The organism is Pseudomonas sp. 5Vm1k (assembly GCF_056161485.1).
This window is the reverse complement of the sequence record NZ_JBSPCZ010000003.1, coordinates 115,344-172,749: the sequence shown is the minus strand read 5'-3', so window position 1 is coordinate 172,749 and position 57,406 is coordinate 115,344. Positions and strand designations below refer to the sequence as shown.

Below are 57,406 nucleotides of genomic sequence, written 5' to 3'. Positions count from 1 at the left end.
GTTAACGAGGGCGATGGTTGTTTGCGCCCCAAACACCTCGCCGTATTTGAAACCGACCCGGGGCCTTATTACCCGCAGGTCGAACACCTCGACGGGCACTTGCTGGAAGGATTACTGGCCAGCGGCAGCCTGAACAGCACACTGACTGGCCAATCGAAAGCGGCGGTCGGGACGCTGGTCAGCATTTACGAAAATCTGGCGGGCTCTTTAGAAACCGCCAGCAGCGCGGTGAAGGCACAGGTCGCCCACGCCCCCACCAGCGCTTATCTGCATGGACTTGGCGTGGGACTGTTGCGCAGTCTGATGCCCAAGACCTTTGGTGAAATGCACTTCATCAATCGCCGCGATGCGGATCCGCAGCGCTATCACGTCTTTGGCTTGTCCGACGTGCCGACCGGGGATCAGCGGCCACGGCGGGTGATGGGGGAATATCTGGATGCTCAGGGGCGGCCGTTGAAGGTGGGGAATGCGGCTGATGTGTTTGAGACGCCGAGTGCCCCGCGTATAGGCAATTACAAACTGCTGGTGATGCCGGTGGAACATCCGACGGCGCGGAGTCTTAGTGCGCTGAATCAGCGGATTAATGCGGTGCATAAGGCGGATGTTGAAGCGCGGGTCGGTGATAACACGAATGTGAAAGGGGCGTTGCAAAAGGGTGTGGATGAACTTGGGGAGTTGGGGAATAGCCGGGTTTATCGGGTGTTGAACTCGTTGCCGTTTGCGGCGGGGGTTTTTATGTTGGAGGTTTGGAATGTTAGGACGGAGATCAATGCTTTCAAACAGATCACCAGAGAAAAAGGAATCGAAAGAGCAGTTATCGGGTCTGGGGGAGCAATACTTGATCTCACAATTGCACTAGAAATGCTGACGGTAAAACTGGCGGGAGATCACACAGTTTTAGCGGCAGGTCGCAAGGTTCTATTTATTATTTCGGATGGAGTAGCTGAAAGACTCCCTGGGCCTATAGCCGAAAGCTTAGCAAAAAAATTCACTGGACGACTTATCGCACAGATAGCCACCGGGCTAATATTCACCGGAATTTGTCTGATGGACGCTTGGCACACTTGGAAATGGGGTGACGACGCTAGTTGGGCGTACCTAATGATGGCTATGGGTGGCTCCATCAGCGCTCTCAGCGGTCTGGTTGTTGGCACAGTCAATTTTCTTGGTCTTGGTCCGGCAGGTTGGGTAGCTCTGATATTGATCGTAATCGGCGCAGGGCTGGCATGGTGGCTGACCGATAAGCCCATAGAAGAATGGCTGGTCAATGGTCCGTTCGGCACTCAAGTTCATTCAGACAATGCGCACCTGCTAGATCCACAACGCGGCTTCTACTACCTCGTCAGTTTGTTTGCAGACATTCGTATCAGTATTGGCATCAACCCCGATTTCATCCCCAATGCCAAACATGACATTCACGCAAAGACACCTTTTCAAGTGATCTCATCCAACACCTGCATTCGCATAGACAGTAACTTACCAGGCTTAATTTCAAACCTGGGTGCGCTCAACATCAATGCCCACTGCCGACTCAATACATTCGAAGTCAAAGGTGGACGCATTAAAAGTGAAACAGTGCCATTCAAGAAGCTGATCAATAGCCAATTCGTCTCGCCTAAAGCGCAAAGACTGCTACCCCAAGGCTTGGAATTATTTTTCCAAACACCACCAAACTACGCTTTCGATTTGGTAACAGGATCATCTGGCATCTCACAACAATGGCAAGTGAGAGCGCAGTGTGTACTGGAACAAAAAAATCAACGATGGCACTTTCCTGCACCACCGCCAAAGGATGGCACGCCATTTCGTGAAACACACAAAAAACCAAACTTCGAAAATGAAGGTTCGATTTACTGGGCAGATGAAATAACTCACAAGCCCAAGGATAGTGATAAATGACCAGCAATTGCTATTACGGAGAGACCGTTTTCAGGTCCGGAAAAATACCTGATCAAGCGCCCTCAACTGGACGTTCCTGGGTCATGCAATTTGCCAAGATAAGATTGCCTTGGGGCAATACCGAAGAAATATCCCCAATCAGCTTTTTTGATAAAAACTCGCCAAAAAATCTCCGCTTATGGGAGAGGCTTAACAAAGAGCGCAAAGAACACCTAGCGGTCAGAAGTCATACTCCAGCACCTTTTGAAAAAAACGAATTTCATGCAATTCAAAGCCATGAAAAATTTAGACATGCACTTTTATCAAAAAGATCTCACTTCTGGATCCACTTATATTCGATAGGTAGATTTCTATTTTGGCTGTTGCTGTTTATATTATCCGCAACCTCTTTCTTAATACTAATGACTATCGATGAAGATCAGCGAGAAGTAGCATATTACCTAATTAGATTTTCCTCCATAGTTCTCGGAGCCCCATTAATTTCATGGACAGTAGGAAAACTGGTGATACATAAGTTCCCCAACTTCTGGATAAAACCCTCCCGAGGCCCCATCTGGGAACTCAACCGCCGCACCGGTCTAGTCACCGTCTTCGACTACAAAAACAACGGTGAATATAAAAAGAACGGCACCATCGGTGAACTCACCGCGCCGTTCTACGAATTCGACGCCTACATCGCCACGTCCCCGGACAGCCAGGGCATGCCGATGAATGTGCTTTACCTCGCCCATCGCTACCGCAACATCATGATCAACTTCGGCGCATTACTCTGCCCCGGCCCCGAAGTGCAACCCGCATGCGCTCTGTGGGATTTCATCCAGAACTACATGGACGTCAGCCGCCCGCTGCCGGACCTGCCGCAATACGAGGAATACCGCCACCTCGACCCCACCACCGCCGAATACGACCGCCTCACCGGCCGCAACCCGCGTTTCTGGATCGACATGGACGATGCGACGTTCAAGCAAGTGGTCAGGGAGATGCATCAACGCGTTGCCAGAATCGACACGTTTCGACGGCCGAACTTGATGGCGGGGTATTTGACCTATGTCGATTAATCAGCCACCACTCGACAACGGGGCACTGCTCACAGATAACCCGGATGCGCCTGCAAGCACCAACGACTACGCAATCATCCGGGTCCGCCACAAAAAGTCGGGGGCGTTGGCTTGGCGGGTGTCGTTGTACCGGGATGGCGTCTTGAAGGTACACAAGGAATTTACGTTCATCCGCCATGGCGGTGAGCGTGAGGCGCGTTGCGCTGCCGAGCGGTTTCGCAATGAGCAGATGCTGCGTTTCCCACCACCACTGAGCTGCATGGTCCGGCAAAAGTTGCGTGTCACTAACACCAGTGGCCTGGCGGGTGTTTCACGACAAACGAACGGCAAGAACACCTATTGGATTGCGCAAACGACGACTCGCCAAGGCAAAAAACTGTCCCGGTCATTCAACGTGGCAACGTTCGGGGAGGCACAGGCGAAACACAAGGCTATCGAGGCGAGGAAGGAGCAGTTAGCGACTATTGAGCATCGAGCCTTTCGTCATCGGGGTGGCGAAAAACTCCACGCTGAATTGCTGCGGACGGTCGCTACATCGGCGAACGATGAATGAACAGTGGCGAGGGAGTTTGTCGGAATGCCGCACCATCTCGTTCGGCTGCGAAGCAGTCGTGAAACCTGCTTGCCGGGTATGACTGTGTGAATGCAGGGGGCCGCTTCGCGACCCAACGGGGGCAAGCCCCCTCGCCACAGGGTGCGCGCGAGCCTGGAGAACTTCTACACCGGCCGACCCGCTACTCAATCCCCACCTGATTGCGCCCATTGTTCTTCGCCAGATACAGCCCCTTATCTGCCGCCGAGATCAATTGCCGGCAATCACTGCCCGCTTGCGGGGTAATCGTCGACAGGCCAATGCTGATGGTCAGATTCGAACCTTCAACCGGAAACACATGCGGAATCTTCAACGCCGCCACGGTCTGGCGCAGTTTCTCTGCCACCAGCCGCGCGCCGCCCGGCGAGGTGTTGGGCAGCACCAGGGCAAATTCTTCGCCGCCATAACGCGCGGGCAGGTCCGAAGGTCGGGCGCTGGCGTCGCGGATCGCCGTAGCAACTTTGCGCAGGGCTTCGTCGCCTTCGAGGTGGCCGAAGCTGTCGTTGTAGGACTTGAAGTAGTCCACGTCGATCATCAGCAATGACAATTGAGTCTGGTCCCGCAGTGAACGGCGCCACTCCAGTTCCAGGTATTCATCGAAGTGCCGGCGGTTCGACAGGCCGGTCAGGCCGTCGGAGTTCATCAGGCGTTGCAACACCAGGTTGGTGTCGAGCAACTGCTGCTGGCTGACCCGCAACGCCCGGTAAGCCGCATCCCGTTGCAACAAGGTCATGTAGGAACGCGAGTGATAGCGGATGCGCGCCACCAGCTCGATGTTGTCCGGCAGTTTCACCAGGTAATCGTTGGCCCCGGCCGCGAACGCCGCGCTTTTGATCAACGGGTCTTCCTTGGTCGACAGGACGATAATCGGAATGTCCTTGGTCGCCGGGTGGTTGCGGTACTCGCGCACCAGGCTCAAACCATCGAGACCGGGCATCACCAGATCCTGGAGGATCACCGTAGGCTTGATCCGGATCGCCTGGGCAATGGCCTGGTGCGGGTCGGCGCAAAAGTGGAAGTCGATGTTCTCTTGATTCGCCAGACCGCGCCGAACCGCCTCGCCGATCATCGCCTGATCGTCCACCAGCAACACCATGGCGGCGTTTTCATCGGTCTTGAAGTCGTCGAGCTGTAAGTCATTCATGTGCGGTCACCTGAGTACTGCTTGGGCCAGGATTGCTGTGAAAAGTCTTCATTTTGGGAATATCTCCAGCAATCGTGGCGCTATCTTTTCCAGTGGGCGAATTTCCACGGCGGCGTCGATGGCCGCAGCCGCTTTCGGCATGCCGTACACCGCACTGCTGTTCTGGTCCTGAGCAATCGTCAGGTAGCCCTGCTGGCGCATGAGTTTAAGTCCCTGCGCCCCGTCGCGACCCATGCCAGTCAGCAAAACGCCGACGGCGTCGCCGTTCCAGTAACTGGCCACGCTCTCGAAAAACACATCGATGGAGGGCCGGTAAATCTCGTTGACCGGTTCCGCGGTGTAGGCCAGCGCTCCGTTCTTCAACAAGCGAATATGGTGGTTGGTGCCGGCCAGCAACACCGTGCCGGCCTGGGGCGGTTCACCTTCCAGGGCCAGGCGCACATTGAGGCCGCTGGCGCTGCTGAGCCATTCAGCCATGCCGGCGGCGAACACTTGATCCACGTGCTGCACCAGCACGATGGCCGCCGAAAAATTCTGCGGCAAGCCCTTGAGCAAGACTTCCAGCGCTGCCGGTCCGCCCGCGGAGGAACCGATGGCCACCAGTTTCTGCCGAGAGCCCGAGCTGCGCAGCGGGCTGGGTGCCGATCGCACCCGATTGCCCTTGTCGCCGATCAACCAGCCGATGTTCATGATCTTGCGCAGCAACGGCGCCGCCGCTTCCGCCGGATTGCCGGCACCGATCGCCGGCGTATCAACCACATCCAGCGCACCGTGCCCCATGGCTTCGAACACCCGGTGCACGTTCTGCTGTCGGTCGACGGTGACGATCACAATGGCGCATGGCGTTTCGGCCATGATCCGCCGGGTCGCCTCCACGCCATCCATCAGCGGCATGATCAAGTCCATCAGGATCAGGTCCGGGGTGTTCTCGGCGCAGCGTTGCACGGCCTCGGCGCCATTGCTGGCGACCCAGATCACCTGATGCGCCGGTTCGAATGCCAAGGCGCGGCGCAGGGCCTCTACCGCCATGGGCATGTCGTTGACAATTGCGATTTTCATGCCCGCGCTCCCCCGATGAGCTCAACCACTGCATCGAGCAGGGCGTCGTCATGAAAACTGGCTTTGGCTAGATAATAGTCCGCTCCGGCGTCCAGTCCACGACGACGGTCTTCTTCTCGGTCTTTATAGGACACCACCATAACCGGCAGCGATTGCAGGCGATTGTCCCGGCGCAATAAAGACACCAGTTCGATGCCGTCCATGCGCGGCATGTCGATGTCGGTGATCAGCAGGTCGAAATCCTCCGAACGCAGGGCGTTCCAGCCATCCATCCCATCCACCGCGACGGCCACGTCGTAGCCGCGATTGAGCAGCAACTTACGCTGCAACTCGCGCACGGTCAGGGAATCGTCCACCACCAGAATCCGCTTGCGCGCCGCTTCCGGGGCCTGATTACTGTGACGGGCAATACGTTCCAGACGCCCGGTGTTGAGCAGTTTGTCTACCGAACGCAGCATGTCTTCGACGTCGACGATCAACACCACCGAACCGTCGTCGAGCAAGGCCCCGGCGGAAATATCCTGAATCTTGCCCAGCCGCTCATCCAGCGGCAATACGACCAAGGTCCGCTCGCCAATAAAGCGCTCGACTGCCACGCCGTAGATCGCATCGCGCTCGCGAATCACCACGACCTTGAGGGTTTGCTGGCTGTTCTGGCTCGCCGGGCGCTGCAACAACTGACTGGCCGCGACCAACCCGACGTGCCGCCCTTCGTACCAGAAGTGCTGGCGACCTTCGAGCTGCACGATGTCTTCCGGTTCCAGGTCGCACATGCGTTCGATGTGCGCCAACGGGAAGGCGTAAGCCTCGTCGCCGACTTCCACCACCAGACTGCGCACCACCGACAGGGTCAGCGGCACCTCCAGATGAAAACGACTGCCCTCACCCGCCGTCTGCTCCAGCACCACCGCGCCGCGCAACTGGCGGACCATGTGCTGAACCGCGTCGAGGCCAACGCCACGCCCGGAGACTTCGGTGACCTTGTCCCGCAGGCTGAAACCGGGGAGGAACAGGAACGTCAGCAGCTCCTCTTCGCTCAACTGCGCCGCGGTTTCCGCCGGGGACAATTGCCGCTCGATGATGCTGCGACGGACCTTTTCCAGATCGACGCCATTGCCATCGTCACTGAGTTCCAGCACCAGCAGACCGGCCTGGTGGGACGCGCGCAAGCGGATCAGGCCTTCCGCCGGTTTGCCGGCCAGCAGCCGTTGCTCCGGGGTTTCTATGCCATGGTCCACGGCGTTGCGCAGCAGATGGGTCAGCGGCGCTTCGAGTTTTTCCAGCACGTCGCGGTCGACTTGGGTCTTTTCGCCTTCGATCTCCAGGCGCACTTGCTTGCCCAGATCACGGCCCAGATCACGGACCATCCGCACTTGCCCGGTCAGCACGTCGGCAAACGGCCGCATGCGACAGGCCAGTGCCGTGTCGTACAACACCTGCGCACGCTGACTGGCGTGCCAGGCGAATTCATCCAGTTCGGTGTTCTTTTCCACCAGCAGTTGCTGGGCTTCCGCCAACAACCGGCGGGCATCGTCCAGCGCTTCCTGGGCTTCCAGACTCAGCCCAAGATCCTTGAGATGGACGTTGAGGTTTTCCAGAGCGCGCAAGCCGTTACTTTGCGTGCGTTTGAGCCGTTGCATGGTGGCTAGGTGCGGTTTAAGCCGCAGGGTTTCCACCAGGGATTTACTCGACAAGTCGAGCAGGCTGTTCAGCCGTTCGGCGGTGACCCGCAGCACACGCTCGCCGTTTTCGGTGGTGCGTTTGGTCTTGCGCGGCGGTTCGGCAGGGACAATAGCTGGCGACTCGATGACCGGTATCGGCACTTCGACCGCTGGCGGCTGCAACTGCTGCTCGTCCATGAAGGGCGCAATCGGCGTGCTGATCGGCGGCGCCAAGGCCATCGGATCAAGCAATTGCCCCATCAGCGCTACATAGGCGTCGATTTCCACCGTCGACGGTGCGTTGCTCGGCGTGGCGATGCGCATCAGCAGATCGGTGCCTTGCAGCAAAGCATCGATGTGTTCCGGACGCAGGTACAACCGCCCTTCCTGCGCGCTGACCAGGCAATCCTCCATCACATGGGCCACGCTGACCCCGGCATCCACGCCGACAATCCGCGCCGCGCCCTTGAGCGAGTGCGCCGCGCGCATGCACGACTCCAGGTGATCGGCCTGCGTCGGGTCGCGCTCAAGGGCCAACAGACCGGCGCTCAGCACCTGGGTCTGGGCCTCGGCTTCCAGGCTGAACAGCTCCAGCAAAGACGAGTCGCGCATTTGCTCGGGGGTCATGTGAGGCTCCGGGTCACGGCGGACAGCAACTGCTCTTCATCCAGCCAACGCAGGCTGCGACCTTTGAATTGCAATACGCCACGGGTGTACTTGGCACTGGCCTGGGCGCCGGACTGCGACGCTTCTTCGAGGATGCGTTCGTCGATGGCGTGAATTCCGTCGACTTCGTCCGCCGGCACCACCACCGGCCCGCCCCGGGCGGCGATGATCAACATTCGCGGCATGACCCGAGCACCAGACGCCACATTGTTAGTGGCGTCGAGGCCGAGCAACTCCACCAGCGACAGGCACGCCACTAACGCACCGCGCACATTCGCCACCCCGAGCAAGGCCCGGGAGCGCTGGTGCGGCAACGAGTGAATGGTTTGCAGCGGTGCCACTTCCACCAGACTGCGAGTGGCCAGGCCCAGCCATTCTTCGCCGAGACGGAACATCAGCAGCGAGCGGGTTTTCACGTCGGTTTCGACCACCGCCGCCACCTGCTCGTGATCTTCCTGCTGCAAGGCGTAGCGATCGAGTAAACGGGTGGCGGCCGCCGAATACACCGCGCAATTGCGGCAATGAATGTGCTCGGTCAGCAGCGGGCAGGACTTGTCGCCGTGGATACCGATGCGGTTCCAGCAGTCGTCGATGGCCTGGGCATCTTCGTGGGTGACGCTCAAGGTGTCGGAGACGATCATCGTTTACGCTCACTGTCGGCGGCGCGCTCGCTGCGGGCGGCGCGCTCCTGCAATCGTCTGGCGCCCGCCGTGTCACCCTGGGATTGCAGCAAAGCAGCCAGGTGCATCAACGCGTCGGGGTGTTGCGGTTCGAGGTACAAAGCCTTGCGATAAAACCCTTGGGCCTCCAGCGCCCGGCCAGCAACATCGCTGAGCAGCCCCAGCCAATAAAACACCTGGGCCACCGGTTCGTGACTACGCAGATAACTCTCGCACGCGGCGCGGGCTTCGGCACTTTTGCCTTCGTTGGCCAGCGCGGCGATGTTCGCCAGCAGCGTAGCGGCGTCCGGGTTGGCGGCTTTCAAGGTGTTCGGCAGCGGCACCACGGTGGAAAACGGGCGGCTGCGCACCGGTGGCGGGGTCGCACTCACCGGTTGGCGCACCGGCAGTGGCGTCGGAACGAACGTCGTTGGATATGGCTCGGGCTCGGGCGCGCTCTGGCGGCTGAAGGCAAACGACTGCGGGATGCCGATCGAACGCATGCCGAAACGTCCGAGCAGGCTGCCCTCGGCCGGGCCGATAAACAGCACGCCGTCGACGTGGGTCAGACGCTTGAGCACTTCGAACACTTGTTGCTGGGTCGGCTGGTCGAAATAGATCAGCAGGTTGCGGCAGAACACGAAGTCATAGGCCGGTTCGCTGGCCAGCAAGGCCGGATCCAGCAGATTGCCGACCTGCAAACGCACTTGCTCCAGCACCCGCTCGCTGAGTCGATAGCCGTCCTCTTCAGCGCTGAAATGTCGTTCGCGAAACGCGATGTCCTGCCCGCGAAAGGAGTTCTTGCCGTACAGCGCACGCTTGGCTTTCTCCACCGACAGCGGGCTGACGTCCATGCCTTCGACCTTGAACTGATGGGGTTTGAGCCCCGCATCCAGCAAGGCCATGGCGATGGAGTACGGCTCTTCGCCAGTGGAACACGGCAGGCTGAGAATCCGCAGGGCGCGCATGTTATTGATATCGGCCAGGCGCCTGATCGCCAGTTTCGCCAGGGTCGCGAAGGATTCCGGGTAACGGAAAAACCAGGTTTCCGGGACGATCACCGCTTCAATCAACGCCTGCTGTTCATCCCGCGAGCCCTGCAAGGTGTGCCAGTACTCGTCGGCAGTCAGGGCCTGTGATGCGGTCGTTCGCTGACGCACAGCGCGCTCGATGATCGCCGGGCCGACCGATGCGACATCGAGGCCGATGCGATCCTTGAGGAAGTCGAAAAACCGCTGGTCGCTGCTCATGACTGCTCCTTCAGCAGGTCCATGGGCTGCGCCGGAAACAGCAGCGCACGCACCTGCTCATCGAGCAGATCGGCGACGCGCACCCATTGCAGCAAACCCTGGGCATCCTTGCGTACCGGGCCGAGGTAGGGCGCCTGGCGATTGTCCAGGCCATAGGGCTGAAAATCCGCCGGATTGCAGCGCACGGTGTCGGTGGCCTGTTCCAGGATCAGCCCGAGCAATTGCGTCGGCGAGGCCTCGTCCGGCCGATAGTGCACCAGCACCAGACGCGTGCTGGTACGGGCCTGGGCCGGTTGGCCGAAGGTCAACGCGCTGAGGTCGATCACCGGCACCACCGCGCCGCGATAGGCGAACACCCCGGCGACCCACTCCGGAGCCCGGGCAATCGGCTTCAACGGCAGGCGCGGCAGCACCTCCGCCACCTCGACGGCTTGCAGGGCGTACCGCTCGTTACCGATGCGAAACACCAGGAACAGCGCAAGCCTGGCCGCTGTCACGGCGCCACGTTTAGCCGTGAGCTCGCTCATCAGACTTTGAATCGCGAGACGCCGCTGCGCAGCCCGACCGCCACCTGACTCAGTTCGTCAATGGCGAAACTGGCCTGGCGCAAGGACTCGACGGTCTGGCTGCTGGCATCGCCCAACTGCACCAGCGCGTGGTTGATCTGTTCGGCGCCGGTGGCCTGGGCCTGCATGCCTTCGTTGACCATCAACACCCGCGGCGCCAGCGCCTGAACCTGATGGATGATCTGCGACAGTTGCTCGCCGACCTGCTGCACTTCGGACATACCGCGACGCACTTCTTCGGAGAACTTGTCCATGCCCATGACCCCGGCCGACACCGCCGACTGGATTTCACGGACCATTTGCTCGATGTCGTAAGTGGCGACTGCGGTCTGGTCCGCCAGACGCCGAACTTCGGTGGCGACGACGGCGAATCCGCGACCATATTCACCGGCCTTCTCGGCCTCGATCGCCGCGTTCAGCGACAGCAGGTTGGTCTGGTCGGCGACCTTGACGATGGTCACCACCACCTGGTTGATGTTGCCGGCCTTCTCGTTGAGGATCGCCAGTTTGGCGTTGACCAGATCGGCTGCGCCCATCACCGAATGCATGGTGTCTTCCATGCGCGCCAGGCCTTGCTGCCCGGAACCGGCCAGCACCGAGGCCTGATCGGCGGCAGTGGAGACTTCGGTCATGGTGCGCACCAAATCACGAGACGTGGCGGCGATTTCCCGGGAGGTCGCGCCGATTTCGGTAGTGGTGGCGGCGGTTTCGGTGGCGGTGGCTTGTTGTTGCTTGGAGGTGGCGGCGATTTCCGTCACCGACGTGGTGACCTGCACCGACGAGCGCTGGGCCTGGGACACCAGGGCGGTGAGCTCGGTCATCATGTCGTTGAAGCCGGTTTCCACGGCGTTGAATTCGTCCTTGCGCTCCAGGTTCAAGCGACTGCTGAGGTCGCCGGTGCGCATGATTTCGAGGATCTGCACGATGCGATTCATCGGTGCCATGATCGCCCGCATCAGCAGCAGGCCACAGAGGCCGGCGGCCAGCACCGCGATCAGCAGGGAAACACCCATGATCACCTTCGCGGTGCCCACGGCGTCATCGATGTTCGCCATGTCATGGTCGGCCACGGCTTTGTTTTCACGCAGGATGTCATTGAGCTTCACGCGTCCTGCGGTCCACGCCGGGGTCAGTTGTTCGTTGAACAACTTGATGGCTTCGGCTTCCTGATTGCGCTTATGCAAGTCGAGCACAGCAGCGAGGATCTTGCCGTAGTCCTCATGGAGTTTTTCGAAGGCGGCGAATTCGACCTTGTCTTCATCTGTCGTCACCGTGCTGCGATAGCTGGCCATCGCTTCTTGCACGCGCGTCTCGAAGCTTTTGAAGTCAGCGGCGTCTTCGGCACTGATGCCCTGCCCTTCCTTCAAGCCGAGCATTTCCTGGGTCTGGAGAAAACTGTCGACCCAGGCGCCACGGATGGTCGAGCTGTAATAGACCCCAGGCAACGCGTCGTCGCGGACGCTTTCTTCACTGCTTTCAATCTTCAGCAGTCGGGAATACGAGACGACCACCATCAACAGCATGATGGCAATAATGACCGCAAAGCTCGCCAAGATGCGTTGGCGCAACGTCCAGTTCTTCACAGTAAGTCCTCGGGCCATTTTCAAATGCTGCGGAGTATAGCTGAGGGTGTCTCATTTATAAGACGCCAGGCCTGCCAGTTCTCATTCTGCCGCCGCTACCTTCCAGCGCTGCTGTCGCTTGCCGGTGTATTCAGCGGCGGCACACGGGGTGTGGCGCCGGTCTGCAACCTTTTATTCAGGGTTCTTCCGAGGCTGACGCAGGGCTTTTCCAACAAGGCGTAGCTGATGCTCGATAGCGCGAGCGTTGCCAGGATGTACAACAGGAAAACGCCCACGTTGAACGCCGCGGGCAGGTTTGTTGTGTACGCCGCCCACTCCAGGAAGAAGGGATGCACGAGATAAACCGAATAACTGATGGTGCCCAGATAGGTCAGGCTTTTTATTGGTCGGCGCAAAAACAGGGTCATGGCGATAGCAAACGTCATCCCTGCGAGGTAGCTGGCCCAGTACGAGTAAGGATTTTCGTTATGCCCATAATTGGCGTTATAGGCGAGAAAACAAATGAAAGGCAGAAAGACGAAGAACAGTGCGAGCCACACATAGACGTACTGGCGATCCAGCTTGTTGGTGGAGCCCAGACTGACGTCTCGCCAGAAACTGCCAAAGAACATGATCGACAGGCATAAAGGCAATCCCACCGGAATTTTCTTCGCCAGATAGAACCTGGCGATCGAAAAAACCAGCGCCACAACCAACAACCCGACTGCCACGCCAAATCGTACGGAGATACGTCCCAGCAAGCCGACGCTAAATAACGCGGCGCAGGACATATAAAAGAACATCTCCATGATCAGTGTCCAATAGACGCCAAATAAATCAGGCGCACCCAAGAGCGCCTGAAACATCGTCATGTTGATCAGCACGTTATTGACCGGGACCGGCGTCGATAAGAAGCAGTACGAACTGATCACGGCCAGCGCAATGGAAAACCAGTAAGCCGGGTACAACCTGAAGAATCTGGAAATGCCAAAGGCAACCAGCGGATGTTTCCCTTGTTTCAGGCTATAGGGAATGACCATTCCGCTGAGCAGGAAAAAGATGACGACACCCATTTGCCCAAGGTTCACATAGGTGAAAAAGAAGGTGTCCTTGAGCGGTGTCCGTTCGATGAAGTGAGCCACCACGACCATCATCGCAGCGATGCCTCTCAGGGCATCCAGGTGCGTCAGGCGATTCTGCGAGGTCATGCGTTGCATCCTTTGCGATACCGCGCTTTGGCGTCGGCAATATCAGGTTTCCGTGCCGTTGCAGGCAGCGGTGTAGAGCGGGGACTTTCCCCTATCTCGGGGAAGGAGTGCCAGTGGCGTATCGGCAGAAATGGGCCGTGGATTGGTCATTGGGGATGGATGTGTTGCGGTGCGACGATCCGCCTTGCCCGCGAAGGCAATTTCAAAATTTACAAGGAAGCCTGCCGCACCTGCTTCTCCAGTTCAGCCTTAAACCCCGGTTCCAGTTTCAACTGCCGCGCCAGTTCATCAAGGTAGGACTTCTCCATGAAGTTCTCCTCATCCACCAGCATCACACTGGCGATGTACATCTCGGCGGCCATTTCCGGGGTGCTGGCGGCGCGGGCGACGTCGCTTGGGTCGAGGGGTTTGTTGAGTTCGGCGTGCAGCCAGTGCTGCAGTTCCTGGTCGTTATCAAGCTTGGTGAATTCGCCTTCGATCAACGCGCGCTCGCGCTCATCGACATGGCCGTCAGCCTTGGCCGCTGCCACCAACGCCTTGAGAATCGCCTGGCTGTGCAATTCGACCTGCGCGGCCGGCAAGCGGTCGACGGTTTGTGGCTCAGTCTTCGCCGCAGTGCCCTGCTGGGCCTGCCAGTTGCCGTAAGCCTTGTAGGCAATTACGCCCAATGCCGCGAGGCCTCCGTAGATAGCAACCTTACCGCCCACCTTGCGGACTTTCTTGCTACCCATCAGCAGCCCCATCGCGCCAGCCGCCAATGCACCGCCACCCGCGCCCGACAGCAAACCACCGAGGCCACCCGAGCCACCGCTGCCGCCGAGCAAACCGCCCCGCCCACCGCCAGAGGCCTTGTTCTGATGGCCGCCAGTCTTGTTCTGCAACATGTCCTGACCGGACTTGAGTAGCTGATCGAGCAATCCACGGGTGTTCATTTGCTGCCTCCACGAATTCGGGGTAACCGGATCATTCAGGCCACCAGCCTAGATCGAAAGTGCCCGCAACCTGCCCGTGAGAGTGCTTCCAGATGTTGCCCGCTTGCCTAGGCCTCAACCTGGGCCATCGATTAAAAAGATATACACTCGAACAAATCTATAAAAACCGCCCACCGGGTACTTTCCACATGATGACCTTGCGTCAGATCCGTCATTTCATCGCCGTGGCCGAGACCGGCTCGATCTCCGCCGCCGCGCAAACCGCGTTTATTTCCCAATCCACCCTGACCCTGGCGATCCAGCAACTGGAGCAGGAAATCGGCGTCAGCCTGTTCAACCGACACGCCAAAGGCATGACCCTGACGCACCAGGGTCATCAATTCCTACGTCAGGCGCACCTGATTCTCGCCACCGTGGATAACGCCAAACGCAGCCTGCAACAAAGCACCGATCAGGTTGCCGGGCAGTTGATCATCGGCGTGACCAGCCTCGTCGCCGGTTACTATCTGGCGGATTTGCTCACCCGGTTCCAGCGTGCTTATCCCAATGTCGAAATCCGGGTGATGGAAGACGAGCGGCCGTACATCGAGCATTTGCTGGTCAGCGGCGAGATCGATGTCGGCGTGCTGATCCTCTCCAACCTCGAAGACCGCCACGCGTTGCAGACCGAAGTCCTCACCCACTCTCCCCACCGCTTGTGGCTACCAGCCCAGCATCCGTCGCTGGAACACGACAGCATCAACCTCGCCGACGTGACGCGAGAGCCACTGATTCAACTGAACGTCGATGAAATGGACCGCAACGCCCAACGCATGTGGTCGGCGGCCTCGCTGCAACCGCGCATCACGCTGAGGACCGCATCCACGGAAGCCGTGCGAAGCCTGGTCGCGGCAGGATTGGGTGTGTCGATCCAGCCCGACATGACCTACCGCCCGTGGTCACTGGAGGGCGACATCATTGAAGCCCGGCCCATCGCCGATCTCAGTCAGACCCTCGACGTCGGCCTGGCCTGGCGCCGTGGCACCGCGCGACCGGCGCTGGTCGATCCGTTCCTGACCGTCGCCCGCGAGCAGCCTCACGGCGGGCGCAAGCCATCTATTTAATCGAACGCCACCTTCAGTATTAAGAATTTGTCGACCTCGGGCCTGAGCACTAGTCTTGTTACATCTTTATAAGACGGCCGGGCCCCAGTCACTGGGAGCACCATGGCCACACAAGAAAAGAGAACCCGAAAAATGGCTGGCGCGCAGACCCCGCTGTTCACCGCGTTATTGATCGATGGCGAATTGGTCGCAGGCCAGGGCTTTGTCGAGCCGATCCTCAACCCGGCCACCGGGGAAGTGCTGACCCACATCGCCGAAGCCAGCACCGAGCAAGTCGAAGCCGCGATCCTCGCCGCCCACCGCGCCTTTGCCAGTTGGTCGCGTACCACGCCGCAGCAACGCTCCAACCTGTTGCTGGACATCGCCAACGCCATCGAAAAAAACGCCGACCTGCTCGCCCGCCTCGAATCCCTGAACTGTGGCAAGCCGTTGCACCTGGCCCGTCAGGATGATTTGAGCGCCACGGTTGATGTGTTTCGTTTCTTTGCTGGCGCGGTGCGTTGCCAGACCGGCCAGCTCAGCGGCGAATACCTGCCGGGTTACACCAGCATGGTGCGGCGCGATCCTATCGGGGTCGTCGCCTCCATCGCGCCGTGGAACTACCCGATCATGATGGCCGCGTGGAAAATCGCCCCGGCCCTCGCCGCCGGCAACACGCTGGTGTTCAAACCGTCCGAACACACGCCACTGTCGATCCTGGCCCTGGCGCCAGCACTGGCGGAAATCCTGCCGCGCGGGGTGATCAACATTGTCTGTGGCGGCGGTGAAGGCGTCGGTAGTCACTTGGTCAGTCACCCGAAAGTGCGCATGGTGTCGTTGACCGGCGATATCGTCACCGGGCAAAAAATCCTCCAGGCTGCGGCGAAAACCCTGAAGCGCACCCACCTCGAACTCGGCGGCAAGGCCCCGGTGATTGTCTGCAACGACGCGGACATTCAAGCGGTGGTCGAAGGCGTGCGCACCTACGGTTATTACAACGCCGGCCAGGACTGCACCGCCGCGTGCCGGATTTACGCACAGGCCGGAATTCACGACCGTTTGGTGGCGGAATTGGGCGCAGCGGTCAGCAGCCTGCGTTTCGCCGGTAAACGCGACGCCGACAACGAAATCGGCCCGCTGATCAGCACCCGTCAACGCGACCGTGTGGCCAGTTTCGTCGAACGTGCCCTCGGCCAGCCGCACATCGAACGCGTCACCGGCGCCGCAGTGCACTCCGGTGCCGGCTTCTATTACCAGCCGACCTTGCTCGCCGGTTGCAAACAGAGCGATGAGATCGTCCAGCGCGAAGTGTTCGGACCGGTGGTCACCGTCACCCGTTTCGATGAACTCGAACAAGCCGTGGACTGGGCCAACGATTCGGAATACGGCCTCGCCTCATCGGTCTGGACCCAGAACCTCGACAAGGCCATGCAGGTCGCGGCGCGCTTGCAGTACGGCTGCACCTGGATCAACAGCCATTTCATGCTGGTCAGCGAAATGCCCCATGGCGGCCTGAAGCGTTCGGGCTACGGCAAAGACTTATCCAGCGATTCGCTTCAGGACTACAGCGTGGTGCGGCACATCATGGCCCGCCACGGCCAGCATCTCTGACTACGCTAATAACAAGCAGCCAACGGCATGCTTCACCACGTTCACAACTGCCCCGACCATAATTAAAGAAGAGGGAAACCCCATGTTCGTGCACAAGACCGCACTGCTCAGTGCAATCACCACTGCATTGCTCGCCAGTGCCAGTATCCAGGCCGCCGAACCGCTGAAAGTCGTCGGTGCCGGCGAAGGTCAGCTGGATATCGTCGCTTGGCCTGGCTACATCGAACGTGGCGAGAGCGACAAGGCCTACGACTGGGTCACCGGTTTCGAGAAGGAAACCGGCTGCAAGGTCAATGTAAAAACCGCCGCGACCTCCGATGAAATGGTCAGCCTGATGGCCAAGGGTGGGTACGACTTGGTAACGGCGTCCGGCGATGCGTCGTTGCGGTTGATCGTTGGCAAGCGGGTGCAGCCGATCAACACCGCGTTGATCCCGAACTGGAAGAACATTGACCCGCGTCTTAAGGACGGACCTTGGTACGTCGTCAATAAACAGGCCTACGGAACGCCCTATCAATGGGGCCCGAACGTGTTGATGTACAACACCAATGTATTCAAAACAGCCCCGGACAGCTGGAGTGTGGTGTTCGAAGAGCAGACCCTGCCCGACGGCAAGTCCAACAAGGGTCGTGTGCAAGCCTATGACGGCCCGATCTATATCGCCGATGCGGCGCTCTATCTCAAATCGACCAAGCCGGAACTGGGCATCAAGAACCCGTACGAGCTCACCGAGGTGCAATACAAAGCGGCGCTGGACCTGCTTCGCAAACAGCAGCCGTTGATCCACCGTTACTGGCATGACGCGACCGTACAGATGAGCGACGTCAAAAACGAAGGCGTGGTGGCGTCCAGCACTTGGGGCTACATGGTCAATGGGCTGGTAGCCGACAAGCAGCCGGTGGCTTCTGTGATTCCAAAGGAAGGTGCAACCGGTTGGGTGGACACCACCATGATGCACGTCGACGCCAAGCACCCGAACTGCGCTTACAAGTGGATGGATTGGTCGCTGCAACCGAAGGTTCAGGGTGACGTCGCTGCGTGGTTCGGCTCGCTGCCTGCAGTGGCCGAAGGCTGTAAATCCAGCGAACTGCTGGGCGCCGAAGGGTGTGCGGCCAATGGTTACGCTCAGTTCGACAACCTGGCCTTCTGGAAAACCCCGCAAGCTGAAGGCGGCAAGTTCGTGCCGTACAGCCGCTGGACCCAGGATTACATCGCGATTATGGGCGGCAGATAGATCTCGGACACGACTCGGTCTGCTCCCTTTCCCCCTCTCCCCCTTGGGGAGAGGGCTGGGGTGAGGGGTGGCTTTTGAGGCTGCCTCGAAATTTTGGATAAGGGCCAAAATCGCTGCCCTCACCCCCCGCCCTCTCCCGGAGGGAGAGGGAGCTAAAAGCAGATCGAGTACACCGCAACAATTCAGTTTTTCCAGAAGTCCAGGCAGGGGTCGCCGCGACGACCTTTGCCTTTTCGGAGCACCGCACCATGACGCTTGCAGTCCAGTTCACCAACGTTTCCCGGCAGTTCGGCGAAGTGAAGGCCGTTGACCGGGTTTCCATCGATATCCAGGACGGCGAGTTCTTTTCCATGCTTGGCCCTTCCGGCTCGGGCAAAACCACGTGCCTGCGCCTGATCGCCGGGTTCGAACAACCGAGTGCAGGCTCGATCCGTATTCACGGCGAAGAAGCCGCCGGGCTGCCGCCGTATCAGCGTGACGTGAACACCGTGTTTCAGGATTACGCGCTGTTCCCGCACATGAACGTTCGCGACAACGTCGCCTACGGTTTGAAAGTCAAAGGCGTCGGCAAGGCCGAACGCCTGAAACGCGCCGAAGAAGCCCTCGACATGGTCGCCCTCGGGGGCTACGGCGAGCGCAAACCGGTGCAACTGTCCGGTGGTCAGCGCCAGCGTGTGGCCCTGGCCCGCGCCCTGGTCAATCGTCCGCGCGTGTTGCTGCTCGACGAACCTCTCGGCGCGCTGGACCTGAAGCTGCGCGAACAGATGCAAAGCGAGTTGAAGAAGTTGCAACGCCAACTCGGCATCACCTTCATTTTCGTCACCCACGACCAGACCGAAGCACTGTCGATGTCCGACCGCGTGGCGGTGTTCAACAAGGGGCGCATCGAACAGGTCGACACCCCGCGCAACCTCTACATGAAACCGGCGACTACGTTCGTTGCAGAATTCGTCGGAACCTCCAACGTGATTCGCGGCGATCTGGCCAAACAGTTGAGCGGCAATCCGCAGCCGTTTTCGATTCGTCCGGAACACGTGCGTTTTGCCGAAGGTCCGCTGGCCAGTCATGAGATCGAAGTCAGCGGCTTGCTCCACGACATCCAGTACCAGGGCAGTGCCACCCGCTACGAAGTGAAACTGGAAAACGGCCAGACCCTGAACATCAGCCAGGCCAACGTCCAGTGGCTGGACACCAGCGCCCAACACCAGACCGGGCAGCGCATCAATGCACGCTGGGCTCGCGAGGCGATGATTCCGTTGCACGACACTGTTGTCGGCGGGGTGTGAAATGAACACCTTGGCAATTTCTCAAACCCGGGCCAACGGCTCGCCGTTGCGGCGGTTTTCCAACCTGCTGTATCGCCGGCCGAACTTTTACCTGGCGCTGCTGCTGGTGCCGCCACTGCTATGGTTCGGCGCGATTTATCTCGGCTCGTTGCTGGTGCTGTTGTGGCAGGGTTTCTACACCTTCGACGACTTCACCATGGCGGTCACCCCCGACCTGACCCTGGCGAACTTTGCCGCGCTGTTCCAGCCGTCGAACTTCGACATCATCCTGCGCACGCTGAGCATGGCGATCGTGGTGTCGATTGCCAGCGCCATTGTCGCGTTCCCGATTGCCTACTACATGGCGCGCTACACCACCGGCAAGACCAAGGCGTTTTTCTACATCGCGGTGATGCTGCCGATGTGGGCCAGTTACATCGTCAAGGCCTACGCCTGGACCTTGCTGCTGGCCAAGGGCGGCGTGGCGCAGTGGTTCGTTCAACACTTGGGGCTGGAGCCGATTCTGCAGTTTGTGCTCGGGATTCCCGGCGTCGGCGGCAGCACCTTGTCGACCTCGCACCTTGGGCGTTTCATGGTGTTCGTCTACATCTGGCTGCCGTTCATGATCCTGCCGATCCAGGCTTCGCTGGAACGCTTGCCGCCGTCCTTGCTGCAAGCCTCGGCGGACCTTGGCGCCAAGCCGCGCCAGACCTTTATGCAGGTGATTTTGCCGCTGTCGATTCCGGGCATCGCCGCCGGTTCGATCTTCACCTTCTCCCTGACCTTGGGTGACTTCATCGTGCCGCAACTGGTCGGACCGCCGGGGTACTTCGTCGGCAGCATGGTGTACGCCCAGCAAGGTGCGATTGGCAACATGCCGATGGCCGCTGCGTTCACGCTGGTGCCAATTGTGTTGATCGCCGTTTACCTGACCATCGTCAAACGACTGGGGGCCTTCGATGCGCTCTAAACCCGTGAAACAAGGCGATCAAGCGTCCCTGGGCCTGAAAATCGCAGCCTGGGGCGGGTTGGTGTTTCTGCACTTCCCGATCCTGATCATCTTCCTCTATGCCTTCAACACCGAAGACGCGGCGTTCAGCTTCCCACCGAAGGGCTTCACCCTGAAGTGGTTCAGCGTGGCGTTTTCGCGGCCCGACGTGCTGGAAGCGATCAAGCTCTCGGCCGAAATCGCCGCCATCGCCACGCTGATTGCGATGGTCCTCGGCACGCTCGCGTCGGCGGCGTTGTACCGCCGGGAATTCTTCGGCAAGCAAGGCATCTCGCTGATGCTGATCCTGCCGATTGCGCTGCCGGGGATCATCACCGGGATCGCGCTGCTGGCGACCTTCAAGACGCTGGGGATCGAGCCGGGGATGTTCACCATCATCGTCGGCCACGCGACCTTCTGCGTGGTGATCGTCTACAACAACGTCATCGCCCGGTTGCGCCGTACTTCACACAGCCTGATCGAAGCCTCAATGGATCTTGGCGCCGACGGCTGGCAGACCTTTCGCTACATCATCCTGCCAAACCTCGGCTCGGCGCTGCTGGCCGGCGGCATGCTCGCGTTTGCGCTGTCGTTCGACGAAATCATCGTCACCACCTTCACCGCCGGCCATGAACGCACCCTGCCGCTGTGGCTGCTCAACCAGCTCAGCCGCCCACGGGACGTGCCGGTGACCAACGTCGTCGCGATGCTGGTGATGATGGTGACCATGCTGCCGATCCTCGGCGCCTATTACCTGACACGGGGTGGCGAGAGTGTGGCGGGTAGTGGCGGGAAATAGATCAATCACTGACAACGACTATTACCTGTGGGAGCGGGCTTGCTCGCGAAAGCGGTGGTTCAGCCAACATCAATGTTGAATGTAATGGCCTCTTCGCGAGCAAGCCCGCTCCCACATTGATCCGGTTCCGACAGAACAATAAAAGCTGCAATGAGGACACAAACCATGCAAACCAAACTCTTGATCAACGGCCAACTGATCGACGGCGAAGGCCCCGCCCAACCGGTGTTCAACCCTGCGTTGGGTCGCGTACTGGTAGAAATCAACGAAGCCAGCGAAGCCCAGGTCGATGCCGCCGTGCGCGCCGCCGACAACGCCTTCGAAGCCTGGTCGCAAACCCCGCCGAAAGAACGTTCGCTGCTGCTGCTCAAACTCGCCGACGCCATCGAAGCCCACGGCGAAGAGCTGGCCAAACTGGAGTCGGACAACTGCGGCAAACCCTACAGTGCTGCGTTGAACGACGAGATCCCGGCGATTGCCGACGTGTTCCGTTTCTTCGCCGGCGCCAGCCGTTGCATGAGCGGTTCGGCAGGCGGTGAATACCTGGCCGGCCACACCTCGATGATCCGCCGCGACCCGGTGGGCGTGATCGCCTCCATCGCTCCGTGGAACTACCCGCTGATGATGGTCGCCTGGAAAATCGCCCCGGCCCTCGCCGCCGGTAATACCGTGGTGCTCAAGCCGTCGGAACAAACCCCGCTGACCGCGTTGCGTCTGGTGGAATTGGCGTCGGATATTTTCCCGGCGGGCGTACTCAATCTGGTGTTCGGTCGCGGTCCTACGGTTGGCAGTCCGCTGGTCACGCACCCGAAAGTGCGCATGGTCTCGCTGACCGGTTCCATCGCCACTGGTGCGAACATCATTTCCAGCACCGCCGACAGCGTCAAACGCATGCACATGGAACTGGGCGGCAAGGCTCCAGTGATCATCTTCGACGACGCCGATATCGACGCCGCCGTGGAAGGTATTCGTACTTTTGGCTTCTACAACGCCGGGCAGGATTGCACCGCCGCTTGCCGCATCTATGCGCAAGCAGGCATCTACGAAAAATTCGTCGAGAAGCTCGGCGCAGCGGTCAGCAGCATCAAGTACGGCTTGCAGGATGACCCAGCGACCGAGTTGGGCCCGCTGATCACAGCACAACATCGCGACCGCGTGGCCGGGTTTGTCGAGCGTGCTGTGGCGCAGTCGCACATCCGTTTGGTCACGGGCGGCAAAGCCGTGGAAGGTAATGGTTTCTTTTTTGAACCGACGGTTTTGGCTGACGCACAACAGGACGACGAGATCGTGCGTCTCGAAGTGTTCGGGCCGGTGGTCTCTGTGACCAAGTTCACCGATGAAGCCCAGGTGTTGGGCTGGGCCAACGATTCGGACTACGGCCTGGCATCGTCGGTCTGGACCTCGGATGTCGGTCGCGCCCATCGCCTGGCCGCGCGCTTGCAGTACGGCTGCACCTGGGTGAATACGCACTTCATGCTGGTCAGCGAAATGCCCCACGGCGGTCAGAAATTGTCCGGCTACGGGAAGGACATGTCCATGTATGGGCTGGAGGACTACACCGTCGTTCGGCATGTGATGTTCAAGCATTAACAGCTTCGCGGGCAAGCCTCGCTCCTACATTTGGAATGCATTCCCCTGTAGGAGCGAGGCTTGCCCGCGAAGGCCTCACCGCAACATCAAGGAAGAAACCGGCACCTGCACCACCAGGCTCAACCCCAGACAAACCAAAACAATAACCACCGACCCGGGCAGCGCCGCCAAGGCCCCGCCACGGTTTCGGACATCCGAAATCTGCCGATTTTCCGGAGCTGACAGACCATGAGTGCATTACCCGAACTCTCCCCCGCCGTTGCCGACAGCGATGCCGAGCAACTGCGCAAGCTGGGCTACACCTCGAACTTCAACCGCAGCATGAGCCTGTGGGAAAACTTCGCCCTGGGCTTCACCTATCTCTCGCCAGTCGTAGGGGTTTATACCCTGTTCGGCCTGTGCCTCGCCGCGGGCGGGCCACCGATGTTCTGGGCCTACTTGCTGGTCGGTTGCGGCCAGTTACTGGTGTGCCTGATCTTCGGCGAAGTGGTTTCGCAATTCCCGATCTCCGGCGGCGTCTACCCGTGGGCGCGCCGTTTGGTCGGCAAAAAATGGGCGTGGATGGTTGGCTGGATCTACTCCATCGCCCTGTGCGTGACCATCGCCGCCGTTGCCGTCGGCGCCGGTCCGTACCTCGCCGCGATGATGGGTTTTGAACCGAGCAACAACACCAACATCGTCATCGCGCTGTTCCTGACGTTGTTCGCCACATTGGTCAACCTCAGCGGCACCAAAGTGCTGGCGCGGATCGCCATGTTCGGCTTCCTTTGCGAACTGATCGGCGCAGTGATCGTCGGCGTCTACTTGCTGATCTTCGAACGTCATCAACCGATCAGCGTGTTGTTCAACACCTTCGACATCCGCATCGACGGCTCGTACCTGCCGGCCTTCCTCACCGCCTCGCTGGCCGGGATGTTCCTGTACTACGGCTTCGAAGCCTGCGGCGACGTCGCCGAAGAAACCCCGAACCCGAGTAAACAAATCCCGATTGCCATGCGCATGACCATCTACATCGGCGGCATCTCGGCGATGTTCGCCTGCCTGGCACTGATCCTCGCCGTGCCCGACATGCAAGCCGTGATCAACGGCACCGACAAAGACCCGGTCACCACCATCCTCAACAACGCCTTCGGCCCGGTGGGTTCGAAAGTGGTGATGGGCGTGGTGATGATTTCCTTCATCTCCTGCGTCATCAGCCTACAAGCGGCGGCGAGTCGTCTGCTGTACTCCTACGCTCGGGACGAAATGGTCATCGGCAGCACACTGCTGAAGAAGATTTCTCCTACAACCCAAGTGCCGGTTGCGGCGCTGTTTGTGTCGGGTGTCCTGCCGGCATTGATCATCGCGCTTGGTTTCTTCCTGCAAGATGCCGTGGCGACCATTGTCAGCTTCGCGGCCATCGGGATTTACCTGGCATTCCAGATGATCGTCCTCGCGGCGCTGTATGCACGGATGAAAGGCTGGAAACCGAGCGGCAAATTCACCCTCGGTGCATGGGGTTTACCGGTGAACATCGGTGCGCTGGTTTATGGCGTCGGTGCGATCATCAACATGGCCTGGCCGCGTACGCCGGATGCGGCTTGGTACATCAATTATGCGATGGTGCTGAGCACGGCGATTGTGATTGGCTTGGGGTTGATCTACATGTTGATTGCCAAGCCGTACGACCACGGGACTGCGCCTGCGGGGGATGCTTGGAAGGTTAGTCGGTAAGGCTGATATCGAAATACTCCCCTTTCTCACGCAGCCAGGGAAAGGGGAGTTAACTACGCCGATGGATTGAAGATAAAACTATCAAAGCAACAGTTCTGCTTGATCGTGTTTCAGCAAAGAAATGCGATCAAAAAGCTTGATTTTCTCATCTGCTTTTCGTTTAGCGTCATCCGACATGAAGGCAACAAGTTCCTCAAGCTGACTCACATTCCCAACCACCTTGAAGGCTTTTTCCTTATTAACAAAAACGAGCGACTTTTTCTTTCGGGACAACAGCTCAATTACGTTACTCAGTGTTCCGGTACTTTTTGCGTCCCATATCATCAAGCCGTAATCCGCAGCCTCGGCCATCACTACATCCTTCGCCGTAAAAAATGCTCGCGATCCCTTGGAGTGTTTGGTTTCCACTGTCTTAGCCGGCCATTCCCCAAGATTGTTCCGAGGCGTCACGCCACTGCAATAAATTGTAGTTTTGGATCGAGCCAGGCTCAGTAGATATTCTTGAATAGATGTATCGGCTCCGCCTGCATCGCCAACCACAACATCAAACTCTGAATCAACGATATTATTGATACGCTCTTTAACCTTTGGATCAAGGTGCTTGATATTAATAGAGCCAGCAATAAATACAGTTGTCATCTATCTTATTTCCAAGTTAATGCCGCGACGTAGATTTTTCCAACTTTTGAATATTGACGTAAAACCGCACAGGCGGCATCCATTGACGCGCCACTGTCAAACAAATCATCAACAACCAAAACATTCCAACAGCCGGCATTGGTAATTTCATCATTCACACTGAAGCTAGCGCCAATAGCAGCAACCTTTTGCTCCTTGGAATGCAGATCTTTAAGCGACTGTCGCGTAGCAGCCTTTCGGAGTAAATCCGAGAAAACAGGCTTTCCGATTATTCGTCCTAACTCGACGGCAACCTCGGTAACGGGTTGTCTAGCCCGGACATTCGAGGCAGGCATAGGCACTACGAATCCTACCTGAGCAAGCTTAGGTAAAACATTCGTCGCTACAGCTTGAGCAAGAGGGCTCACCTGACTCCAATCCTTCTGGTATTTGAGCTGGTAGGTCGCTTGTCCGACCTCTGTACGGAGATTATCGAAGCGTGGGTTTCCGTGCTCATCATCCCCTAGAAAGGTACTACTTATCATGTGCTTGTCCAGCACCCATCCTTGGTCCCAAGGGCCACGTATCTGTTTTAGGGATACTTTCAAGGCATTCTCCATTGTTAAGCCTGTCCGTTAAGCACCGAAATTTCCTTGGCGCTTTTTGACAATAGCAATGAAAAACAGAGATTCCAGTCGAACGCCGCGTGGCGCTGACGCTGACGCAAAAACAGGAAATTCCTACAGACCGAGCCTTCCAGTAAAAGCACCAATTCCTACAACACACGGCGCCAGAGCAGACTTGGCACCTCGTCCACCTACACGATAGGCTCACCTCGTCGTTGCAAAACAGCGGCCCGGGGTCGAAACCGGAACACTTCAACATGGCACAACCGCGCTCCTTTGAGTGGCGGCTCCCTTTTCAGCTCGGAGTCGAAAAATGCCTGATAACAAATTAAATCAGCCTGAAATCCGTCCTCATTTCACCCCCACAATCTTCACCCGCCACAACCGCTTCCTCCACGCACTCATGCAAGACAACCAAGCCTGGTTCTGCGTCCACGATCTCGGTCGCCTGATGGGCCGTCCAATGGACGAACGCCTCACCCTGAAACTCGACCCCGATCAGCGCCGAAACGTCTGGCTGCTGAAAAGCGGCAACACCGTCGAATCCCTGATGGTCAGCGAATCAGGTATGTACGCCCTTCTCGTCCACCACTTCATCCCGGAAAACCGAAACCTGCGCCAATGGCTGAGCAACGAAGTCATCCCCATGCTGCGTAATTCAGACGCGGCATCTGTGGATAACATTCCAAGCCTGAGTTCGTTGCAATGGGCCGGCATCTCGGTGCCGCTGCTGCACTGGCAGCATCAGGCCTGGATCAAATGGCGGGATATGCCTGATCTGATGCAGGTACAGCGACCATTCAAGATCATGGGTACTTGCAGTTAAGGGCCAGCTAAATGCAAAACCTGTGGGAGCGGGCTTGCTCGCGAATGCGGTGGGTCAATCACTATCTATGTCGACTGACACACCCTCTTCGCGAGCAAGCCCGCTCCCACAGGGATTCTGGTGTGTCTGGATAAATGAAAAAGGGGCAGACTTTGCAGCCCGCCCCTGTTGTACCCACCTCCGTTCAAAACCGCGAAACACTCCTCATCGCATCCACCAGATACCTCATCGCAATCCGATCACTCTCGGACAACTCCCGATACCGCTCCACCAATTTCATCTCCTCCGAATTGAGTCGACGCCTGCGCCTTACATTCGACAGAAATGGAAATATCCCTAACAGTTCGGTGATGCCTTGTACTTTCGACATGGACGATGTCCTTTTAATACGTCAAAGAAAACTTCAGAAAACCGCATCGCCCCACTTCTTTCAGCAGTTGCCTCTGTGCCTGCTGAACCCACCGGCCTGAAGGGCCGAAACCGGTCATGCCCATAGAATAGGAATTAAATCGGCGCTGAAAAGTGGTTTTTAGAGTAATTAGTCGAAAAAAGCAGAAATGCCCTATAAATCAGAAAGTACTGTGGGAAACGTGCCCCGACATGTCTTGTTTCATTGCTGCAACATCGTCGTGCTATCAATCATTTTTTCTCCGGGACCGAACGGTTTAAGCTATTTGGCATCTGTTTAGAGTCCGTTGCGTTTGGCCGAAGGCATGTCCGAACCTCCATTTTTGATCCAGCAGTGCCAGGAACGGCGCGGGATTGTTCACGACAGGTTGTACTTATGCACCGCAGGAATTTGCTCAAAGCGTCCATGGCTATCGCTGCCTACACCGGTTTATCGGCCACCGGCCTGCTGGCCTCTCGCGCCTGGGCCGGGAATGGCGCGGCGGATGGCGACGCGCAGGCGTTCGACTTCGAAGCGCTGAAGATTCAGGCCAAGCAGCTCGCCGGCAATCGTTATCAAGACACCAAGCAGGTGCTGCCGCCGACGCTGGCGACCATGACGCCGCAGAACTTCAATGCGATCCAGTACGACGGCAAGCATTCGCTGTGGAATGACCTGAACGGTCAGCTGGACGTGCAGTTTTTCCACGTCGGCATGGGCTTCAAGCAGCCTGTGCGCATGTTCAGCGTCGATCCCAAGACGCGTCAGGCGCGGGAAGTGCATTTCCGTCCGTCGCTGTTCAACTACGAAAAAACCACGGTCGACACCAAGCAATTGGGCGCCGACCTGGGCTTTTCCGGATTCAAGTTGTTCAAAGCTCCGGAGCTGGACAAGCACGACGTGCTGTCCTTCCTCGGCGCCAGCTATTTCCGTGCGGTGGATGCTTCTGGCCAATATGGCCTGTCGGCTCGCGGTCTGGCGATCGATACCTACGCCAAAAAGCGTGAGGAATTCCCGGACTTCACCAAGTTCTGGTTCGAGACGCCGGACAAGGACAGCACCCGTTTCGTGGTCTACGCCCTGCTCGATTCGCCGAGCGCCACTGGTGCTTACCGTTTCGACATCGATTGCCAGGCCAGTCAGGTGGTCATGGGCATCGACGCGCACATCAATGCGCGCACCGCCATCGAGCAACTGGGCATCTCGCCGATGACCAGCATGTTCAGTTGCGGCACCCACGAGCGGCGCATGTGCGACACCATTCACCCGCAAATCCACGACTCCGATCGGCTGGCCATGTGGCGCGGTAACGGCGAGTGGATCTGCCGTCCGCTGAACAACCCGGCGACCCTGCAATTCAACGCCTTCGCTGACACCGACCCGAAAGGTTTCGGCCTGGTGCAGACCGATCACGAGTTCGACAGCTATCAAGACACCGTCGACTGGTACAGCAAGCGCCCGAGCCTGTGGGTAGAACCGACAACCGCGTGGGGCGAAGGCTCTATCGACTTGCTGGAAATTCCTACCACCGGCGAAACCCTGGATAACATCGTCGCGTTCTGGACGCCGAAGAAACCAGTGGCTGCCGGTGACTCCCTGAACTACGGCTACAAGCTGTACTGGAGCGCATTGCCGCCGGTCAGCACGCCGCTGGCGCGGGTCAACGCGACCCGTTCGGGCATGGGTGGGTTTATCGAAGGTTGGGCGCCGGGCGAGCATTACCCGGAAGTCTGGGCCCGTCGCTTTGCCGTGGACTTCACCGGTGGTGGCCTGGATCGGTTGCCGGAAGGTGCGGCGATCGAGCCCGTGGTTACTTGCTCGAATGGCGAGGTGAAGGACTTCAACGTGCTGGTGCTGGATGACATCAAGGGTTATCGGATCACATTTGACTGGTTCCCGACCAATGACAGCGTTGCGCCGGTGGAGCTACGGTTGTTTATTCGCACCAATGACCGGACGTTGAGTGAAACCTGGCTGTACCAGTACTTCCCGCCGGCGCCGGAGAAGCGTAAGTACACCTGAGGGTAAGGTCGTCTGGGCGGGCCTCTTCGCGGGCAAGCCTCGCTCCTACAGAGATTGCATTGCCACCTGTAGGAGCGAGGCTTGCCCGCGAAGAGGACGGGACAGGCAACAAACATCCCGGCCCGGATATACAAAAGCCCCGATCAATCCGATCGGGGCTTTTTGTTTTTACAGCACTATTCAGTCCCGCAAATCCGACTCATGAATCGGCTGATCGCGATGCGTTGCCCGCTGATACTGCGCCGGCCACACCGCTTTGCGCCCACCCAGGTCATCATCGGCATGCAGCGGCCAGTATGGATCGCGCAACAACTCCCGAGCCAGGAAGATGATGTCCGCCTGACAGGTCCGCAGGATGTGCTCAGCCTGCGCCGGCTCGGTAATCATGCCCACGGTGCCCGTGGCAATGCCTGACTCCTTACGCACGCGCTCAGCGAAGCGGGTTTGATAACCCGGGCCTGTAGGAATTTCCGCGTTGGCCGCCGTACCGCCCGACGAGACATCGATCAAATCCACGCCCAGGTCCTTGAGGCGTCGTGCCAGCTCCACGGTTTCATCCGGGTTCCAGCCGTCTTCCACCCAATCGGTGGCCGATACCCGCACAAACAGCGGCAACTCTTCAGGCCAGACCGCGCGCACCGCTTCGGTGACTTGCAGCACCAGCCGAATGCGATTCTCGAACGAGCCGCCATATTGGTCGCGGCGCTGATTGCTCAGAGGCGACAGAAACTGGTGCAACAGATAACCGTGGGCGGCGTGGATCTCGACCACTTTGAAACCGGCGGTCAATGCGCGTTTGGCCGCATCGACGAAGGCCTGGATGACTTCAGCGATTTGCCCGTCATCGAGCTGTTTAGGCGGCGTGTGCTGTGGATCGAAGGCAATCGGCGATGGCCCGACCGGGGTCCAGCCGCCGTCGTCGGGTTTGAGGCTACCGTGCTTGCCGATCCACGGCCGATGGGTGCTGGCCTTGCGCCCGGCGTGGGCCAGTTGAATACCGGCGACGGCGCCTTGGGCGGCAATAAAACGGGTGATGCGTTGCAGCGGTTCGATCTGTTCGTCATTCCACAGGCCGAGGTCTTCAGCGGTGATGCGGCCATCGGCAGTGACCGCCGTGGCTTCGGTAAAAATCAGACCGGCCCCGCCGACCGCGCGGCTGCCAAGGTGGACCAGGTGCCAGTCATTGGCCAGGCCATCGACGCTGGAGTACTGGCACATTGGCGATACGGCAATGCGGTTGAGCAGGGTCAATTGGCGAAGGGTATAGGGTTCAAGCAGCAGACTCATGGGGCACCTCTCGAATCAGTGGGCAGGCTCCAGGGTTCTGTTTGAAAAGTCGACGAGTGACAGGAAAAGGTGCAGCACCCGCCCCCGCGGGCAAAAAATTCGACAAGACGTCACAAGGCCAATCAAGCAGTGCTTAGAGCCTAGTCGACAACGGGGGATGAAGGAGGGTTCAAGAAATGAAAGGTCGCCATTTTGGAGGCCAACGCGAACCTGTGGCGAGGGGGCTTGCCCCCGTTGAGTGGCGAAGCCACCCCGAAATCGATCGCCACCATCCACTAGATAGACCACCATTACAGGGTTTACGACTGCTGCGCAGCCGAACGGGGGCAAGCCCCCTCGCCACAAAAGCATCCACCCGCTATCGAGGTTCGATATGGGCAATCATCAACTGCACCGTCTCATTCCCGCGAAACTCGTTGAGATCAAGTTTGTAGGCCAATTCCACCCATTTGATCGTTGGATTCGGCCAGATATCGCGGTCGATACCAAAAGCGATGCCATCCAGCTTCACCGAACCACATTCACTTTTCAGCACCACTTTAAGGTGCCGCTCGCCGACCACCCGCTGCTCGACCAACTGGAACACGCCATGGAACAACGGCTCCGGGAAGTGCTGTCCCCATGGGCCGGCGTGACGCAGGGCGCGGGCCAGTTCCAAGTGGAATTCCTCAACGGCCAGCGTACCGTCCGACAGCAGGCGCCCGGTCAGGTCTTCCTCGCGCAATTGCCTACGCACTTCAGCGTCAAAAGCTTCGGCGAACAACGGAAAATTCGCTTCCGGCAAGGTCAAGCCGGCCGCCATCGCGTGTCCACCGTACTTGCTGATCAGGTTCGGATGCTGCGCCGCCACCACGCTCAAGGCATCGCGAATGTGAAAGCCCTGGACCGACCGCCCCGAGCCCTTGAGCAAGCCATCGCCGGCGTCGGCAAAGGCAATCGTCGGACGGAAATAGCGCTCTTTCATCCGCGAGGCGAGGATGCCGATGACGCCCTGGTGCCATTCGGGATCGAACAGACACAAGCCGAACGGCATCGATTCCACCGGCAAATCCTTGAGCTGGGCCAGCGCTTCACGCTGCATGCCCTGCTCGATGGATTTGCGGTCCTGGTTCATGCCGTCGAGCTGGGTCGCCATTTCACGGGCAAGCCCGGCGTCTTCGGTAAGCAGGCATTCGATGCCCAGGCTCATGTCATCCAACCGTCCTGCCGCATTCAAACGCGGGCCGACAATAAACCCTAGATCGGTAGAGGTGATGCGCGCCGGCTCACGCTTGGCGACTTCGAGAATCGCCTTGATCCCCGGCCGGGCGCGACCGGCGCGAATCCGTTCCAGGCCTTGGTGCACCAGGATCCGGTTATTGGCATCCAGCGGCACCACGTCGGCGACGCTGCCCAGTGCTACCAAATCCAGTAATTCACCGATGTTCGGCTGCGGCTTGCTCTCGTACCAGCCGAGGCTGCGCAGGCGTGCGCGCAGTGCCATCAGCACATAAAAAATCACCCCGACGCCGGCCAGCGCCTTGCTCGGAAAGTCGCAACCAGGCTGGTTCGGATTGACGATGGCATCAGCCAGCGGCAGTTCATCGCCGGGCAAGTGGTGATCGGTAACCAGCACGTTGAGCCCGGCCTTTTTCGCCGCCGCCACGCCTTCGACGCTGGAAATGCCGTTGTCCACGGTGATCAGCAGTTGCGGGGTGCGGGTCAGCGCCACTTCGACGATTTCCGGGGTCAGGCCGTAGCCATACTCGAAACGGTTCGGCACCAGATAATCGACATGCGCCGCGCCTAGCAGGCGCAAACCAAGCACGCCGACGGTACTGGCGGTGGCGCCATCGGCATCAAAGTCGCCAACGATCAGAATCCGCTGACGCTGTTCCAGGGCCGTTACCAGCAGATCCACCGCCGCGTCGATGCCCTTGAGCTGCTGAAACGGAATCAGCCGCGCCAGGCTCTTGTCCAGTTCAGCCTCGCTCTGCACGCCCCGCGCCGCGTACAGGCGGGTCAGCAGCGGTGGCAGATCACCGAGGAATGGCAGGGTGTCGGGCAACAGGCGAGGTTCGATGCGCATGGGGTGACAGGTGCTTCTCTTGAATACGTAGGATAAAACCGGATGAAACGTGACAACGGCGAAAAATCAGCCGCGTTCGCCGCTCAACCACTGCAACTGGACTTCATGCTGACCACGGTCGTCGGTGACGAAAATCGTCCCTTCGCTGATCATTACGTCCCACTTGATAACGCGGGGCATGTCTTTGGCCAGGGTTTCCAGGATGTCCTGCGGCACGGCAGCGATGTGCACGTTTTTCAGGTTCTTGATCGCCGGGATCACTTTGGTTTCCCAGACGCGCAGGCTGCCGTAGGCCAGCAGGCTGGTGCGCTCGGTGCGACGCGAGCACCAAGTCAAACGATCGGCGTCTGGTTGGCCGACTTCGATCCAGTGCAGGACGCGGTCATCCAGGCTCTTTTCCCACAGGGCCGGTTCATCCACGTCTGACAGACCACGACCAAAAGACAGCTGCTCGTTGTACCAGAAGGCGTAGGCCAGCAGCCGCACGGTCATGCGCTCTTCGGTTTCCGAAGGGTGACGGGCGATGGTCTGCTTCACGCTCTCGTACACACTGCGGTCGAGGTCGGTAAGGTTCAGTTCAAACTTGTAGGTCGTGGACGGCTGGGCCATGAACGGGCTTCTTGATACGAGGAAAGGCGGCAAGTCTAACCGATGCAGTAGGCAATCAACGAATTGACGACCATCAACTTTGGGCGACTGACACGCGGCTATGTTAAAACGCTCTATCACTCGCCCTTTGTCCTACAGGATCGCGCATGCCATTCACCGGAAAACCGCTCTCAGGTCTGAAAGTCATCGAATTGGGTACGTTGATTGCCGGGCCGTTTGCCTCGCGTATTTGCGGCGAGTTCGGCGCTGAAGTGATCAAGATCGAATCCCCGGACGGCGGTGATCCGTTGCGAAAATGGCGCAAGTTGTATGAAGGCACCTCGCTGTGGTGGTTCGTCCAGGCACGCAACAAGAAGTCCCTGACCTTGAACCTCAAGCACCCCGATGGCCTGGCGATTCTGAAAAAACTGCTCAGCGAAGCGGACATCCTGATCGAGAACTTTCGCCCCGGCGTGTTGGAAAAGCTCGGTTTGGGGTGGGACGTTTTACACGCCCTCAACCCGAAACTGGTGATGGTGCGGCTCTCGGGTTTTGGCCAGACCGGACCGATGAAAGATCAACCAGGGTTTGGCGCGGTCGGTGAATCCATGGGCGGTCTTCGCTATATCACCGGGTTCGAGGATCGACCGCCGGTGCGCACCGGGATTTCCATCGGCGACTCAATTGCCGCGCTCTGGGGCGTGATCGGCGCGCTGATGGCCCTGCGTCACCGCGAAGTGAACGGTGGCCTGGGTCAGGTGGTGGACGTGGCGCTGTATGAGGCGATCTTTGCCATGATGGAAAGCATGGTGCCGGAGTTCGACGTGTTCGGCTTTATCCGCGAACGCACCGGCAACATCATGCCCGGCATCACACCCTCCTCCATCCACACCAGTGCTGACGGCAAGCACGTGCAGATTGGCGCCAATGGCGATGCAATCTTCAAGCGGTTCATGTTGATTATTGGTCGGGAAGATATGGCCAACGACCCGGTGCTCGCCAGCAATGATGGACGCGACAGCCGTCGCGACGAGATTTACGGGGTGATTGATCGCTGGGTCAATTCGCTGCCGCTCGATCGCGTCATCGAGCTGTTGAACCAGGCCGATGTCCCGGCCAGCCGGATCTTCAGCGCCGAAGACATGTTCAGCGATCCGCAGTACCTGGCCCGGGAAATGTTCCTGCACGCCAAGCTGCCCGATGGCAAAGACTTCAAGATGCCGGGGATCGTGCCGAAACTCTCTGAGACACCCGGCACTTCCGAATGGGTCGGACCGCAGCTGGGTGAACACAATGCGCAGGTACTCCACGATCTTGGCTACGACAAGGGACAGATCGCAAAGCTGCGTGAAGACGGGGCCATCTAAGCTGAAGCGCCTGCTTTCAGTCTTCATCCAACGCACCAGCGGCCGGTATGCGCTGGTGCTGTTATTGCTCGGATCGAGTTCACCGGCCTGGGCACATCCGAAAGAAACGCTGATCTGGCTGCTGCGCGATTTACCACCCGTGACGATCTTCGAAGGCCCGCAAAAAGGCCAGGGGGTCGTCGATCAACTGATGCCGCTGTTGATCGCCGGTATGCCGCAATACGATCACACGCGGATGCGGGTCAATCGTGCCCGGGGCATGCAGATGCTTCGCGAGGAATCCTTCACCTGCGATCCCTCGCTGATCTGGAGCAAGGAGCGGGAACAGTGGATCGCGTTTTCCATCCCGGTGTTCCGGGCCGTGAGCAATGGCCTTGCTGTGCGCCAGGAAGATCGACCGGAGCTGGAACCGTTCCTGGTGGACGGTGAAGTCGATCTGGCGGCACTGCTGGCCAATGGCAGCAAAAAGCTCGGTGCCGTGGCCGAGCGCAGTTACGGTCAGTTCCTCGACGCTCAGTTGAAGCGGGCGGCGGCCAGTACCCTGACACTCCATTATGGAAACGACGCACTTGGCAGTCTGTTGCAGATGCAGCGCCTGGGGCGTTTGCTCGGGGTATTGGGCTACTGGCCGGAAATCCGCTACCTGGCCCAACAAGAACATATTGCTGACACCGAGTTGGTGTTTTATCCGGTCAAGGGCACGGGCAAGTACATTTCCACATACATCGGTTGCTCGAATACACCCCAGGGTCGGCAGGCCATCAGCGAGATCAATCAACTGCTACGCACCCTGCCCCACGAGCGACTGGCCCATGCCTACGCCGACTGGCTCGACCCGGAACGGCGCAGCGATTACCTGGAAGCAGCCAAGGCCTTTTTCGAACATCAGGACGGGCAGTGACAAATTTCGGGCAAAAAGAAACCCCGAGAAGTGGGGAGACGACTCGGGGTTAAACGTGGCCTACATAAAGACCAGTAGCAGCAAGCTACAAGCACCGGAGCACAATGCTTGATCCTGCTGATACATGGTCTGACGACCTTCACGCAGGAAGGTTCCCACATAAAGGCAATTCAATTTCGATTGGCCAGGATCTTGTCCTGGGCAGCATTGCGCAACGCCGCGATCACACAGGGCTCCAGACGACCTTCGGCAATCAACACATCGCGGTGCAAACCGTCGACGACATCTGTCAGTTGCCGCTTATCGGTCAACTGCGCCTGATTGAACGCGCGTTCCACCACAATCGCGCCGGCCGAACTTTTCAAGGTCACCAGGCATTCGCCATGGACGCCCGATGGCGTCAACGTAACCTGATACGGGCTCAGAGCTTCACCGAGCAATAGACTGATACTTTCCATCTCGCGATCACCACTCAATAGTCCGAAAACAAAGTGCCTGGGAGGGCGTGTCTACAGTTAATGACCCTTGGCCCGAGAAGAAAGTTCTGAATACCGCATGGCAGCGGTACCTGCGTCTCCGGGGAAATTGAGCATGCGCCGCAAAGATGACAAGGAAAAAACAGCGTGTTTCAAGCCCTGGCTTGAAGCATCGACTCCAGTAGATAGACATCCAGCAACCTGCGCATCAACACCGCGGAAACAGGTGTATGCAGGTGCCCGAGGAGTTTGACGTCACTGTCGGCCAGCATTGCTTTCACGTCCGACATGACGCTGGATAGCACGTTGCCAAGCAAAATCAGCGCATGGGCCTCGCGCTGTTCCGCCAGATGCCGCACCAATGCCAACCCGTCGCCGCCCTTGAGCTGCGGATCGCAGAACGCGATATCGACTGGGCCCCTGTGCCCCAGGGAACACAGCGCCGAAGACATCGACGGTGCCGTGAGCACGTCATAGACACCAATGGCGTTGAGCATCTGGTGCAACGCCATCATCTGGAAGGGATTGTGTTCAAGAATCAGGATTTTGAGCGTGCGCATAAGCGACCTCTGGAACGACACACGCGGACTCTCACCGCAGTTGTCGATCACTCTAGGGGAGCATCCTTCAGCATCCCATCGGAAAAGTAGCCACATCTCATAGGACAATTCCGAAACTCACTGGGGACAGCAGCACTCCCTTCACTCCTCCGCCGGTCGATATCGGTCCATCCGCCCAGCAACCCGCGCACCTGCCCATCAGCTCCGTAAAAGGGCACCGTCCACTGGTAGATGTCTCTTACACCATTGTTGAACTTCAACTGGCGCTTGGCGAATCGGGGCTTGCGGGTTTCGAGCTGGAGGATGAACTCGGCGTGCAACAGCTCGGCAGTCTCCCTGGGCAAGACATCGACTTCGATCAGTTGCCGTCCCTGAACCTGATCGAAACGGGTCGACAGGCCTTCCTCATAGCTTTTGTTGCACATGATCAAACGGCCTTCCAGATCACGCACAAACAGGGGGTCGGGCATGGCATCAATCAGTGCATGCTGAAAGGCGAGTTGATCGTTGAGGTCTTTTTCGACGCCCAGACGCTGCTCGATCAGCGCCGCGAGCCGTCGGTTCCAGAGCAAGGACAGCAGGCCGAAGACACTGACCACAAACATGCCCCAGCAACCCCATTGGGTGATCCGCTGCCAAAAGGTCAGCGCGGGCCTTGGGGCGATACCATCCAGCCATTTCAGGCGCAGGGCCCGCAACTCGGCCGGGGGGAAGGCTTCAAGTGCCTTGTTGAGGATGTTCAACAATTGCGGCTGCCCTTTGCGTACAGCCAAATGGTCGGCTTCCCACGAGCCTTCCACCGTATGGCCTATCTTCAATTGCCCGGTCGGATAGAGCTGCGCCCCGGTTTCGTTCTCGATAGTGGCGTCGGCCTCGCCACTTTCGACCAATGCGCGGGCTTCAGCATAGGTCTTGACCGAACGCAGTTCGATGGCCGGGTGGTCACGCCGAATGGTTTCCTCCATGGCGTGCCTGGCCGGTAACACCAGAATCTTTTCCGACAGTTGTTCCAGGGACTGTAGAAGCGGGGCCCCGGCCCGCCCAACCAACACCCAGGCAGAGCCGCCAAAGGCATGACTGAAATCCAGAAATCTCTTGCGCTCATCATTAAGCGCCAGCGTCGTGGTCATGTCCGCTGCACCGCTTTCCAGGCGTCGGAGTAAATGCTCGGTGGAAAATGTCTCTTCATGGGCGAACTGCAGCCCCGTCATCACACTGATGCGGTGAAGCACATCGATGTTCAACCCACTCCATTGGCCATGCTCGTCCTTGAATTGGTAAAGCGGGTACTGCTTTGATGCAACGATGACTTGCCGGTGGGCGCGAATCCATTGCCGCTCTTCAGCATCCAGCCCAATGGCGTTGACGCTTACCGGTGTCGTAGCCTCATAAGCCACCAATTGTGCTGCCCGTGTGCACTGCCCCGAGCCCATTGCGCCCAGCAATAAAACCCAGCACATGACTGGTTTCAACGCTCTAAAAAACAACATTGCCACTTCCTTCGTGATCAACTCGCCCGTCCTTCAGGGGCGAAAACGCGACAAGTGTGGCACGCAGAAACAAGAAAGCCCGTCAGGAGACGGGCTTCAAAATGTGACAGTTTTTAGGGCTTACAGAGGCTTGCCGCGGTTGCCATGCTGACTGACAAAGGCCTGCACGGCTTTCAGGTCATTCGGCAACACGGTGCAGCGCTCTTCTCGTTCAAACAAATCAGAAAGATGTGCAGGTAGTTCGAGAGCTTTTCCTACACCGGCTTTTTCCACGGCGTCCGGGAATTTGACCGGATGGGCCGTGCCGAGGATCACCATCGGGATATCCAGGCTGCGACGGCATTCCCGTGCGGCCTTGACGCCGATGGCGGTGTGCGGGTCCAGCACTTCACCGGTCTGCTCGAAGACTTCGGCAATGGTTTCGCAGGTTTGTGCGTCATCCACGGCCAGGGAATCGAACAGCTTGCGGGCTTCGGTCCAGCGCTCTTGCTCGACGCTAAAACCACCGCCCTGCTTGAAGTTGTCCATCAGGCCGGCGATCGCTGCGCCATTGCGACCGTGCAGATCGAACAGCAGGCGCTCGAAGTTCGACGACACCATGATGTCCATGGACGGCGACAGCGTGGCGTGCAGGGTTTCCTTGACGTACTGATTGCCGCTCATGAAGCGGTGCAGGATGTCATTGCGGTTGGTGGCGACGATCAACTGGTTGATCGGCAGGCCCATATTGCGCGCCAGGTAACCGGCGAAGATGTCGCCGAAGTTGCCGGTCGGCACCGAGAACGACACCGAACGCGCCGGGCCACCCAGTTGCAGCGCTGCGTGGAAGTAGTAAACGATCTGGGCCATGATCCGCGCCCAGTTGATCGAGTTCACCGCCACAAGACGCGTGCCCTTGAGGAAGCTTTGGTCGGCGAAGCTGTTCTTGACCATTTCCTGGCAGTCATCGAAGTTGCCTTCGATGGCGATGTTGTGGATGTTCTCACCGAAAATGGTGGTCATCTGACGACGCTGCACTTCGGACACGCGGTTGTGCGGGTGCAGGATGAAGATGTCGACGTTTTCGCAGTGCTTGCAGCCTTCGATGGCGGCCGAACCGGTATCACCGGAGGTGGCGCCAACGATCACCACGCGCTCGCCGCGTTTTTCCAGCGTGTAGTCGAGCAGGCGGCCGAGCAGTTGCAGGGCGAAGTCCTTGAACGCCAGCGTCGGGCCGTGGAACAGCTCCAACACCCATTCGTTACCGTTCAACTGACGCAACGGCGCCACGGCGTTGTGGGAAAACACACCGTAGGTTTCTTCAAGAATCTTTTTGAAATCGGCATCAGGGATGCTGCCGGCGACGAACGGGCGCATCACCCGGAAGGCCAGCTCGTGATACGGCAGGCCGGCCCAGGAAGCGATTTCTTCCTGAGTGAAACGTGGCAGGCATTCCGGCACATACAGGCCGCCGTCCGTGGCCAGACCGGCCAGCAGGACGTCTTCGAAATTCAGGGCCGGTGCCTGGCCGCGGGTACTGATATAACGCATGACTGGCTCCAATAGACAGTGTTCGCAAACCCGGGCCCGCAGGCGAGCCCGGTGAACGATAACGGCTTAGTTCAGGTGCTCGACACGGATCCGTACAACCGGACCGACGACGCCTGCCAAGGCTTCCAGGGCGGTGATCGCGTCGTTCATGTGCTGCTCCAGCACTCGGTGGGTCAGCAGGATCATCGGCACCAGGCCGTCGTGTTCCTCGACTTCCTTCTGCATGATCGATTCGATGTTGATGCCGCGCTCCGACAGGATGCTCGCCACTTGGGCCAGTACGCCTGGATGGTCCTTGGCCTGAATCCGCAGGTAGTACGCACTTTCGCAGGCTTCGATCGGCAGGATCGGATGGGCCGACAGCGAATCCGGCTGGAAGGCCAGGTGCGGTACGCGGTTTTCCGGGTCCGAGGTCATGGCGCGAACCACGTCCACCAGGTCGGCGATAACCGACGAAGCGGTCGGCTCCATGCCAGCGCCAGCGCCGTAGAACAAGGTCGAACCGGCAGCGTCACCGTTGACCATCACCGCGTTCATCACGCCGTTGACGTTGGCGATCAGACGATCGGCCGGGATCAGCGTCGGGTGCACGCGCAACTCGATACCGGCGGCAGTGCTGCGCGCCACGCCGAGGTGTTTGATGCGATAGCCCAGAGCTTCGGCGTAGTTCACGTCAGCGGTGGTCAGCTTGGTGATGCCTTCGGTGTAAGCCTTGTCGAATTGCAGCGGGATGCCGAACGCGATGGACGCCAGGATCGTCAGCTTGTGAGCAGCGTCGATGCCTTCAACGTCGAAGGTCGGATCGGCTTCGGCGTAACCCAGGGCTTGCGCCTCGGCGAGTACGTCCTCGAAGGTGCGACCCTTCTCACGCATTTCGGTGAGGATGAAGTTGCCGGTGCCATTGATGATGCCGGCGACCCAGTTGATACGGTTGGCAGACAAGCCTTCACGGATCGCCTTGATCACCGGAATGCCACCGGCCACGGCCGCTTCGAACGCAACGATCACGCCCTTCTCGCGAGCCTTGGCGAAAATCTCATTACCGTGAACGGCGATCAGTGCCTTGTTCGCGGTGACCACATGCTTGCCATTCTCGATGGCCTTGAGTACCAGCTCGCGGGCAACGGTGTAGCCGCCCACCAGCTCTATAACGATGTCGATCTCAGGGTTCGTGGCCACTTCGAACACATCGTTGGTAATCGCAATACCGGTCGTCTGGAACTGAGGCTTTGGCGTGCGCGTGGCAATTTGTGCCACTTCGATTCCACGCCCGGCACGACGAGCAATTTCCTCGGCGTTGCGCTGAAGTACGTTGAAGGTACCGCCACCGACGGTCCCTAACCCACAGATGCCTACTTTGACCGGTTTCACTGTGAACTCCCCATAAAACGGCCGACGCAAGGTCGGCCGTGAAAACAACCGCATGCTCGCGGTTCTCTATTAATGGTCTGGCGAGTTACCGCCAGACCATGATCGTCAAAGGCTGACCGTGACGATGCGAATTATTTCGCGCCCAGCGCCAGTTTGGCGACTTGTGGCGCAGGCTGGTAGCCCGGAATGACCTGGCCGTCGGCCAAAACGATGGCCGGCGTGCCGTTCACGCCAATCGACTGACCGAGGGCGAACTGCTTGGAAACCGGGTTATCGCACTTGGCGGCCTTGATTTCCTTGCCATCGACCATTTTGTCCATCGCGGCTTTCTTGTCCTTGGAGCACCAGACTGCCTGCAGCTGTTCGTCACCCGGCGAGCCCAGGCCCTGACGCGGGAACGCTACATAACGCACTTCGATGCCACGCTTGTTCAGCTCAGGCACTTCGGCGTGCAACTTGTGGCAATACGGGCAGGTGGTGTCGGTGAACACGGTGATGTGCGATTTGGTTTCGCCAATGGCCGGGTAGACCACGGTTTCTGCAACCGGAATTTCGTTGACCAGTTTGGAAATACCCAGGCGTTCGGTCTTCTCGGTCAGGTTGACCGGTTTGCCGTCCTTGAGCTGGAACATGTAGCCCTGAACCACGTACTGGCCGTCGGCGCTGGCGTAGAGCACGCGGCTGCCCTTGAGCTTGACTTCGTACAGGCCGGCCAGCGGGCTTGCACTGATGGTTTCGATCGGGGTTTCAAGCTGGAGGCTTTCCAGGCTTTTACGAATGGCTTTGTCGGCCGCGTCATCGGCGACGGCAAAGGTGCTGACCAACGCAATGGCTGCGGCGGCGAAAATCTGGGTCAGACGCATGAGAACTCCTGAAGGCGGACAAATGGGACGGTCAGAACGCCCGTGCCGAAACACCGGGTCATAATCGCCCATCGTGCAAACCGGCAAAGCCTACCACATAAGGCTGGCGTGGCCGAATGCGGGTGATGCAAGAGAAAACACGATGCACGATTGGCAATACTCATTGTGGCGAGGGGGTTCACCCCCGTTCGGCTGCGCAGCAGTCGCAAACCGATACTCCCGGTGTCATTAGTTAAACCGAGTAACAATTTTTGGGGCTGCTTCGCAACCCAACGGGGGTAAACCCCCTCGCCACAGGTCAGCATTTCAATTTCAGGAATTATGTCAGCCGCGCGGGTGATGTTTGGCGTGCAGGTCTTGCAAGCGGGCACGGGCGACGTGGGTGTAGATCTGGGTGGTCGACAGGTCGCTGTGGCCGAGCAGCATTTGCACCACCCGCAGGTCGGCGCCGTGGTTGAGCAGGTGCGTGGCGAAGGCGTGGCGCAGGGTGTGCGGCGACAGCGACTTGGCGATCCCGGCAACCTTCGCCTGGTGTTTGATGCGGTGCCAGAAGGTCTGACGGGTCATTTGTTCACCACGCTGGCTGGGGAACATGACATCGCTGGGTCGCCCACCGAGCAGTTCGCCGCGACCATCACGCAGGTAGCGTTCGACCCAGACAATCGCCTCCTCGCCCATCGGCACCAGCCGCTCCTTACTGCCCTTGCCCATTACACGCAGCACGCCCTGACGCAGGTTGACCTGCTCCAGGGTCAGGCTGATCAGCTCGGTGACACGCAAACCGCAGGCATAAAGCACTTCAAGCATGGCGCGGTCACGTTGACCGATGGCTTCGCTCAGATCCGGGGCGTTTAACAGAGCTTCCACATCCGCCTCCGACAAGGATTTCGGCAACGGCCTACCCAGTTGCGGCATATCGACGCGCAAAGTCGGATCGACGGCGATCAGCTTTTCCCGCAATAGATAGCGATAAAAGCCACGCACGCCGGAGAGAAACCGTGCAGTGGAACGAGGTTTGTAGTTTTGCTCCAGGCGCCAGGCCAAGTGATCGAGGATCAACTCGCGGCCAGCATTGATCAGCTCCAGGTTTTTTTCCTGCAACCAGCCGTTGAACAGCGCGAGGTCACTGCGGTAGGCATCGCGGGTGTTATCGGAGAGGCCCTTTTCCAGCCACAGCGCGTCGAGGAATTGGTCTATCAGGGGATGGTCGATGGCGGGCATATAGGCTCAGGTCACTGGAAAACTGATGGCAAGTCTTTCATAGCCTGCTGAGGCTTTATAGAGCCTGATGTGAACGCGGTGTTTGGAAGACCGATTCGCGGGCAAGCCTCGCTCCTACAGGACTGTAGGAGCGAGCGGTGCGGCGACCCGACTTGCCCGCGAACGCCGCTACTCGGTCCCGGACCATGCACACATACCCCGGCAGCACCCATAAATCGCAGGCAACAAAAAAGCAGCCCTCAGGCTGCTTTTTTTGCATCGAAAAACTGTACTTAAGACAGTTTTTCCTTGATGCGAGCTGCTTTACCGGACAGGTCACGCAGGTAGTACAGCTTGGCTTTACGTACGTCACCGCGACGTTTAACGGCCATGCTGTCGATTTGCGGGCTGTAGGTCTGGAAAGTACGCTCTACGCCAACACCGTTGGAGATTTTACGAACGGTGAAAGCACTGTTTACGCCGCGGTTACGCTTGGCGATAACAACACCTTCGAACGCTTGCAGACGCGAACGGTCGCCTTCCTTCACTTTCACCTGAACGACAATAGTGTCGCCCGGGGCAAAGGTAGGGATCTCTTTGGTCATCTGCTCTGCTTCGAGTGCAAGGATGATTTTGTTAGTCATGCTGTGCTCCTAAGGTAAATCGTCGGATTTACCATCGATACGTTGTTAACTATCGTCCCGCTCGCGGATGTATTCCTCGAGCAGCTTCTTCTCTTCTCCAGAAAGCGAGCGGCTTTCCAGAAGATCGGCGCGTCGTTCAAAGGTCCTACCAAGGGACTGCTGTAAACGCCAACGCCGGATATGCGCGTGATTGCCACTAAGCAACACGTCGGGAACACGCTGATCCGCATACACCTCCGGTCGGGTGTAGTGCGGGCAATCCAGCAGACCGTCCGTAAAGGAATCTTCCTCGGCGGAGTCCGCATGCCCTAAAGCTCCAGGCAGCAGTCGTGTAACCGCATCGATCAGGACCATCGCCGGCAGCTCGCCGCCAGACAGTACATAGTCGCCAATCGACCACTCTTCATCGACGTGAGCATCAATAAAACGCTCGTCAATGCCTTCATAGCGGCCGGCAATCAGGATCAATGCATCCAGATTCGCCAACTCGCGGACCGCCGACTGAGTCAGCTGACGGCCTTGGGGGGACAGGTAAATTACCTTCGCCGCCTCCCCGGCTGCTGCCTTGGCCTGAACCAGAGCATCTTCCAGGGGCTTGATCTTCATCACCATGCCCGGACCACCGCCAAATGGGCGATCGTCCACAGTGTGATGTCGATCCGTCGTGTAGTCTCGCGGATTCCAACAGGTGAGCTGCAACAGCCCCTGTTTCACCGCACGACTGGTGATGCCGTACTCGCTGATGGCGGAGAACATCTCGGGAAACAAACTGATCACTTCTACGCGCAAGTTAGCCACGCTTAGAAGTCCGCATCCCATTCCACCTTCATCTCGCCTGCGGCAAGGTCGACTACCAACACGCATTGCTCCGTATAGGGCAACAGGCGTTCGCGATCGTCCAGGCTGCCAGCGCAAGGCTTGACCACCATTACATCATTGGCGCCGGTTTCCAGAAGATGATCGATTTTCCCGAGCAATTGCCCGAGTTGATCAATAACCTTCAGACCTTCCAGCTGGTACCAGTAGTACTCGCCGTCGGTCAATTCAGGGAACAGGTTGCGTGGCACGCAGATCTCATAACCGGCCAGAAGACGCGCTTCTTCACGATCATCGAGACCCTTGAGCTTTGCGACCAGGAACTTGTCGTTCCCGCGTCCGCTGACCAGCTCGACCTGTTTCACATTGCCTTCGCGCTTGAGCGTCCAGGTTTTGTACTGCAACAGGTTTTCAGTCGGATCAGTAAAGGAATAAACCTTCACTTCGCCGCGAACGCCATGAACAGAATAAATCTTGCCGATAACGATCAAATCATCAGCAATGGCAGGCGTCGCGTTCATATTGCTCAGGCCGCAGCCTTAGATGCATCCTTCAACAACTGAGCAACACGCTCAGAAGGTTGTGCACCAACGCTCAGCCAGTAGGCTACGCGCTCTTGGTTCACGGACAGACGAACTTCTTGACCACGAGCAACAGGGTTGAAGAAACCAACCTGTTCCTTGTGCGAACCGTCGCGCGGGTTGCGGCTGTCGGTTACGGTCAAGTGGTAAAACGGGCGCTTTTTGGAGCCGCCAAGGGCAAGACGGATTGTTAGCATGTGAACATCGTTCCTGTAGTCGGTGCTGCAAATCTAAAGGCACAGCGGGCATAGGTGCCCGAAAGGCCGCATATTCTAAGGAATATCCGGACTTTTGCAAATGTCTTTTTCCGGCGGCCTTCCGGTCGCCATCAAGATTTGCTATAGAGCCGTCGTTGAAAACGGCCAGTCAGCTCCCGCCAAGCGCGGGTTTGCTGTTGATCCCGCATCGCTGCGGGTCTGCGCCGACATGACTGCCGGCGCGGATTCTTTACATTTTCGGCATACCACCGCCGGGCAACATACCGCCCATGCCGCGCATCATTTTGGCCATTCCGCCTTTCGCGGAGAATTTCTTCATCATCTTCTGCATCTGCTTGTGCTGCTTGATCAAGCGACCGATGTCCTGCACCTGGGTGCCGGAACCCATGGCGATCCGGCGTTTGCGCGAACCGCTGATCAGCTCAGGGTCGCGGCGCTCGGCCGGGGTCATGGAATTGATGATGGCTTCCATCTGCTTGAATTGTTTCTCTGCCGCGCCCTGGGCATTGCCCATTTGCGCCAGGTTCACACCGCCGATATTCGGCAGCTTGTCCATGAGGCCGCCGAGGCCGCCCATGTTCTTCATCTGTTGCAGCTGATCGCGGAAGTCTTCGAGGTCGAAGCCCTTGCCCTTCTTCAGCTTCTTGGCCAGTTTGTCGGCCTTGTCCTTGTCGAGGGTCGCTTCGGCCTGTTCGATCAGGCTGAGTACGTCGCCCATGCCGAGGATGCGCGAAGCAATACGCTCAGGATGGAACGGTTCGAGCGCTTCGCTCTTCTCGCCCATACCGATGAACTTGATCGGCTTGCCGGTGATGGCGCGGACCGACAGTGCGGCACCGCCACGGGCATCGCCGTCGACCTTGGTCAGGATTACACCGGTCAGCGGCAGCGCATCACCGAAGGCCTTGGCCGTGTTGGCGGCGTCCTGGCCGGTCATGGCGTCGACCACGAACAGGGTTTCGACCGGGTTGATCGCGGCATGCAGCGCCTTGATCTCGCCCATCATCTCTTCGTCGATGTGCAGACGACCGGCGGTATCGACGATAACCACGTCGATGAATTTGAGTTTTGCTTCTTTAATAGCCGCTTGCGCGATCTCGACCGGCTTCTGGCTCAGGTCGGACGGGAAGAAGGTAACACCGACTTCACCAGCGAGCATTTCCAACTGTTTGATCGCCGCCGGACGGTAAACGTCGGCGGACACGACCATGACCGTCTTCTTCTTGCGCTCTTTAAGGAAGCGCGCAAGTTTACCGGCGGTGGTGGTTTTACCCGCACCCTGCAAACCGGCCATCAGCACGACGGCTGGAGGAACGGCGCTCAGGTTCAGGTCTTCGTTGGCCGCGCCCATCAGGCTTTCAAGTTCGGCCTGGACGATCTTCACGAAGGCCTGGCCCGGCGTCAGGCTGCGCGACACCTCGGTGCCGACGGCGCGCTCCTTGACCGAATTGACGAAGTCCTTCACCACCGGCAGGGCGACGTCGGCTTCGAGCAACGCCATGCGCACTTCGCGCAGGGTGTCTTTGATATTGTCCTCGGTCAGCTTGGCCTTGCCGGTGACATGGCGCAGCGTCTGCGAGAGACGGTCGGTTAAGTTTTCAAACATTGCGCGATCCTTTCAGGCCCTGTGTAGACCGGGATAATGGCGGCCCAGACCGGAATAAACATGTGCTCGGCGAGCCTGCGGCGTGGGCAGGTCGCGGATTATAGCGAAGACTGCGGCTGGCGGACACCTCGCTGTCAGGTTCTATGGTCTTTCGTGCCATGTGGGTTCTATGCCAAACTCAGCGCCTTTCGGGCTTGCCTAACAGGATTTATGCTCCCCTTGTCACCCAGTTTGCTTACTACCCTCGCCGCCGCCTGCTTATATGCCGCTGCGACTATCTATCAAGGCACTCGCCTGGCCTCCGGTGCCAAGGCGAACAAACGCCTGCTGGTCACGCTCGGCGTACTGGCCGTGCTGGCTCACAGCGCGAGCCTGTTCACCCATCTGCTGACGCCGATCGGCCTGGGCCTGGACTTCTTCAGTGCCGCCAGCCTGATTGCCGCCGCGGTCATCGCCCTGACTTTGCTGGCCTGTTCGCGGATTCCGGTGGAGAACCTGCTGATATTGCTGTTCCCCCTCGGCGCCGCCACCGTGCTCCTGGCGCAGTTCGCCCCCGCCGGCACGGTGCAGATCATTGATGAAGAGCCGGGCATCCTCGCCCACATTCTGTTGTCGATCCTCGCCTACGGCATGTTCACCATTGCAGTGTTCCAGGCCTTGCTGCTGCTGGTGCAAGATCACCAACTGAAGAACAAGCACCCGTCAGGGCTGATCAAGAACTTCCCGCCGCTGCAAACCATGGAAAGCCTGTTGTTCGGCTTTCTCTGGGCTGGCTGGACCCTATTGTCACTGTCGCTGATCTCGGGCTGGCTGTTCGTCGAGAACCTGTTCGCCCAGCATTTGGTGCACAAGACCCTGCTGGCCTGCCTGGCCTGGATCGTATTCAGCGTGTTGCTGTGGGGGCGTAATCGCCTCGGCTGGCGCGGACACAAGGCCATCCGCTGGACGCTCGCCGGTTTCTGCCTGCTGATGCTGGCCTATTTCGGCAGCAAGCTGGTTCGTGAATACATTCTGCACATCTGACGGGCGGCAATAATGGACGACTTGCCCATAGGGCCGATGCTCGCAGTGATCGCCCTGCTGATTTTGTGGTCGGGGCTGTTTACCGCCATCGAAGTCGCGCAACAACACTTGTTGGCCCAACGCACTGCTTCGCGCTCAACCGACAAGCCGGTGGCGAAGCTGAGCTTCCCGCTCAACAGCCTGATCCTCTGCAACACCCTGTGCCGCGCCCTGGTCATGGTCATCAGCACTCTGCTGGCGATTTTCACCTGGGCGGAAAACGGCCCTTGGGCCGCCTGCATCGGTGCCGGCGTGATCCTGCTGGTATTCGCCGACTACCTGCCGCGCACCCTCGCCGTCCGCTACCCGGATGCGATCCTGAACCTGGGCAACACCTTGCTCGGCGCGCCGCTGAAAATCATCTATCCCGCTGCCTGGCTGCTCAATGGCATCAGTCAACTGCTAATGCGCCCGTTCGCCCGCAAAGTCAAAGTGGTGCAACAGAGCGAAGACGAAGAACCGGCGGATCGCCACGATGATCACGAACACACGGCTACCCGCCCCCATGCGCTGTCGGGTATTCATGCGCTGGACAACATTACGGTCAACGACATTCTGGTGCCGCGCAGTGACGTCGACGGGATCAACCTCGACGACTCCCTTGAAGAAATCATCGAACAGCTGCGCAATAACCGGCGCACGCGCTTGCCGGTGTTCCATAGCGACATCAATCAGGTCGAAGCAGTGCTCAATACCCGGCAGATCCGTCATCTGCTGCCGGATGCCAGCCTGACCATCGAAGCCTTGCTGGCGGCCTGCCACGAACCGTACTTCGTGCCGGAAAGCACGCCGCTGCAGTTGCAGTTGCTGAATTTCCACAAGCAACAGCGGCGCCTGGGCATGGTGGTGGACGAGTACGGCGAAGTGCTCGGCATCGTGACGCTGGAAGACATTCTCGAAGAAATCGTCGGTGAGTTCGAAAGCGAGCACAGCCTGGACAACCCGCACATCCACCCACAGGCCGACGGCCGACTGGTGATCGAAGGTGCGGCGTCGATTCGCGAATTGAATAAAAGCCTGGGCTGGCACCTGCCCAGTGACGGGCCGAAAACCCTGAATGGCTTGGTGACCGAGGCGCTGGAGACCATTCCGGAGAGCGCGGTTTGCCTGAAGATCGGGCGTTATCGGTTGGAGATTCTCGAGACCGAAGACAACCGTGTCACGCGGGTGTTGGTCTGGCATACCAGTTCGGTTCCGGCCCTGTCCAAAATCTGACGCGATCCTTATTTTCAACGCACAGAACCTGTGGGAGCGGGCTCGCTCGCGAAGGCGATTTCATAATCAGCAGAGATGTTGACTGATAGTCCGCCTTCGCGAGCAATCCCGCTCCCACATGGATTTTGTGTGACCCCAAGCTCATAAAAACCTCCCCTGCCTCAACCCCCCTTGTTGAATCGTTAGCCGCCTTCCTATAATCGAGCCGCTTACCCAAGCCCCGCCTTACCCCGTGCTACCCGCACGCTGCGTTAAACCCACATCCCTGGGTGTTCGACCATAATAATTCGCTCCACTGGAGCATGACTGTCAGGGATCACCGCATGACGACCAGCACCGCATACAGCGACACCACGCCTGCCCAACCGACGAATTCCGCCACGCGCGTGGCCACCGCGAGTTTTATCGGCACCGCCATCGAGTTCTACGATTTCTACGTCTACGCCACCGCTGCTGCGCTGGTGATCGGGCCGGTGTTTTTTCCGCAGACCTCCGGCACCGCCCAGATGCTCTCGGCGTTTCTCACCTTCGGCATCGCGTTCCTGGCGCGACCGCTCGGTTCAGCGCTGTTCGGCCACTTCGGTGACCGGATCGGGCGTAAATCGACCCTGGTCGCGTCCCTGCTGTTGATGGGTGTGTGCACCACGCTGATTGGCGTGCTGCCGGGTTACGACAGCATCGGGGCGTGGGCGCCGATCCTGCTTTGCGTGCTGCGTTTCGGCCAAGGCCTGGGGTTGGGCGGCGAATGGGGTGGCGCGGCGCTGCTGGCGACGGAGAATGCGCCCAAGGGTAAACGCGCCTGGTTCGGCATGTTCCCGCAGCTCGGCCCTTCGATTGGTTTCCTGGCCGCCAACGGGCTGTTCCTGACACTGGCCATGACCTTGAACGACGAGCAGTTCCGCGCCTGGGGCTGGCGCATTCCGTTTCTGCTGAGCGCGGTGTTGGTGATGGTTGGCCTGTATGTGCGCCTCAAACTCCACGAAACTCCGGTGTTCGCCAACGCCATGGCACGCCAGGAGCGGGTGAAGATTCCACTGGTCGAGCTGTTCAGCCAGTACTGGGCGCCGATGTTTCTGGGTGCCGGGTCAATGGTGGTCTGCTACGCGCTGTTCTACATCTCGACGGTGTTTTCCCTGAGCTACGGGGTGTCGACCCTCGGCTACACCCGCGAAACCTTCCTCGCCCTGCTGTGTTTTGCGGTGCTGTTCATGGCGGCAGCCACACCGTTGTCGGCTTGGGCCAGTGACCGTTACGGGCGCAAACCGGTGCTGATCATCGGTGGCGTGCTGGCGATTTTGTCCGGGTTCTTGATGGAGCCGCTGCTGACCCACGGCACGACTTGGGGCGTGGCGCTGTTCCTGTGCATCGAGCTGTTTCTGATGGGCGTGACGTTTGCGCCGATGGGCGCATTGTTGCCGGAGCTGTTTCCGACCCATGTACGGTACACCGGAGCGTCGGCAGCCTACAACCTGGGCGGCATTGTCGGGGCCTCGGCGGCGCCGTTCTTTGCGCAGAAACTGGTGGCGATGGGCGGTTTGAGTTATGTCGGTGGGTATGTGTCGGGGGCGGCGGTGCTGAGTTTGATTGCGGTGCTGTGCCTGAAAGAGACACGGCATAACGATTTGAATCGGGTGGCCTGAAGCAAAAGCTTCGCGAGCAAGCCCGCTCCCACATTGGACCGCGTGATCCTGTGGGAGCGGGCTTGCTCGCGAAGGCCGCGCCTCGGTTACAGCTCTACTACAACAGCCTGAGAAGCACGGGTCGCCTTGGCCCGAGCCGCTTCAATCGACTCATCCCGCGCCAACGCCACGCCCATCCGACGCTGGCCATTCACTTCAGGCTTGCCGAACAGACGCAACGCCGTGTCCGGCTCACTCAACGCGGCGCCCAAATTGGCGAATGCGGTCTGGGTCGACTGCCCTTCTACCAGAATCACCGCCGACGCCGATGGGCCGAACTGACGAATCAATGGGATCGGCAGGCCCAGAATCGCCCGTGCGTGCAGCGCGAACTGCGACAGGTCCTGGGAAATCAGGGTCACCAGGCCAGTGTCATGCGGGCGCGGCGAGACTTCGCTGAACCACACCTGATCACCTTTGATGAACAGTTCGACGCCAAACAGACCACGGCCACCCAGGGCTTCGGTCACGGCTTTGGCGACGCGCTCGGATTCAGCCAGGGCAATCGGGCTCATGGCTTGTGGCTGCCAGGATTCCTGATAGTCGCCCTTCTCCTGACGGTGACCGACCGGCGCGCAGAACGTGGTGCCGCCGACGTGACGCACGGTCAGCAGGGTGATTTCGTAATCGAAATCGATAAAGCCTTCGATGATCACCCGACCTTTACCGGCACGGCCGCCTTCCTGGGCGTAATCCCAAGCGGTTTTCACGTCGTCGGCGCTGCGCAGCAGGCTCTGGCCTTTGCCCGAGGAGCTCATCACCGGTTTGACCACGCAAGGGAAGCCCAGGTCTTCAACGGCTTTGCTGTAGTCCTCAAAGGTGTCGGCGAAGTGGTACGGCGAGGTCGGCAGGTCCAGCTCTTCAGCGGCCAAGCGACGGATGCCTTCGCGGTTCATGGTCAGTTGCGCGGCGCGCGCGGTCGGGATCACGGTGAAGCCTTCGGCTTCCAGTTCTACCAGGGTCGCGGTGGCGATGGCTTCGATTTCCGGCACGATGAAATGCGGCTTCTCGGCCTCGATCACGGCACGCAAAGCGGCGCCGTCGAGCATGTTGATCACATGGCTGCGGTGGGCGACTTGCATGGCGGGCGCGTTGGCGTAACGATCCACGGCGATCACTTCAACGCCCAGGCGTTGCAGCTCGATCACCACTTCCTTGCCCAACTCGCCACAGCCACACATTAATACGCGGGTCGCGGTTGGCGACAATGGAGTTCCGATACGGGTCATCTCAGGTCCTCAAAGAAGCGGATCATCGAGGGATGCGGCCAATGGCGCACTTCCCATGGGGAGAAAGCGCGGCATTTTACATGAACCGCAGGGTTTGGCTTCAGCTGGCGACGGCCTGTTTGCGCAAGCGCCAAGCCATGATGAGCCAGACGACCGTCACACCGGCGAACTTCGAGCCCATGGCGGTGAGGATCACGGCCGGGGTGAAGGCGTCGATCAGGCCGAAAAAAATGAAGGTATCGAGGGGAATGCTCAGGGCCGAACTTATCCACAGGCGATCGTGCAACGGACGTTTGGTGATGCTGAACACCAGCCAGTCGATGCACTCGGATATCGCAAACGCAGTAGCGCTGGCCAGGGCGATGGACGGGTCGGACGTCACGTAGGACAACACCAGTGCCGCCAGCATCGCGGCGATAGCGCCGTGGCCGAAGCGGGTTTGCACCATGTCGCGCAGGACAAACACCAGTCCGCCCCAGGCTGACCAGATGATGTCCAGGTGCGGGGCGGTGGAAAAGGCGTAGTTGATCAGCACGACGCTGCTGATGTAGGCGATCAGGAAGAGCATGGGGATACCCTGTCAAATTTGGTGCACAGAGTACCGTAGGAGCTGACGAGTGCAACGAGGCTGCGATCTTTTGATGTTGTTTTTTAAGGGCAAGATCAAAAGATCGCAGCCTCGTTTCACTCGACAGCTCCTACAGTTCCTACCAGTTCCTACCAGTTCCTGCCAGTTCCAACCAGCTTCTACAGGTCAGGCGTTTTGCCCAGCATCCAGAGCAACCCGCTCGACTTCGCCCGCTCATGACACAACCCCAACACCTTGCGCCGCTCCTCGTTATCCATCCGGCTCCAACGAGTGATCTCTTCCACCGTGCGCTGGCACCCGGTGCAAATATCGTCGTCATCCAGTGCGCAGATATTCACACATGGCGATAGCACCGGCCGTTCAGTAGCGTTCATTCTTGCTGCTCGACCAGGTCGCGGGCATAGCGCTGCGAGTTGTGCACATAGTGGGCGGCGCTGGCTTCGAGCATTTTCTTCTGCGGCTCGGTGAGTTCGCGCACGACCTTGCCCGGCGAGCCCATGACCAATGAACCGTCGGGAATCTCCTTGCCTTCACCGATCAGCGAGTTGGCGCCGATGATGCAGTTCTTACCGATTTTCGCGCCATTGAGGATCACCGCGTTGATGCCGATCAGGCTGTAGTCGCCGACGGTGCAGCCATGGAGCATGGCGTTGTGGCCGATGGTCACGCCAGTGCCGATGGTCAGCGGGTAGCCCATGTCGGTGTGCATCACGGTGCCGTCCTGGACGTTGCTGTTCTTGCCGATCAGGATCAGTTCGTTGTCGCCACGCAACACGGCGTTGAACCAGACGTTGGCGCCCTCTTCCAGTTTGACCTTGCCCACCAGCACGGCATTGGGTGCAACCCAGCTCTGTGGATGGGTTTCGACGCGGGCGTCGCCCAGGCGGTATTTCATCGTGTTGTCCTCAAGGCTCAGGCTGGGTTCACGCCATTCGAACGATGGCTTCAGGTGTTGATAAAACTCTTGGGCGGATGATGCAGGCTGATATCGGCGTCATACAGCAGGTTGATCAACTCGACGATCATGATCGCGGTCAGCCCCCAGATCTTGTACTCGCCATAACGATAGCTCGGCACATACCAACTGCGGCCCTGGTAATCGATGCGGTGGGTGTGTTCTCGCGGGTCCTCGCGGAAGAACTCCAGGGGCACGCTGAACACCGCGGCAATTTCGGCATCGTTGGCCAGGTATTCAACGTAATCAGGAATGACGCCAACATAAGGCGTGACCTTGATGCCGTGCAGGGAGATCAGTGGACTGAGCGGGCCGATCACTTCCACCAGACCGGGCGGCAGGCCGATTTCTTCTTCGGCTTCGCGCAGGGCGGTGAAGATCAGGTCGGGGTCTTCGGGGTCGCGTCGACCGCCTGGAAAGGCGACTTCGCCGCCATGGGTCGAGAGCCCGCTGGCGCGCAGGGTCAGAACCAGTTCCGGTTCGTCACTGCGGGTGATCGGCACCAATACCGCAGCCTCGGGGAAACGCTTGTCGGTTTCAAGGGTGCGTGGCGTGTGGTTGCTTACCCGATGCAGTAGCTCGTCCAGCATGAGTGTTCTCGATCTGTGCCTTACCCTGCATCATGCACCAATCACACCGACCGCCCAACCCCCGAACTGCCCCATGTCGCGAAACGACAACTTGCCGACTGACACCGCCGCACGCCAAGATAGGCGCAGCCTCCAGGAACCCAAGCATGAAATTTTGCAGTCAGTGCGGTAACCCGGTCACCCAGCGCATTCCCGAAGGCGATTCGCGCCTGCGATTTGTCTGCGACAGCTGTCAGACCATTCACTACCAGAACCCCAATATCGTCGCCGGTTGCGTGGCCACCTGGGGCTCGAAAGTGTTGCTGTGCCGCCGCGCCATCGAGCCGCGGCTCGGTTACTGGACCCTGCCCGCCGGTTTCATGGAAAACGGCGAGACCATCGAGCAGGCTGCCGTCCGCGAAACAGCTGAAGAAGCCTGCGCCCGGGTGCGCAACTTGAGCATCTACACGCTGATCGACGTGCCGCACATCAGCCAGGTGCATGTGTTCTTCCGTGCTGAACTGGTGGACCTGGACTTTTGCGCCGGCCCCGAAAGCCTGGAAGTGCAGCTTTTCGAAGAAGCCGATATCCCTTGGTCTGAGCTGGCTTTCCGCACGGTGGGCCGTACCTTAGAATGCTTCTTCGCGGACCGGCAGACGGAGGTCTACCCGGTGCGATCCGAGTCGATTCCGCCGCTGGCTCAAGCGGCCATCACTTAAGCTTCTGTTAATCAAAAACCATCTATAACTTATAAATAGTCGCGACACCTCTAGGGATATCGTTTCAATGCGCTGGTTGCTTGCTCTGTTTTGCCTGTCGTTCGTTGTGGTGTCCCAGGCCTCTACCGTGGTCACCCTGGACGGCAAACCCATCGAAAAAGTGCTGGTGCTCAAATCCGCCCATCAACTGCAACTGATCGCCGACGGCAAGCCGCTGCGAACCTACCGCATTTCCCTAGGCAAAAACCCTCGGGGCACGAAGCTGATGGAAGGCGACAAGCGCACGCCAGAGGGTTTTTACTGGGTGGATTGGCGCAAGGTCAGTGACCGCTACAACCTGGCGATGCACATCTCGTATCCCAACGTTGCCGACTCCGCCCGCTCCCGGCGCGAGGGCGTCGCCCCTGGCGGCATGATCATGATCCACGGCACCCCTGACACCTACGACTACCCGGAAAACCTGTTCCACACCCTGGACTGGACCGACGGCTGCATCGCCATGCGCAACATGGACATGCGCGAAGTTTGGGGACTGGTGCCGGATGGCACGATGATCGAGATTCGGCCTTAATCCTCCCCACAAGCGAAGGGCTTTTGTGGCGAGGGGGCTTGCCCCCGTTGCGCTGCGAAGCAGTGCCAAATCCTGCAACCGGGTTTCAACTGACACCGCGCGTGCTGAATTTACGACTGCTGCGCAGCCGAACGGGGGCAAGCCCCCTTGCCACAGTGGACCGCGTCGCCAGTTAATTCGTGTTCCGACAGCTACCTTCGGTCGCCCTTCGAAAAAATAAATCAAAAAATCGCAGCCTGCGGCAGCGCCTACAGGGTTGATACCAATTCCCACTGTAGGCGCTGCCGAAGGCTGCGATCTTTGCGTTCAAAATCCCCACCTGTAATACCACTTAAAGCCAACCCCTATTCAACCTCCCCGAAAGCCCCGGTTTTCCTGCGCCTTAAGCAAAGTGGTCTCATTGACATGGTATTTAAGTGGTATTAGCTTCCGTCCTACAACCGATCGACAACAATCCAACATCCGCATCGGAAAAGCCCTACATGAATGACATCCAGGCCCTACGTCCTGACGACACCCAGCCGACGCCGCTGTACCTGCAACTGGCGCGCAATCTGGAAGCGGCGATCCACGCCGGTCAATGGAAAGCCGAGCAAGCCATGCCGTCGGAGCGCAGCCTCAGCGAGTCTCTGGGAATTTCCCGCGTCACCGCCCGCAAAGCGCTGGAAGTGCTGTTCGAGCAAGGTCTGATCCGCCGCAACCAAGGTTCTGGCACCTTCATCACGCCGCGCCTGGAACAACCGCTGTCGCGCCTCTCCGGCTTCAGCGAAATGCTCCGTCTCAAAGGCTTCGTCCCCGGTTCGCAATGGCTGGAGCGGGAAATCACCCCGCCGACCCACGAAGAACTGATCCGCCTCGGCCTCTCGCCCAACGACAAGGTCGCGCGGCTCAAGCGCCTGCGCAAAGCCGATGACACGGTGATGGCGATCGAGATGAGCACCCTGCCCGCCTCGATCATTCCCAAGCCGCAAGCGGTGGGCGATTCCCTCTACGAATACCTCGACGGCATCGGTAAACCGATCGTCCGCGCGTTGCAGCACATTCAGGCGATCAATGCCTCGGACGAGTTCGCCGCACTGGTCGGCATCGCCCCCGGCACTGCCATGTTGCTGATGACCCGGGTCGGCTACCTGGAAGACAACACGCCCATTGAAGTCACCGACACCTATTGCCGCAACGACTACTACGACTTTGTCGCAGAGCTTCGTAGATAAAAAGCTTCGTCGCTAACCAAGCTACCGAGAACCAATCATGTCCGAAGACAACATCCTCACCGCCCACGGCTGGGTTCGTGGCCGGCTGATTCACCAGCACGGCAAAGTCGTGTCCATCGAAGGCGTGCCTTGCGATCCGGCCGACAATGACCTGCCTTACCTGCTGCCGGGTTTCATCGACCTGCACGTTCACGGCGGCGGTGGCAAAGACATCATGGAAGGCGCCAGCGCCTTCGAAACCATCACCAAAACCCACGTGCGTTTCGGCACAACATCGTTGCTGGCCACCACCATGACTGCGCCGAGCGAAGAAATTTCCAGCGTGCTTAAAGCCGTCGGCGAGTTCTGCGAGCAGCGCCCGAAAGGCAGCGCCCGAGTGCTTGGCGTGCACCTTGAAGGCCCGTACATCAACCCGGGAAAACTCGGCGCCCAACCGAATTTCGCCCACACCGCGTTGATGGCCGAAGTCGAAGCGTACCTGGCGCTGGCGCCGATCCGCGTGATCACCATTGCTCCGGAAATCGCCGGTCATGACGCGTTGATCCGCGCCCTCAGCGCTCGCGGCGTGCGCATGCAGATCGGCCATACCCTCGGCAGTTACGAGGAAGGCGTGGCAGCACTGGACGCCGGCGCGACCAGTTTCACCCACCTCTATAACGCCATGAGCCCGCTGCATCACCGCGAGCCCGGCATCGTCGGCGCGGCACTGGCTCACGCCAAATACGCAGAGCTGATTCCAGACCTGTTGCACGTGCACCCCGGTGCCATGCGCGTGGCCCTGCGCTCGATCCCGTGCCTGTATTGCGTCACCGATTCGACCGCTGCCGCAGGCATGCCCGATGGGGAATACAAGCTCGGCAGCCACACCGTGACCAAATGCCTAGGCGGCGTGCGCCTGGCCGACGGCACGCTGGCGGGCAGCACCCTGACTATGGATCAGGCCCTGCGCAATCTGGTGAAGATCGGCTTGCCGATCGCCGAAGCCTCGCAGCGTCTGTCGCAATTCCCTGCCGACTACCT

General features: G+C 59.1%; 54 protein-coding genes (2 of these 54 only partly in view). 22 read left to right on the top strand and 32 right to left on the bottom strand.

Annotated features, from left to right (window positions below):
- From ACWIKB_RS07265 to ACWIKB_RS07255, 3 genes are all read left to right on the top strand, one after another.
- A protein-coding gene (locus ACWIKB_RS07265) for a toxin VasX (RefSeq protein WP_475265987.1) crosses the window boundary here: on the top strand, window positions 1-1,899 show its 3' portion. 1,827 nt of this gene lie to the left of the window's left edge; only the last 1,899 of its 3,726 coding nucleotides appear in the window; its start codon lies beyond the left edge, outside the window; the stop codon is at window positions 1,897-1,899.
- Between the two features lie 503 nt (window positions 1,900-2,402).
- Window positions 2,403-2,957: a hypothetical protein gene (locus ACWIKB_RS07260; protein ID WP_475265986.1), complete on the top strand. Its 555-nt coding sequence runs from the start codon at window positions 2,403-2,405 to the stop codon at window positions 2,955-2,957.
- Window positions 2,947-3,510: an AP2/ERF family transcription factor gene (locus tag ACWIKB_RS07255; protein WP_475265985.1), complete on the top strand. Its 564-nt coding sequence runs from the start codon at window positions 2,947-2,949 to the stop codon at window positions 3,508-3,510. The genes ACWIKB_RS07260 and ACWIKB_RS07255 overlap by 11 nt, the downstream gene beginning before the upstream one ends.
- A 181-nt stretch (window positions 3,511-3,691) precedes the next feature.
- Here ACWIKB_RS07255 and ACWIKB_RS07250 read toward each other — a convergent pair whose 3' ends face one another.
- From ACWIKB_RS07250 to ACWIKB_RS07210, 9 genes are all read right to left on the bottom strand, one after another.
- Complete coding sequence (locus tag ACWIKB_RS07250; protein ID WP_403026732.1) at window positions 3,692-4,693, bottom strand: diguanylate cyclase domain-containing protein; 1,002 nt, start codon at window positions 4,691-4,693, stop codon at window positions 3,692-3,694.
- A gap of 48 nt (window positions 4,694-4,741) precedes the next feature.
- Window positions 4,742-5,752 carry a chemotaxis-specific protein-glutamate methyltransferase CheB gene (cheB, locus tag ACWIKB_RS07245; protein ID WP_475265984.1) on the bottom strand — a complete coding sequence of 337 codons (1,011 nt, stop codon included), beginning with the start codon at window positions 5,750-5,752 and terminating at the stop codon, window positions 4,742-4,744.
- A complete protein-coding gene (locus ACWIKB_RS07240) occupies window positions 5,749-8,040 on the bottom strand; it encodes a response regulator (RefSeq protein WP_475265983.1) in 2,292 nt (763 codons plus the stop codon). Before ACWIKB_RS07240 ends, cheB begins: the two co-directional genes overlap by 4 nt.
- Complete coding sequence (locus tag ACWIKB_RS07235) at window positions 8,037-8,720, bottom strand: chemotaxis protein CheW (protein ID WP_475265982.1); 684 nt, start codon at window positions 8,718-8,720, stop codon at window positions 8,037-8,039. Before ACWIKB_RS07235 ends, ACWIKB_RS07240 begins: the two co-directional genes overlap by 4 nt.
- Entirely contained in the window at window positions 8,717-9,988 is a 1,272-nt protein-coding gene (locus ACWIKB_RS07230; protein WP_475265981.1) for a CheR family methyltransferase, read from the bottom strand. Before ACWIKB_RS07230 ends, ACWIKB_RS07235 begins: the two co-directional genes overlap by 4 nt.
- A complete protein-coding gene (locus ACWIKB_RS07225; protein WP_475265980.1) occupies window positions 9,985-10,515 on the bottom strand; it encodes a chemotaxis protein CheW in 531 nt (176 codons plus the stop codon). The genes ACWIKB_RS07230 and ACWIKB_RS07225 overlap by 4 nt, the downstream gene beginning before the upstream one ends.
- Entirely contained in the window at window positions 10,515-12,137 is a 1,623-nt protein-coding gene (locus ACWIKB_RS07220; protein WP_475265979.1) for a methyl-accepting chemotaxis protein, read from the bottom strand. Before ACWIKB_RS07220 ends, ACWIKB_RS07225 begins: the two co-directional genes overlap by 1 nt.
- A gap of 95 nt (window positions 12,138-12,232) precedes the next feature.
- Entirely contained in the window at window positions 12,233-13,324 is a 1,092-nt protein-coding gene (locus ACWIKB_RS07215; protein ID WP_475265978.1) for an acyltransferase family protein, read from the bottom strand.
- A 209-nt stretch (window positions 13,325-13,533) separates the two neighbouring features.
- On the bottom strand, window positions 13,534-14,256 hold the full coding sequence (locus ACWIKB_RS07210) for a tellurite resistance TerB family protein (RefSeq protein WP_475265977.1): 723 nt from the start codon (window positions 14,254-14,256) through the stop codon (window positions 13,534-13,536).
- Between the two features lie 188 nt (window positions 14,257-14,444).
- Between ACWIKB_RS07210 and ACWIKB_RS07205 the strand changes: the two genes are divergently transcribed.
- From ACWIKB_RS07205 to ACWIKB_RS07170, 8 genes are all read left to right on the top strand, one after another.
- A complete protein-coding gene (locus ACWIKB_RS07205) occupies window positions 14,445-15,359 on the top strand; it encodes a LysR family transcriptional regulator (RefSeq protein WP_475265976.1) in 915 nt (304 codons plus the stop codon).
- Window positions 15,360-15,491: 132 nt separating this feature from the next.
- Window positions 15,492-16,949 (top strand): gamma-aminobutyraldehyde dehydrogenase, encoded by a 1,458-nt coding sequence (locus tag ACWIKB_RS07200; RefSeq protein WP_054616034.1) that lies wholly within the window; start codon window positions 15,492-15,494, stop codon window positions 16,947-16,949.
- Between the two features lie 82 nt (window positions 16,950-17,031).
- A complete protein-coding gene (gene ydcS / locus ACWIKB_RS07195) occupies window positions 17,032-18,183 on the top strand; it encodes a putative ABC transporter substrate-binding protein YdcS (RefSeq protein ID WP_475265975.1) in 1,152 nt (383 codons plus the stop codon).
- A 248-nt stretch (window positions 18,184-18,431) separates the two neighbouring features.
- Window positions 18,432-19,469, top strand: a complete 1,038-nt coding sequence (locus ACWIKB_RS07190; protein ID WP_475265974.1) for an ABC transporter ATP-binding protein — start codon at window positions 18,432-18,434, stop codon at window positions 19,467-19,469.
- A gap of 1 nt (window position 19,470) precedes the next feature.
- Window positions 19,471-20,418 carry an ABC transporter permease gene (locus ACWIKB_RS07185; RefSeq protein ID WP_475265973.1) on the top strand — a complete coding sequence of 316 codons (948 nt, stop codon included), beginning with the start codon at window positions 19,471-19,473 and terminating at the stop codon, window positions 20,416-20,418.
- Entirely contained in the window at window positions 20,408-21,235 is an 828-nt protein-coding gene (locus tag ACWIKB_RS07180; protein ID WP_475265972.1) for an ABC transporter permease, read from the top strand. The genes ACWIKB_RS07185 and ACWIKB_RS07180 overlap by 11 nt, the downstream gene beginning before the upstream one ends.
- A gap of 165 nt (window positions 21,236-21,400) precedes the next feature.
- Window positions 21,401-22,825 carry a gamma-aminobutyraldehyde dehydrogenase gene (locus tag ACWIKB_RS07175; RefSeq protein WP_475265971.1) on the top strand — a complete coding sequence of 475 codons (1,425 nt, stop codon included), beginning with the start codon at window positions 21,401-21,403 and terminating at the stop codon, window positions 22,823-22,825.
- A gap of 228 nt (window positions 22,826-23,053) precedes the next feature.
- Window positions 23,054-24,538, top strand: coding sequence for an APC family permease (locus ACWIKB_RS07170; RefSeq protein ID WP_475265970.1), 1,485 nt, complete (start codon window positions 23,054-23,056; stop codon window positions 24,536-24,538).
- A gap of 81 nt (window positions 24,539-24,619) precedes the next feature.
- Here the strand turns inward: ACWIKB_RS07170 and ACWIKB_RS07165 are convergent, their stop codons facing one another.
- A complete protein-coding gene (locus ACWIKB_RS07165) occupies window positions 24,620-25,177 on the bottom strand; it encodes a hypothetical protein (protein ID WP_475265969.1) in 558 nt (185 codons plus the stop codon).
- Between the two features lie 5 nt (window positions 25,178-25,182).
- Entirely contained in the window at window positions 25,183-25,764 is a 582-nt protein-coding gene (locus ACWIKB_RS07160) for a ComF family protein (RefSeq protein WP_475265968.1), read from the bottom strand.
- A 331-nt stretch (window positions 25,765-26,095) separates the two neighbouring features.
- Between ACWIKB_RS07160 and ACWIKB_RS07155 the strand changes: the two genes are divergently transcribed.
- Window positions 26,096-26,608, top strand: coding sequence for a BRO-N domain-containing protein (locus ACWIKB_RS07155; protein ID WP_475265967.1), 513 nt, complete (start codon window positions 26,096-26,098; stop codon window positions 26,606-26,608).
- 184 nt (window positions 26,609-26,792) lie between these two features.
- On the opposite strand, the gene ACWIKB_RS07150 is transcribed toward ACWIKB_RS07155, so the two are convergent.
- Window positions 26,793-26,978 carry a hypothetical protein gene (locus ACWIKB_RS07150; RefSeq protein ID WP_054047310.1) on the bottom strand — a complete coding sequence of 62 codons (186 nt, stop codon included), beginning with the start codon at window positions 26,976-26,978 and terminating at the stop codon, window positions 26,793-26,795.
- 414 nt (window positions 26,979-27,392) lie between these two features.
- Here ACWIKB_RS07150 and ACWIKB_RS07145 point away from each other — a divergent pair, with 414 nt between their 5' ends.
- Window positions 27,393-29,018 carry a glucan biosynthesis protein D gene (locus ACWIKB_RS07145; protein WP_475265966.1) on the top strand — a complete coding sequence of 542 codons (1,626 nt, stop codon included), beginning with the start codon at window positions 27,393-27,395 and terminating at the stop codon, window positions 29,016-29,018.
- A 180-nt stretch (window positions 29,019-29,198) separates the two neighbouring features.
- Here the strand turns inward: ACWIKB_RS07145 and ACWIKB_RS07140 are convergent, their stop codons facing one another.
- The 3 genes from ACWIKB_RS07140 to ACWIKB_RS07130 form a co-directional block, all read right to left on the bottom strand.
- Window positions 29,199-30,305, bottom strand: coding sequence for an NADH:flavin oxidoreductase/NADH oxidase (locus tag ACWIKB_RS07140; protein ID WP_475265965.1), 1,107 nt, complete (start codon window positions 30,303-30,305; stop codon window positions 29,199-29,201).
- Window positions 30,306-30,663: 358 nt separating this feature from the next.
- Window positions 30,664-32,373 (bottom strand): single-stranded-DNA-specific exonuclease RecJ, encoded by a 1,710-nt coding sequence (recJ, locus tag ACWIKB_RS07135; protein WP_475265964.1) that lies wholly within the window; start codon window positions 32,371-32,373, stop codon window positions 30,664-30,666.
- 66 nt (window positions 32,374-32,439) lie between these two features.
- A complete protein-coding gene (locus ACWIKB_RS07130; RefSeq protein WP_010462971.1) occupies window positions 32,440-32,982 on the bottom strand; it encodes a YaeQ family protein in 543 nt (180 codons plus the stop codon).
- Window positions 32,983-33,128: 146 nt separating this feature from the next.
- Here ACWIKB_RS07130 and ACWIKB_RS07125 point away from each other — a divergent pair, with 146 nt between their 5' ends.
- Together ACWIKB_RS07125 and ACWIKB_RS07120 are read left to right on the top strand one after the other, a co-directional pair.
- Window positions 33,129-34,328, top strand: a complete 1,200-nt coding sequence (locus tag ACWIKB_RS07125) for a CaiB/BaiF CoA transferase family protein (RefSeq protein ID WP_475265963.1) — start codon at window positions 33,129-33,131, stop codon at window positions 34,326-34,328.
- The gene (locus ACWIKB_RS07120) at window positions 34,309-35,229 is read left to right on the top strand and encodes a TIGR02285 family protein (RefSeq protein WP_475265962.1); all 921 of its coding nucleotides are present in this window, start codon (window positions 34,309-34,311) and stop codon (window positions 35,227-35,229) included. Before ACWIKB_RS07125 ends, ACWIKB_RS07120 begins: the two co-directional genes overlap by 20 nt.
- Before the next feature lie 170 nt (window positions 35,230-35,399).
- Here ACWIKB_RS07120 and ACWIKB_RS07115 read toward each other — a convergent pair whose 3' ends face one another.
- From ACWIKB_RS07115 to ffh, 12 genes are all read right to left on the bottom strand, one after another.
- Window positions 35,400-35,687 (bottom strand): DUF3509 domain-containing protein, encoded by a 288-nt coding sequence (locus ACWIKB_RS07115; RefSeq protein ID WP_475265961.1) that lies wholly within the window; start codon window positions 35,685-35,687, stop codon window positions 35,400-35,402.
- A gap of 170 nt (window positions 35,688-35,857) precedes the next feature.
- The gene (locus ACWIKB_RS07110) at window positions 35,858-36,265 is read right to left on the bottom strand and encodes a response regulator (RefSeq protein WP_475265960.1); all 408 of its coding nucleotides are present in this window, start codon (window positions 36,263-36,265) and stop codon (window positions 35,858-35,860) included.
- A 47-nt stretch (window positions 36,266-36,312) separates the two neighbouring features.
- Window positions 36,313-37,755, bottom strand: a complete 1,443-nt coding sequence (locus ACWIKB_RS07105; RefSeq protein WP_475266321.1) for a transporter substrate-binding domain-containing protein — start codon at window positions 37,753-37,755, stop codon at window positions 36,313-36,315.
- Window positions 37,756-37,875: 120 nt separating this feature from the next.
- Window positions 37,876-39,285, bottom strand: coding sequence for a threonine synthase (gene thrC, locus ACWIKB_RS07100; protein WP_123507917.1), 1,410 nt, complete (start codon window positions 39,283-39,285; stop codon window positions 37,876-37,878).
- A 66-nt stretch (window positions 39,286-39,351) separates the two neighbouring features.
- Complete coding sequence (locus ACWIKB_RS07095; protein ID WP_133837176.1) at window positions 39,352-40,656, bottom strand: homoserine dehydrogenase; 1,305 nt, start codon at window positions 40,654-40,656, stop codon at window positions 39,352-39,354.
- Between the two features lie 131 nt (window positions 40,657-40,787).
- Complete coding sequence (dsbC, locus tag ACWIKB_RS07090; RefSeq protein ID WP_475265959.1) at window positions 40,788-41,519, bottom strand: bifunctional protein-disulfide isomerase/oxidoreductase DsbC; 732 nt, start codon at window positions 41,517-41,519, stop codon at window positions 40,788-40,790.
- 324 nt (window positions 41,520-41,843) lie between these two features.
- On the bottom strand, window positions 41,844-42,740 hold the full coding sequence (gene xerD / locus ACWIKB_RS07085) for a site-specific tyrosine recombinase XerD (RefSeq protein WP_213939839.1): 897 nt from the start codon (window positions 42,738-42,740) through the stop codon (window positions 41,844-41,846).
- A gap of 272 nt (window positions 42,741-43,012) precedes the next feature.
- Window positions 43,013-43,363, bottom strand: coding sequence for a 50S ribosomal protein L19 (gene rplS, locus ACWIKB_RS07080; RefSeq protein ID WP_055103485.1), 351 nt, complete (start codon window positions 43,361-43,363; stop codon window positions 43,013-43,015).
- 45 nt (window positions 43,364-43,408) lie between these two features.
- Window positions 43,409-44,182 carry a tRNA (guanosine(37)-N1)-methyltransferase TrmD gene (gene trmD / locus ACWIKB_RS07075; protein ID WP_173860472.1) on the bottom strand — a complete coding sequence of 258 codons (774 nt, stop codon included), beginning with the start codon at window positions 44,180-44,182 and terminating at the stop codon, window positions 43,409-43,411.
- A complete protein-coding gene (rimM, locus tag ACWIKB_RS07070; RefSeq protein WP_475265958.1) occupies window positions 44,164-44,700 on the bottom strand; it encodes a ribosome maturation factor RimM in 537 nt (178 codons plus the stop codon). The genes trmD and rimM overlap by 19 nt, the downstream gene beginning before the upstream one ends.
- A gap of 5 nt (window positions 44,701-44,705) precedes the next feature.
- Window positions 44,706-44,957, bottom strand: coding sequence for a 30S ribosomal protein S16 (gene rpsP, locus ACWIKB_RS07065; RefSeq protein WP_010463010.1), 252 nt, complete (start codon window positions 44,955-44,957; stop codon window positions 44,706-44,708).
- 250 nt (window positions 44,958-45,207) lie between these two features.
- A complete protein-coding gene (gene ffh, locus ACWIKB_RS07060; protein ID WP_054054731.1) occupies window positions 45,208-46,584 on the bottom strand; it encodes a signal recognition particle protein in 1,377 nt (458 codons plus the stop codon).
- 210 nt (window positions 46,585-46,794) lie between these two features.
- Here ffh and ACWIKB_RS07055 point away from each other — a divergent pair, with 210 nt between their 5' ends.
- The 3 genes from ACWIKB_RS07055 to ACWIKB_RS07045 all read left to right on the top strand — a co-directional run bounded on the left by ACWIKB_RS07055 (window position 46,795) and on the right by ACWIKB_RS07045 (window position 50,501).
- Entirely contained in the window at window positions 46,795-47,607 is an 813-nt protein-coding gene (locus ACWIKB_RS07055) for a cytochrome C assembly family protein (protein ID WP_475265957.1), read from the top strand.
- Window positions 47,608-47,619: 12 nt separating this feature from the next.
- On the top strand, window positions 47,620-48,861 hold the full coding sequence (locus ACWIKB_RS07050) for a transporter associated domain-containing protein (RefSeq protein ID WP_475265956.1): 1,242 nt from the start codon (window positions 47,620-47,622) through the stop codon (window positions 48,859-48,861).
- 323 nt (window positions 48,862-49,184) lie between these two features.
- Window positions 49,185-50,501, top strand: coding sequence for an MFS transporter (locus ACWIKB_RS07045; RefSeq protein ID WP_475265955.1), 1,317 nt, complete (start codon window positions 49,185-49,187; stop codon window positions 50,499-50,501).
- Window positions 50,502-50,587: 86 nt separating this feature from the next.
- Here ACWIKB_RS07045 and purT read toward each other — a convergent pair whose 3' ends face one another.
- The 5 genes from purT to ACWIKB_RS07020 all read right to left on the bottom strand — a co-directional run bounded on the left by purT (window position 50,588) and on the right by ACWIKB_RS07020 (window position 53,903).
- Entirely contained in the window at window positions 50,588-51,769 is a 1,182-nt protein-coding gene (gene purT, locus ACWIKB_RS07040; protein WP_150701974.1) for a formate-dependent phosphoribosylglycinamide formyltransferase, read from the bottom strand.
- Between the two features lie 100 nt (window positions 51,770-51,869).
- Window positions 51,870-52,337 (bottom strand): preQ0 transporter, encoded by a 468-nt coding sequence (locus ACWIKB_RS07035; RefSeq protein ID WP_475265954.1) that lies wholly within the window; start codon window positions 52,335-52,337, stop codon window positions 51,870-51,872.
- 179 nt (window positions 52,338-52,516) lie between these two features.
- Window positions 52,517-52,732: a DUF1289 domain-containing protein gene (locus ACWIKB_RS07030; RefSeq protein ID WP_475265953.1), complete on the bottom strand. Its 216-nt coding sequence runs from the start codon at window positions 52,730-52,732 to the stop codon at window positions 52,517-52,519.
- Entirely contained in the window at window positions 52,729-53,253 is a 525-nt protein-coding gene (locus tag ACWIKB_RS07025) for a gamma carbonic anhydrase family protein (RefSeq protein WP_475265952.1), read from the bottom strand. The genes ACWIKB_RS07030 and ACWIKB_RS07025 overlap by 4 nt, the downstream gene beginning before the upstream one ends.
- A 50-nt stretch (window positions 53,254-53,303) precedes the next feature.
- A complete protein-coding gene (locus ACWIKB_RS07020) occupies window positions 53,304-53,903 on the bottom strand; it encodes a CoA pyrophosphatase (protein WP_054054747.1) in 600 nt (199 codons plus the stop codon).
- 146 nt (window positions 53,904-54,049) lie between these two features.
- Between ACWIKB_RS07020 and ACWIKB_RS07015 the strand changes: the two genes are divergently transcribed.
- The 4 genes from ACWIKB_RS07015 to nagA form a co-directional block, all read left to right on the top strand.
- The gene (locus ACWIKB_RS07015) at window positions 54,050-54,601 is read left to right on the top strand and encodes an NUDIX hydrolase (RefSeq protein WP_475265951.1); all 552 of its coding nucleotides are present in this window, start codon (window positions 54,050-54,052) and stop codon (window positions 54,599-54,601) included.
- Window positions 54,602-54,668: 67 nt separating this feature from the next.
- On the top strand, window positions 54,669-55,172 hold the full coding sequence (locus ACWIKB_RS07010) for a L,D-transpeptidase family protein (protein WP_475265950.1): 504 nt from the start codon (window positions 54,669-54,671) through the stop codon (window positions 55,170-55,172).
- 482 nt (window positions 55,173-55,654) lie between these two features.
- On the top strand, window positions 55,655-56,386 hold the full coding sequence (locus ACWIKB_RS07005) for a GntR family transcriptional regulator (protein ID WP_475265949.1): 732 nt from the start codon (window positions 55,655-55,657) through the stop codon (window positions 56,384-56,386).
- Window positions 56,387-56,423: 37 nt separating this feature from the next.
- Window positions 56,424-57,406, top strand: the 5' portion of a protein-coding gene (nagA, locus tag ACWIKB_RS07000) for an N-acetylglucosamine-6-phosphate deacetylase (protein ID WP_475265948.1). 124 nt of this gene lie beyond the right edge of the window; 983 of the gene's 1,107 nt are visible here — the first part of the coding sequence; its start codon is at window positions 56,424-56,426; its stop codon lies beyond the right edge, outside the window.

Bases quoted from the DNA above. Each gene is read 5' to 3' on its own strand.
- ACWIKB_RS07110 (WP_475265960.1), bottom strand. From the start codon at position 36,265: ATGCGCACGCTCAAAATCCTGATTCTTGAACACAATCCCTTCCAGATG.
- cheB (WP_475265984.1), bottom strand. From the start codon at position 5,752: ATGAAAATCGCAATTGTCAACGACATGCCCATGGCGGTAGAGGCCCTG.
- ACWIKB_RS07165 (WP_475265969.1), bottom strand. From the start codon at position 25,177: ATGACAACTGTATTTATTGCTGGCTCTATTAATATCAAGCACCTTGAT.
- ACWIKB_RS07170 (WP_475265970.1), top strand. From the start codon at position 23,054: ATGAGTGCATTACCCGAACTCTCCCCCGCCGTTGCCGACAGCGATGCC.
- ACWIKB_RS07190 (WP_475265974.1), top strand. From the start codon at position 18,432: ATGACGCTTGCAGTCCAGTTCACCAACGTTTCCCGGCAGTTCGGCGAA.
- ACWIKB_RS07215 (WP_475265978.1), bottom strand. From the start codon at position 13,324: ATGACCTCGCAGAATCGCCTGACGCACCTGGATGCCCTGAGAGGCATC.
- ACWIKB_RS07030 (WP_475265953.1), bottom strand. From the start codon at position 52,732: ATGAACGCTACTGAACGGCCGGTGCTATCGCCATGTGTGAATATCTGC.
- purT (WP_150701974.1), bottom strand. From the start codon at position 51,769: ATGACCCGTATCGGAACTCCATTGTCGCCAACCGCGACCCGCGTATTA.
- rpsP (WP_010463010.1), bottom strand. From the start codon at position 44,957: ATGCTAACAATCCGTCTTGCCCTTGGCGGCTCCAAAAAGCGCCCGTTT.
- ACWIKB_RS07210 (WP_475265977.1), bottom strand. From the start codon at position 14,256: ATGAACACCCGTGGATTGCTCGATCAGCTACTCAAGTCCGGTCAGGAC.
- ACWIKB_RS07015 (WP_475265951.1), top strand. From the start codon at position 54,050: ATGAAATTTTGCAGTCAGTGCGGTAACCCGGTCACCCAGCGCATTCCC.
- ACWIKB_RS07020 (WP_054054747.1), bottom strand. From the start codon at position 53,903: ATGCTGGACGAGCTACTGCATCGGGTAAGCAACCACACGCCACGCACC.
- ACWIKB_RS07130 (WP_010462971.1), bottom strand. From the start codon at position 32,982: ATGGCCCAGCCGTCCACGACCTACAAGTTTGAACTGAACCTTACCGAC.
- rimM (WP_475265958.1), bottom strand. From the start codon at position 44,700: ATGAACGCGACGCCTGCCATTGCTGATGATTTGATCGTTATCGGCAAG.
- thrC (WP_123507917.1), bottom strand. From the start codon at position 39,285: ATGCGTTATATCAGTACCCGCGGCCAGGCACCGGCCCTGAATTTCGAA.
- ACWIKB_RS07145 (WP_475265966.1), top strand. From the start codon at position 27,393: ATGCACCGCAGGAATTTGCTCAAAGCGTCCATGGCTATCGCTGCCTAC.
- ffh (WP_054054731.1), bottom strand. From the start codon at position 46,584: ATGTTTGAAAACTTAACCGACCGTCTCTCGCAGACGCTGCGCCATGTC.
- ACWIKB_RS07240 (WP_475265983.1), bottom strand. From the start codon at position 8,040: ATGACCCCCGAGCAAATGCGCGACTCGTCTTTGCTGGAGCTGTTCAGC.
- ACWIKB_RS07205 (WP_475265976.1), top strand. From the start codon at position 14,445: ATGATGACCTTGCGTCAGATCCGTCATTTCATCGCCGTGGCCGAGACC.
- xerD (WP_213939839.1), bottom strand. From the start codon at position 42,740: ATGCCCGCCATCGACCATCCCCTGATAGACCAATTCCTCGACGCGCTG.
- ACWIKB_RS07200 (WP_054616034.1), top strand. From the start codon at position 15,492: ATGGCTGGCGCGCAGACCCCGCTGTTCACCGCGTTATTGATCGATGGC.
- ACWIKB_RS07025 (WP_475265952.1), bottom strand. From the start codon at position 53,253: ATGAAATACCGCCTGGGCGACGCCCGCGTCGAAACCCATCCACAGAGC.
- ACWIKB_RS07155 (WP_475265967.1), top strand. From the start codon at position 26,096: ATGCCTGATAACAAATTAAATCAGCCTGAAATCCGTCCTCATTTCACC.
- rplS (WP_055103485.1), bottom strand. From the start codon at position 43,363: ATGACTAACAAAATCATCCTTGCACTCGAAGCAGAGCAGATGACCAAA.
- ACWIKB_RS07180 (WP_475265972.1), top strand. From the start codon at position 20,408: ATGCGCTCTAAACCCGTGAAACAAGGCGATCAAGCGTCCCTGGGCCTG.
- ACWIKB_RS07255 (WP_475265985.1), top strand. From the start codon at position 2,947: ATGTCGATTAATCAGCCACCACTCGACAACGGGGCACTGCTCACAGAT.
- ACWIKB_RS07010 (WP_475265950.1), top strand. From the start codon at position 54,669: ATGCGCTGGTTGCTTGCTCTGTTTTGCCTGTCGTTCGTTGTGGTGTCC.
- ACWIKB_RS07045 (WP_475265955.1), top strand. From the start codon at position 49,185: ATGACGACCAGCACCGCATACAGCGACACCACGCCTGCCCAACCGACG.
- ACWIKB_RS07185 (WP_475265973.1), top strand. From the start codon at position 19,471: ATGAACACCTTGGCAATTTCTCAAACCCGGGCCAACGGCTCGCCGTTG.
- ACWIKB_RS07225 (WP_475265980.1), bottom strand. From the start codon at position 10,515: ATGAGCGAGCTCACGGCTAAACGTGGCGCCGTGACAGCGGCCAGGCTT.
- ACWIKB_RS07250 (WP_403026732.1), bottom strand. From the start codon at position 4,693: ATGAATGACTTACAGCTCGACGACTTCAAGACCGATGAAAACGCCGCC.
- ACWIKB_RS07235 (WP_475265982.1), bottom strand. From the start codon at position 8,720: ATGATCGTCTCCGACACCTTGAGCGTCACCCACGAAGATGCCCAGGCC.
- ACWIKB_RS07055 (WP_475265957.1), top strand. From the start codon at position 46,795: ATGCTCCCCTTGTCACCCAGTTTGCTTACTACCCTCGCCGCCGCCTGC.
- ACWIKB_RS07125 (WP_475265963.1), top strand. From the start codon at position 33,129: ATGCCATTCACCGGAAAACCGCTCTCAGGTCTGAAAGTCATCGAATTG.
- ACWIKB_RS07140 (WP_475265965.1), bottom strand. From the start codon at position 30,305: ATGAGTCTGCTGCTTGAACCCTATACCCTTCGCCAATTGACCCTGCTC.
- ydcS (WP_475265975.1), top strand. From the start codon at position 17,032: ATGTTCGTGCACAAGACCGCACTGCTCAGTGCAATCACCACTGCATTG.
- ACWIKB_RS07175 (WP_475265971.1), top strand. From the start codon at position 21,401: ATGCAAACCAAACTCTTGATCAACGGCCAACTGATCGACGGCGAAGGC.
- ACWIKB_RS07050 (WP_475265956.1), top strand. From the start codon at position 47,620: ATGGACGACTTGCCCATAGGGCCGATGCTCGCAGTGATCGCCCTGCTG.
- ACWIKB_RS07230 (WP_475265981.1), bottom strand. From the start codon at position 9,988: ATGAGCAGCGACCAGCGGTTTTTCGACTTCCTCAAGGATCGCATCGGC.
- ACWIKB_RS07035 (WP_475265954.1), bottom strand. From the start codon at position 52,337: ATGCTCTTCCTGATCGCCTACATCAGCAGCGTCGTGCTGATCAACTAC.
- ACWIKB_RS07150 (WP_054047310.1), bottom strand. From the start codon at position 26,978: ATGTCGAAAGTACAAGGCATCACCGAACTGTTAGGGATATTTCCATTT.
- dsbC (WP_475265959.1), bottom strand. From the start codon at position 41,519: ATGCGTCTGACCCAGATTTTCGCCGCCGCAGCCATTGCGTTGGTCAGC.
- ACWIKB_RS07115 (WP_475265961.1), bottom strand. From the start codon at position 35,687: ATGGAAAGTATCAGTCTATTGCTCGGTGAAGCTCTGAGCCCGTATCAG.
- ACWIKB_RS07105 (WP_475266321.1), bottom strand. From the start codon at position 37,755: ATGTTGTTTTTTAGAGCGTTGAAACCAGTCATGTGCTGGGTTTTATTG.
- recJ (WP_475265964.1), bottom strand. From the start codon at position 32,373: ATGCGCATCGAACCTCGCCTGTTGCCCGACACCCTGCCATTCCTCGGT.
- ACWIKB_RS07005 (WP_475265949.1), top strand. From the start codon at position 55,655: ATGAATGACATCCAGGCCCTACGTCCTGACGACACCCAGCCGACGCCG.
- trmD (WP_173860472.1), bottom strand. From the start codon at position 44,182: ATGGGATGCGGACTTCTAAGCGTGGCTAACTTGCGCGTAGAAGTGATC.